Source organism: Vibrio navarrensis (genome assembly GCF_000764325.1).
In the GTDB taxonomy this organism is placed as follows: Bacteria; Pseudomonadota; Gammaproteobacteria; order Enterobacterales; family Vibrionaceae; genus Vibrio; species Vibrio navarrensis.
In genome coordinates this window covers 519043-576713 of the sequence record NZ_JMCG01000001.1, presented here as the reverse complement: position 1 = coordinate 576713, position 57671 = coordinate 519043, and the positions used below count along the sequence as shown (strand labels likewise).

Here is a 57671-nt window from a genome sequence, read left to right as displayed (position 1 = left end):
AGGAGCGCAAATAGAGGTGGATCTTGAAGCACTCAAAGTGCGAGCCAATGGCAAAGAGTACACCTTTGAAATCGATGATTTTCGTCGCCACTGCTTGTTAAATGGTCTAGACAACATCGGCCTCACTCTGCAACATGAACAGAAGATCGCGGCTTATGAAGCCAATATCCCGGCATTTTTACGCTAAGTGTGAAGTTGTCTTGCCGTAAAACCATGGGAATAGCGCGCTATTCCCATTTTGTTTTCGAGCCGATGAAAGGGATGGACGCGCACTACGGTCTTATTCGTTATCTCGATAAATGACCTAGCCAAGAGCCCGACTATGCGACCACTTATCCTCCTGCTTTTGTTTTTTTCTTTTGCCAGCTACGCCGCGCCCAAATCCGAACTTTGGCCCTATTGGCAGACATCCGACGAACAGAGCACGCTTGCGATATCCCACCAAACTTGGCAGGACTTGCTCGACCGCTATCTGGTGCGCCAACGGGAAAACACCCTGTTTCGCTACGCCGCCGTTTCTGACACGGATAAAAAGGCCCTCAAGCAATATTTAGCTGATTTGGCGGCCCAAAATCCTCTGCGCTTGAAACGCGCCGAGCAGTACGCCTATTGGGTGAACCTCTACAATGCCATCACCGTCGACCTTATATTGCAACACTACCCGGTCAAATCGATCACCAAACTGGGCGGGCTGTTCAGTTTTGGCCCGTGGAATGACAAAGTGATCACCGTCAACGGCAAGGCGCTGACGCTCAACGACATTGAACATCGAATTTTGCGACCGATCTGGAAGGATCCTCGCACCCATTATGCGGTGAACTGCGCCAGCTTAGGCTGCCCCAATCTACAACCTTACGCCTTCACCGCAAGCAACCGTGACGCCTTACTTGAACAGGCGGCAAAAGAGTTTATCAATAGCTCGAAAGGCGTCGACATGCAGGGCAATCAGGCGCGACTTTCTTCCATTTATGACTGGTTTGTAGAGGATTTTGGCGGCAAAGCACACTTGTTTGAACACATTGGCACTTACGCGCCTCAATATCGCGGTTTTTCAGCCAAGGTTGAGTACCATTATGACTGGAACTTGAATCAGGCAAACTGAGGGGAGCCATTTGCATAGTCAACACAAGGGCCGCATTCGGCCCTTGTGTTTGTTATTGAAAACGACAGTGACTACTTAAAACCGGCGGTTACTTAAACCCTTTTTCTCTTTTGATCAGATCGTAGGCGCTTTGAATCTCTTGCGATTTTTCTTTGGCCATATTCATCATTTCGGGTGGCAAACCTTTGGTCATCAGCTTATCTGGGTGGTGTTCGTTCATCAGTTTACGATAGGCTCGTTTTACCTCTTTGCCATCGGCCGAGGCGTCCACACCCAAAATTTTGCACGCATCCTCCAATCGATCAGTTTGTGAGGCTTGCTGCCAACCTCCGTTGGACGAAGAGCGCTGTGAGCCCCCTTGCTGCTGACCAAAACCGCCCTGACGCTGAAAGCGAAACGCCGCTTCTTGCATCTGTAAACGGCGCTCAAGCTGCTCAGAGGAAAAGCCCAAGCCACGCGCTATTTTGTGCAGCACGTTTCGCTCGCTCGGATGGATATCGCCATCGGCAAACGCAGCGGAAATCTGCAGTTCCAAAAAGAATTGCAGCAAATCAAAACGCCCACCAGTGGCAATACGGACTCGCTCTAACACTTGCTCTAAGGGGAAATCACGCTCTTTACCTTCACGAAAAGCTTCTTGCGCCGCTTTGCGCTGCTCGCCGTGCAGGCTCATGCGCTCCATCATCGCCGTCGCCAGTTGAATCTCTTCACGTGTCACCTGACCTTTGGCTTTCGCCACGTGTCCCATAACCGCAAAGGCCGCTTTAAAAAATTCTTCCTGTCTTTCTGTCTGGCTCGGGCCTTGTCCAAAGCCGGAGGTTTTGAATCCCGCTTGGTTTAAGCGACGCGCTTTATCAAACTGATGACCGAGAAACAGGCCAAACAGAGCGCCAAAAATACCACCAAATAAAAAACCAAAAAAGGCGCCAAGTATTTTGCCAAAAATCTGCATTATGTGTTCTCTATCTCTGAATTTTTCCCGTCAATGACGGTCATATAGTGCTGGATGCCACGATTTCCTTTATGATAGGGAAATTATTTTTTCGGTCTGGCCATCATATAGCCATCGAGCAGTAGTGACATAGGAAAGTTCCGTTCAATGCAACATTTCTCCCGCACTTTTTTAGCGGCCTCTATCAGTACCGCCCTGTTTGTACCTTACACGCAAGCCCAAACAACACTCGGTGATAGTGTGCAGGAAATGCCCACTATAGATCAATGTTTGGTCAGCGCAGAAGAAAATGATGCCAATGCGCCGATTGTGGTGCACTCAGACCGTTTACAAGCGATTAATGGCGATAAAGCCGTCTACTCCGGCGATGTGGAAGTGATTCAAGGCAAGAAAAAAATCACTGCCGATTCGGTCACCTTGCATCAACAAGAACAAGTGGTCGTGGCCGAAGGCAACGTCACGTTTAACGATGGTGAGGTAAAAGCCAGCTCTAGCCGCGTCACCAACAACATGGCGCAAGAGACCTTCTCGCTGGAAAACACCCAATACCAGTTCCTTTGTCAACAAGGTCGCGGTGAAGCCGCGTATATCGCCAAGACCGGACAAGCCGTATACCAGTTGCAAGATGGCTCGATAACCTCTTGTCCGGCAGACGACAACGCTTGGCGCTTGGTTGCATCAAGCATCGACGTTGACCAAAATGAAGAAACGGCGACGTTTTACAATCCACGCTTTGAAGTGATGGATGTACCGATTTTCTACGTGCCTTATTTAACCTTGCCGATTGGCAACACACGCAAAACTGGCTTTCTTTTTCCCTCCGTCTCTTATGGTTCGAGCGATGGGGTCGAAGCGGAAATTCCTTTCTACTGGAATATCGCACCTAACTATGATCTGACACTGACCACTCTGTACATGCAACAGCGCGGAGTAAAATTGGACGCGGATTTCCGTTATCTCACCAGTCAATGGGGTGGCGGCGAAATCAAAGGCGAATATCTCCCGGGCGATGAAAAATACCGAGAGGAAGATCGTTGGGGCTATCAATATAAACACGATGGTATTATCGACCAGCAATGGTTGGTGAAGCTGGACTACTCCAAAGTCAGCGACATCGACTATTTTCGCGATCTCAAATCCGATCTGGGCAACCGAGAAGATGGTCAGTTAGTACAAGAGGGCAAGGTGGCTTACCGTTCTAACTCATGGGACGCCTCCATTCTGGTGCGTGATTTCCAGATCTTGTTGGAAGACAACAACAAGCCGTATCGTTTGCTGCCTCAGTTGGAGTTTAACTACTACACGCCGCTGTGGGGGCGTTATGTTAACTTCGATGTGAAAGGCCAATTGAGCCACTTTAACACCCAAGATAAAACCAAACCCAACGCCGTTCGCGCGCACATTGAACCGGGTTTGACCGTGCCTCTCTCAACCAGTTGGGCAACTTGGACCACAGAAGCGCGCGTCTTAGCCACTTATTACCAACAAGAGCTGAGTAAACTGGAAGACCCTAGCCTACAAGCGCAATTGGATGAGCAAGTGACTCGGGTTATCCCTGAGGTTCGTAGCCACGCGCGGATATTTTTGCAGCGCGACGCGCAAATTTTTGACGGTTTCACCCAAAGCCTTGAGCCGCAGATCCAGTACCTCTATGTGCCGGAAGAAAAACAAGACAATATCTACGACTATGATACGACTTTATTGCAGACAGACTACTATGGGCTATTTCGTAGCAGAAGGTACAGCGGTATAGATTATATATCCCCAGCAAACCAAATTAGCTACGGTGCAAGTACTCGTTTCTTTGATGATGAGTACAAGGAACGTCTTAATATTTCATTTGGTCAAATTTATTATATAAACAAAAATAATAAGTTCACGAGTAAGAAAGATGCATCAGACAGTAGTACCGATACATCAAACTACTCTTCATGGGCGATTGAAACCGATTTTAACTACGACGACTACCTGTTCTACCACGGCGGGATCCAGTACGACATCGACCTCAATGCGATGCAGTTGGCCAACAGCACCCTGGAATATCAGTTCAAAGATGGTTTTATCCAAGGTAACTATCGTTACGTTACTCGCGAGTACATCGAAGACACCATTTCGTTTGAAGATCTCGACACTATTACTCGTAAAGGCATCTCTCAAGCCGGTCTGGTCGCGGCCTATGAGATCAACCCCAACTGGTCTGCCAGCGGTCAATACTACTATGACTTGACCGAGGAAATTGATCTTGAGTGGATGGCCAGTCTGCGTTATCAATCCGACTGTTGGTATATCGGTTTTACTTACACCAACCAATTGGTGAAATGGAAAAACAACGTGGTCGGCGGCGACAACAATGACCCAGTTTACGACACGAACATCAGTGTCAACTTCGGCATTCAAGGCTTTGCCACCAAAAACAGAAGTTATACCGCCGCCAAAGAGCTGGAAGATGCCGATAATTCCATCGTCTATGGTCGTCCTTTCTACTTGAACAATTAGTGATTTCCGACGTCTGAGTAGTCAGACGTTAAATCGATGCAACAATGGATTATTAAATGAAAAGCTGGAAAACAATCTTATTTGCTCTGTTGCTTTCAGGCAGTGCACTGGCCGCTCCTGTAGAACTTGATAAGGTTGCCGTCATAGTCAATAACGGTGTGATTTTACAAAGCGACATTGACGCTGCGATGAAGACCTTGCGGGCCAACGCCAAGAAAAACGGCCAAGCCCTACCTTCAGCCGAGGTGCTGCACGAGCAAATCGTCGAAAAGCTGATCCTCGACACACTACAAACCCAAGAAGCAGACCGCATCGGCGTACGAATTGACGACAACCGACTCAATCAAGCCATCAGTGAGATTGCCGCCAACAACCAGCAGACGGTGGCCGAACTGTCTGCCTCTATCGCCAGCGAAGGATTAAGCTACGCTGAATTTCGCGAGCAGATCCGCAAGGAGATTGCGGCGTCTGAAGCGCGCAACGCCCTAGTGCGTCGCCGCATTAACATTTTGCCTGCCGAAGTCGACAGCTTATCCGAGATGCTCGCGCAAGAAACCAGTGCCACCGTGCAATACAAGCTTGGTCACATCCAACTGCGCTTTTCCGATAACCAAGACAAAGCGGCCGTCGAAGCCCAAGCAAAAGCGATCGTTGAAAAACTCAATAACGGTGCGGATTTCAGCACCATGGCCTATACCTACTCCAAAGGTCCGAAAGCCTTGCAAGGCGGCGATTGGGGCTGGATGCGTAAGGAAGAGATGCCAACCATCTTTGCCGATCAAATCAAGATGCAAAACAAAGGTAGCGTCATTGGCCCATTTCGCAGTGGTGTCGGTTTTCATATCTTGAAGATTGAAGATATTAAAGGGCTAGAAACCATCGCCGTGACCGAAGTGAATGCGCGTCATATCCTGCTTAAACCGACCGTTATCCTCAGTGATGAAGGAGCGAAACGTGAACTGAACGAGTTCATCCGTCGCATCAAAGCCGGTGAAGCCAGCTTTGCTGAGTTAGCGCAGCAATACAGCCAAGACCCGGGCTCAGCCGCGCAAAATGGTGAGTTAGGCTATCAAACCCCCGATCTGTATGTCCCTGAATTTAAGCATCAGGTCGAAACGCTTCCGGTCGGCAAAATCAGCGAGCCTTTCCAAACCGTGCACGGCTGGCACATTGTCGAAGTGCTGGATCGCCGCGAAGTGGATCGCACCGATTCGGCGATGAAAAACAAAGCTTACCGTATTTTGTTTAATCGTAAATTTAACGAAGAAGCGGGCGCTTGGATGCAAGAGCTGCGAGCAGGTGCCTTTGTTGAAATCGTCAAGGACGAAGAAGCATGACAGTTAAACGTATCGTCGTCACCGCAGGAGAGCCTGCGGGGATTGGCCCAGATCTGGTGTTGGCACTTTCCAAACAAGATTGGGATCACCAACTGGTGGTGTGCGCCGATAAATCGTTACTCGCGCAGCGCGCCGAACAGCTCGGCATCGAGGTGGAACTGCACGACTATCTAGCAGAGAGCACGCCGCAGCCACAAAAGGCGGGTTCGCTGGTGGTCGATCACATTGGCATGAACGCGCCGTGTATCGCCGGACAGTTAAACGAAAGCAACGGCCATTATGTGTTAAAAACACTGGAAAGAGCTGCTTTGGGCTGTATGAATGACGAATTTGATGCTATTGTCACCGGCCCTGTTCACAAGGGGGTGATTAATCGTGCTGGCGTCGCCTTTAGCGGCCACACTGAATTCTTCGCCGAAAAATCCAACACCCCGTTAGTTGTCATGATGTTGGCGACCGAAGGGCTGCGTGTGGCGCTGGTCACCACGCACATTCCATTGGCCTATGTGTCAAAAGCCGTCACGGAAGATCGCCTGGAAAAAATCATCGATATCCTGCATCGGGATTTGGTGGAAAAATTTGCCATCGCAGAGCCAAAGATCTATGTTTGCGGGCTCAATCCGCATGCTGGTGAAGATGGCTGCCTTGGCCGAGAAGAGATCGAAACCATCACGCCGACGCTGGAAAAAATTCGTCGTGAAAAAGGCATTCATTTGGTCGGCCCATTGCCGGCCGATACCATTTTTAATGAAAAATATTTAGACGATGCGGATGCTGTCTTAGGCATGTATCACGACCAAGTGCTGCCTGTGCTCAAATACAAAGGCTTTGGTCGTTCAGTGAACATTACTCTTGGTCTACCCTTTATAAGAACATCGGTGGATCACGGTACTGCACTCGATCTGGCCGGAACGGGCCAAGCCGATACAGGGAGCTTTCAGACAGCACTCGCGCATGCGATAGAACTGGTAGAGAAGAAACAATGAGAAATGATGTCCATCTAGGGCACAAAGCGCGTAAACGTTTTGGTCAAAACTTCCTGAACGATCCATACATTATTGATGGCATCGTTTCAGCGATTAATCCGAAACCGGGGCAAAATCTGGTGGAAATCGGCCCAGGTCTTGGGGCGATCACTGAGCCTGTTGGCCGAGAAGTCGATAAGTTCACCGTAATCGAACTGGACCGCGATTTGGCTGAGCGTTTGCGTAACCATCCTGAGTTGGCTGATAAGCTCACCATCCACGAAGGCGATGCGATGCGTTTCGACTTCACTCAATTGGTGAAGCCAAATAACAAGCTGCGCATTTTCGGCAACTTGCCGTACAACATCTCAACACCACTGATGTTCCATCTTTTTGAATTTCATAAAGATATCCAAGACATGCACTTTATGCTGCAAAAAGAAGTGGTCAACCGTTTGGCGGCAGGCCCAGGCAGCAAAGCTTACGGTCGCTTGACTGTGATGGCGCAGTACTTCTGTAAAGTGGTCCCTGTTTTGGAAGTACCACCAACGGCGTTTGTTCCACCACCGAAAGTGGATTCTGCGGTCGTGCGTTTGGTGCCTTACGAAACCTTGCCACATCCAGCAACCAGCTTGGAATGGCTTGAGCGCGTATGCCGTGAGGGCTTTAACCAAAGACGTAAGACCATCCGCAATTGCTACAAAGGTCTTCTCAGCGAAGAAGTGATGGAAGAGCTTGGTATCAACCCGGGGTTACGTCCGGAAAATCTCACCTTGCAACAATTCGTTGCGATGGCAAACTGGTTGGATGCAAACCATCAGTAATGCGATGACACGATGCGAGCCCTCTGCTCGCATCTCATTTTGACTCTCTGAGAAGGAGTGAACATGGATGTCTCCCTACCCTGCATCAAAATTCAGGTGTACACTAAGTACATCGAAGAGCAATCTAACCCAGAGTTAGGGCGCTACATCTTTGCCTACATCATCACGATTAAAAACCTCAGCCAAGAAACGGTTCAGTTGATCAGCCGCCGTTGGCTCATTACCGATGCGAATGGGAAACAGATCACCGTCGAAGGTGATGGTGTCGTTGGCCAACAACCTTACATCGATGGCGGCGATGAATATACCTACAGCAGTGGCACAGGGCTTGATACCCCAGTCGGTGCGATGCAGGGCCAATACATTATGCGCGACTCGCAAGGCGATCAGTTTGTGGTAGAAATTGAGCCATTTCGTCTGGCGGTACCTAACCTGTTGAACTGATTTTTGGGGGAGTTTTGGCAAATTACATTGTGGGTGATATTCAAGGCTGTTTTGATGAATTAACCCTGCTATTAGAGCAAGTGCAGTTTTCAGCGCAGCGAGACACGCTGTGGTTTGCGGGCGATTTGGTCGCTCGTGGGCCAAAATCGTTACAAACCTTGCGCTTTGCCCGCTCACTGGGTGATAGTGCACGGATTGTGCTGGGCAACCACGATCTTCATCTTCTGGCTGTCGCTTTAGGTGTGCGCAAAAACAAAGAAAAAGATCAAACGACCGCGATTCTTGAGGCTAGCGATCGCGATGAACTGCTCAATTGGCTGCGACAACAGCCACTGTTGCTCGAACATGATGAGTTTGTACTGTGTCATGCGGGCATTTCACCACAATGGGATCTGGTTACCGCTCGCCAATGCGCACGCGAAGTCGAAGCCGTGCTGCAAAGTGAGCACATGCCATGGCTGATCGAGAACATGTACTGTAATACACCGGATCTCTGGAGCCCGACGCTAACTGGCTTGGATCGCTATCGCTACACCATCAATAGTTTTACTCGCATGCGTTTTTGCTTTCTTGACGGCCGCCTAGACATGGACTGCAAGCTCCCGCCAAACGAAGTGAACGAGGCATTGTTGGTACCTTGGTTCAAACTGCCGCAGCGTGTTGCCCTAGAGAAACCCGTACTGTTTGGCCACTGGGCTGCTTTGCAGGGCTATTTTAGTCAAGAGGTGATTGGGTTAGATACAGGCTGCGTATGGAATGGCAGCCTGACGATGATCCGTTGGGAAGACAAACAAGTGTTTAGTCAGAAGGCACTAGCAAACTAGCAAACTAGCAAACTAGCAAACTAGCAAACTAGCAAACTAGCAAACTAGCAATTATCTCTTTCTAAAATAACAAAATCCATCGCGAAGCGGTTTTTCTCATCGGCTGAATAGTGCTCGCGATGGCTTTCATGCCAGCCCTCTCCCCACTTGGGAAACTGGGTATCACCATCCACGTTCGCATCGATAAAAGTGAGGTAGAGTCTATCCGCCTTTGGTAAGCATTCTGCGTAAATCGAACCTCCGCCGATGATCATCACTTCCTCGCTGTCACCCGCTTCGGTGAGCGCGGCTTCAATCGAATTTACTATGCTGACACCCTCTATTGACAGCGCCGCATCTCGACTGATGACAATATTTTTTCGCCCCGGTAGTGGCCGACCAATCGACTCAAACGTCTTACGCCCCATCACCACGGGTTTGCCCATAGTACAACTTTTAAACCAAGCAAAATCGGCGGGGAGATGCCACGGCATCTGATTCTCTTTGCCGATGATTCTATTTTCGGCCATCGCCGCTATCATACTAATCAACATCGTTTTTCCTACACTATCGGTCTGCGGCGGTAGAATAACAGCCCAGGCACCGCAAGGCCAATGGCTAAGCCTGCAATGATAAACATCGCTTTGAGGAAGTTCTCTAAACACGTCGCCACCAACTCTGGGGTGTAGCCCATATGGTTGATCTCCACCATAGCGATCATCGCTTTAAAAGCAAATACGCCCGGGACCATCGGAATCAAGGCCGCCACGGTAAACACTTTCGGATGTGCGAGCAATTTACGCGACCAGTACACCCCAATCATCCCCACTAACGTTGCGGCGAAAAACGTTGCCCACTCAATTGGAATACCAAACTTGAGCATCAAATAGCGGCTACCGTGACCAAGTGCTCCGCCGAGCGCACAATAGATCAATGCTCGAGGTGGCACGTTAAACACCAAGGCAAACCCCACTGCAGGAATGGCAGCAAAAAACATGTCATTCAACAGACCAACGAGAAGTTGTACTAAATCCATTAGCTCATCCATCCCCAAATACCAGTAATCCCCATGGCAGCGACAATGCCGAGGCTGGTCGCCAGCGTGAGCAGACTCGCCATCATAAAACGCGCAATCCCCATGTTGATATGTCCTTTTAACATATCGGCTACCGCATTAATGAGCGGAAAGCCTGGCACTAGCATCAAGACCGAGGATGCCATCACGACGGTTGGGAGATTACCAATCGAGAAATTAACCGCTTGCGCGGAAATTAAGGTGGTGACAAATGCTGTCGCTGCGAAGTTGAGCAGCGGATTGAAGTGACGATGACCAATCTCTTGGCGCACGATCATGCCACACGCAGAGGCCAAAAACGTCATCCAAAACACCGCCCAATCGCCACCAGCAAGACGAGCAAATGAGGCGCAAGAGAGGCCGATCATCGCCACCACCAGCCAACGATTGTAACGTTCAGGGCTGATGGCATTGAGTTTTTTCTGCGCCATGGAAAAATCTAAAATGCCTTTTTCCATCATGATACAGATGCGCTGAATCTCCGTAATCGCCTTCATATTGATACCACGATCCGCACAACTGCGTGTCGTGGTAATACAGTGGCCATTCTTGACCGTAGTGACCACCAACGCATTAGCCGACAGCGCCACTTCCACTTCGTTTACGCCCGACGCGATGCCAATGCGGCGCATGATATCGCCAACCAAGGTGCTTTCTGCACCATGCGCTAACAACATCTGCCCCGCCTGAGCGACCAATCGAGAAATCGCTCTCTGATTCGATGCCATAAAATATCCTAATTCCCTTTAATCACTAGCGATTTGCCAGCCAATCTAACTTACCAAAGTGCAGCAATACTGCAAAAGGTCATATTCTGCCCGAAAAGCAAGCGACCAAAAATGATGTAAATACAAAAAAGCCGCAATTGATGATTGCGGCTTACTATTTTTACCCTGAGCGATTACTCACGCACATAGATAACGTGACCGTCATCTTCTTCGTCGTCCCAATCATCCCAGTCATCTTCGGTGATCACATCGCGGCCAGCGATGGCATCTTTGTGGTAGTCATCCCACATGAAGTTCACTTTCTCTTCTTCTGAGATCTCTTCAGCCTGACGAGGCAAGGTTTCCATGTAGTCTGCCAGTTTGTAGCAAAGCTCTTTGGTGCCTAGAAGATTGATCGCTGAGATCTTGAAATATTGATCTTCCCAACCTAGCGCATCGATCACTTCTTGAATGATCTCGTCGGCTTGCTCTTCGCTCACTAAATCGACTTTGTTGAACACCAACCAACGCGGTTTATTGGCCAGTTTCTCGCTGTACTGCTCAAGCTCATCGATGATCGTCAGCGCATTTTGCACCGGATCCGATTGATCAATCGGGAAAATATCGATCATATGCAGCAGCACTCGACAGCGCTCAAGATGCTTGAGGAAGCGAATCCCTAAACCAGCCCCATCGGCTGCACCCTCTATCAGCCCTGGAATGTCGGCAACCACGAAACTTTTTTCTGGCACGACACTTACCACACCCAAACTTGGAATTAAGGTAGTGAACGGGTAATCGGCCACTTTCGGTTTTGCCGCAGAAACAGCGCGGATAAAGGTAGATTTACCTGCGTTTGGCAGCCCTAGCATGCCGACATCAGCAAGCAAAAGCAGCTCAAGGCGCAACTCACGAATTTCACCTTTAGTACCCAGCGTTTTCTGGCGTGGCGCACGGTTCACTGACGATTTAAAGCGGGTATTGCCCAAACCGTGCCAGCCACCTTTCGCTACCATCACCTTCTTACCGTGTTCAGCCACTTCGCCCACGATTTCATTGGTGTGGATGTCGACCGCGCGCGTGCCTACAGGCACACGCAGGGTAATATCTTTGCCGCGCTTACCAGTACAGTTACCACCGCCACCGTTTTGGCCGCGTTCAGCTTCGTAGAAGCGCTGGAAACGGTAATCAATCAGCGTATTTAGGTTTTCATCAGCTTGGATGTAGACATCACCGCCGTCACCACCGTCGCCGCCGTCTGGGCCGCCTTTGGTTACGAACTTTTCACGCCAGAAGCTCACCACACCGCTTCCGCCGTCGCCAGCTTGGACTTTAATTACCGCTTCATCAACGAATTTCATCTTTTACTCCGACTACTTCGCCTGTAAATCAATTTCACTACATTTTAGCAGATGACAGATCGAAGACACCGATTAAAGGTATTTTGAATATGTCGACTGCAATAAAAAACCCCACCGTAACGGCAGGGCTTTTCAATTCAGCTAGAAACCTAAATTATTCAGCTTCGATGCTTACAAATTTACGGTTTTTAGGACCTTTCACTTCGAACTTAACTTTACCGTCAGTCAAAGCGAATAGAGTGTGGTCTTTACCTAGGCCAACGTTGTTACCAGCGTGGAACTTAGTACCGCGCTGACGAACGATGATGTTACCTGCTAGAACAGATTCACCACCAAAACGCTTAACACCCAGACGTTTACTTTCTGAATCACGGCCGTTACGAGTAGAACCACCAGCTTTTTTGTGTGCCATTGTTAAACTCTCCTATTAGATTACGCGTTGATACCAGTGATCTTCACTTCCGTGAACCACTGACGGTGACCTTGTTGCTTACGAGAGTGCTTACGACGACGGAACTTAACGATTTTCACTTTATCGCCACGACCGTGTTGTACCACTTCTGCAACTACTTTACCGCCCTCAACTAGAGGAGCACCAACTTTGATGTCTTCGCCGTTAGCAACAAGCAGAACTTTATCAAATTCAACAGTTGCACCAGTTTCAACGTCTAATTTCTCTAAACGAAGAGTTTGACCTTCGCTTACACGGTGTTGTTTACCACCAGATTGGAAAACAGCGTACATATTTTACTCCGCTCTTTCCGCACAGCCTATGCATACATTTTGTGCGATAAGGGTGTGCGCTAAACTAATCATCAATAGGGCGCAGATTCTACAGAAAGGATGCCCCTATGACAAGCCATATTTTGAAAAAATTGGCGAAAAGCTAATCGCCAAAGAAAAGTGCCGCAATCATGCCTTTTAGTAATGTATTAATCAATGTTTTTTAGTGTATTATTCGAGAATTATACAAATCCTATAAGCCTTGCAGGGTCTAACTTCAGCCGGATATACAATGGATTTTAAAACTATCCAAGCGCTTACTGCCGATGACATGGCAAAAGTGAATGAAACTATTCAAGCTCAACTGAATTCTGATGTTTCTTTAATCAACCAACTTGGTTTTTATATCATCAGTGGTGGCGGTAAACGTCTCCGCCCTTTATTGGCGGTATTGTCTGCGCGTGCGTTGGGTTATCAAGGTGATGCCCACACCACAGCCGCTGCTTTTATTGAATTTATCCACACCGCGACCTTGCTTCATGACGACGTCGTGGATGAGTCGGACATGCGCCGTGGCAAAGCAACAGCAAATGCCACGTTTGGCAATGCTGCCAGCGTGCTGGTTGGTGATTTCATCTACACTCGCTCATTTCAGATGATGACAGAGCTGGGATCCATGAAGATCCTAAAGCTGATGAGCGACGCTGTTAACGTGATCGCCGAAGGCGAGGTCTTGCAATTAATGAACTGCAATGACCCCGAAACGACCGAAGAGAGCTACATGCAGGTGATCTATTCGAAAACCGCACGCTTATTTGAGGCCGCAACGCAGATCGGGGCTATTCTGACCGACGCACCAGCCGACGTTGAGACTGCGCTACAAAATTACGGCAAATACCTTGGCACGGCGTTTCAGTTAATCGACGATGTGATGGATTACACTTCCGACGGTGAAGAGATGGGTAAAAACGTCGGAGATGATCTCGCGGAAGGTAAACCCACTCTACCGCTACTGCATGCGATGCGTCACACCAGCGAAGAAAACGCTGCAATGATCCGTGAAGCGATCGAAAAGGCCAATGGCATGGAACGTCTTGATGAGATCATGGCGGCGATGTATCAGGCAGGCTCACTGGCTTACACCGAAGCCAAAGCGGTTGAAGAAGCCGACAAAGCCATCGCTGAGCTGGAGATTTTGCCGGAATCTGAGTACAAGCAGGCTTTGATCGCTTTAGCGCATATGGCGGTCAACCGCAGCAAGTAACCGTCACTAATCAAAAACCATCGTTAATCAAAAAGGAAGAATGCCAGTTCTTCCTTTTTGCCTCATTTATTCACGGCGCTCGCTGCAGGGCGACGCAGCCGCTTCAATCTCATCAAAACGCAATGCGAGCTGTTGCTGCGTCCCTGTTTTTTCCACCAAGACCATTTCCATTTCTCGATCAACGGCCAATATGGTGCCAACGCCTTGCTGACACTCCACCAACATCCCTTTGCGAATGGCGCAGGTTTCCATCGTCTCTCTCCTCTCTTGATGAAAGCGTGTTACTTTTCGCTTGGATCACTGACGATCTAACATACGCAGAAAGAGAAAAGAGGGATCAAAAAAGCCGATCGTAAAGATCGGCTTTAAAATAAAAGTGTTTGTTGGAGTGATTACTTAACGAAATCAACACCGATTTGGATGTCGCCTTGTAGCGTATCCAGCATGCCATCAAGAGCGGCTTGCTCAAATGCGCTGAGTTCGCCATATGGTAGGATCTCTTCTACGCCGTTCTTACCCAGTTTGACTGGCTGCGCGAAGAAGCTGGTATGCTCGCCATTGCCTTCGACGTATGCGTATTCAACCACTTCCTCCCCCTGAAGCGCTTTCACTAACGCAAGGCCAAAACGACATGCAGCTTGCCCCATAGAGAGAGTCGCTGAGCCGCCACCCGCTTTAGCTTCAACCACTTCAGTACCTGCGTTTTGAATACGTTTCGTCAGCGCTGCAACTTCTTCATCGGTAAATTCAACACCTTCCACCTGAGAAAGTAGCGGTAAGATGGTTACGCCTGAGTGACCACCGATAACCGGAACGCGGACTTCATTAGGGTTTTTACCTTTTAGTTCAGCGACAAAAGTTTCAGAACGAATCACATCCAGCGTGGTCACACCAAACAGTTTGCGCTTGTCATAAACGCCAGCTTTCTTGAGTACTTCAGCGGCGATTGGCACGGTTGTGTTCACTGGGTTGGTGATAATACCAACACACGCCGTTGGACAAACGACCGCAATACGTTCCGCCAGTGCTTTTACGATGCCAGCGTTGACATTAAACAGATCGGCGCGATCCATACCAGGTTTACGTGCCACACCAGCCGAGATCAGCACCACATCCGCACCTTCAAGTGCAGGAGTTGGATCTTCACCCGCGTAACCTTTGATCGAAACTGGCGTTGGAATATGGCTTAGATCCGCAGCAACACCAGGAGTAACAGGAGCAATATCGTATAGGGCTAAATCTGAACCCGCTGGCAGGCGGTTCTTCAGTAAAAGAGCTAGGGCTTGACCGATGCCACCCGCGGCACCAATAACAGCTACTTTCATTGTAGTTCTCCTTGAGAGTGATCTCTTATAAACGTTTTCGTAGGGTACTTCGTAAACATCTGTGTAGAAAACTATAGCAATCACAACTTGATTACAATCAATTAACGCTCGCTTTGCGACTTCGCGCAACTCACATATTGCGTGCCACACAAAAAAAGCAGATTATCCACACAATTTCTATGCATGACAACGAGTTAACTCTCTGTCAAAAATCAAATTACGCCATCGTCAGGCATTGAGTTATCCAAGCAGTGAATGCCACTTCGTAGAATGTTTACAGTGACATCTCTAGCAGATTACACGCCCCCTTTGGCACTTAATGAATATCTATGCGAGAATATGCAAGATGAAAATAGAATCGGAAATATTAGCTGCTATGCGCAATTCAGAAAAACAAGATAATCTCGTCCGTGCTTTTAAAGCTTTATTGAAAGAAGAACGCTTTGGCTCTCAAGGCGAGATTGTTGATGCCCTCAGAGATGAAGGTTTTGATAACATCAACCAGTCCAAAGTTTCTCGCATGCTGACCAAATTTGGCGCGGTGCGCACACGCAATGCCAAAATGGAGATGGTCTACTGTTTGCCGGCTGAACTAGGCGTTCCTACCGTCAGCAGCTCGCTACGTGAGTTAGTGTTGGATGTCGACTACAACCAAGCCTTGGTCGTTATCCATACAGGCCCTGGCGCAGCGCAGTTAATCGCACGCCTTTTGGACTCACTGGGCAAGTCGGAAGGCATTTTGGGCGTGGTGGCCGGAGACGACACCATCTTCATCACGCCGACCTTGAGCATTACCACAGAGCAGCTATTTAATTCCGTCTGCGACCTGTTTGAATACGCAGGTTAAATACCTTAGCCTGTCTCTGCTCTACTAGGCTTATGGGGAAGGGATCACCGCTCGATAGAATTTGTGATCCCTTTCACGCAATCAACGTTTTTGATTGTGACGGATTAGAGCAATTTAACTCATTGATAATTATGTGACATTACATTCAAAGCGCTCTAGTCCTCGTCAATTTGGCTAGATTTTTTAGCTACAACTTTTAACAATCGTATAATTTTCTGCCAATTATTTGTTATTATTCGGCCACTTTTTCAAACTGAAGTGTTGGAAAAGGTGCCGTTTCCCAAAAGGAAACTCCTAAAGCACATGACACAGACTTTAGGGTTGATAATGAATAAGGAAGGAACATTCATGGCATTAAAAAAACTTGTTAAAGTGGGTGCTATCGCCGCTGCTGTAATGGGTGCTGGTGCAGTAAACGCTCAAGAATTCATCACCATTGGGACAGGCTCAGTGACTGGGGTTTACTACCCAACGGGTGGTGCAATTTGTAAGCTGGTAAACAAAGGACGTAAAGATCACAATATCCGTTGTTCTGTCGAATCAACGGGGGGATCAGGTTATAACGTCAATACCATTCGTGCTGGCGAGCTCGATTTTGGCGTCGTACAGTCAGACTCTCAGTACAACGGTTACAACGGCCTTGGTGAGTTTTCCGAGTTCGGCCCTTACAAAAAGCTGCGCGCTGTTTTTTCTCTGCACACAGAACCGTTCAACATCATCGTTCGCTCTGACTCTGGTATTGAGGGCTTGAAAGATTTGGCGGGTAAACGCGTGAACATTGGTAACCCAGGTTCGGGTGACCGTGCCACTATGGGCGTGGTAATGAACGCTATGGGCTGGACCAATGAAAGCTTCAAACTGGCATCAGAGTTGAAAGGTTCTGAACGTTCACAAGCTCTGTGCGACAACAAGATCGATGCCTTCATCTACATGGTTGGTCACCCAAATGGCTCTATCAAAGAAGCCACGACGTCTTGCGATGCCAAGCTGATTTCGGCCACGGGCCCACAGATCGACAAGCTGGTTGCGGACAATCCGTACTACACTTACACCACAGTCCCAGCCGATATGTATCGTGGCACCAACACCGACGTGAAAAGCTTTGGTGTAGCGGCAACACTGGTGACATCAGCGGACGTATCCGATGCCGTTGCTTATAATGTGGCCAAAGCCGTATTTGAAGACTTTGATACCTTCAAGCGCCTTCACCCAGCATTCGCCAATCTGAAGAAAGAAGATATGGTGAAAGCGGGGATTTCTATCCCTCTACATCCAGGCGCAGTGAAATACTATAAAGAAGTGGGACTTCTGAAGTAAATTTCGCCCTAAGTTCAGGCAGGAGAACAAACTCCTGCCTTCTATTGACCACGATTCTTAGGTCAAGAGCATCATTTCGCTGCCACAAGGCTGCGCTGCAATAAAAATAATAACCATCCATGAGTCACCACACGTATCGTCCTTACCAGAGCGAGGCGTGCTGATAACTCGATACCGATAGACACCGGACCATCAATAATAAGGAAACGTACATGACGGCGAACCAAACTACGTCACAAGATGTGCAAGAAATGGTGGCACAAGCCGATACTGGCGCACGGAATCCGAATGGATTACCGGGACAAATTCTCTGGTTTGTCCCACTTTGCTGGTCACTGTTCCAGCTTTGGTATGCTTCGCCGCTGCCATTTATTTTTAATTTCGCTATTCTCAACGATACTCAGGCCCGAGCGGTTCACCTAACCTTTGCTGTTTTTCTCGCTTTTACCGCCTATCCGGCCTTAAAAAGCTCGCCACGCGATCGCATTCCTCTAGTTGACTGGTTGCTGGCGTTGGCGGGCAGCTTCTCTGCCGCGTACATCTACATTTTTTATACCGAGCTGGCAAGCCGCTCAGGAGCACCAACGACATTCGACATTATCGCATCAGTAACGGGCATGGTTTTGCTACTTGAGGCGACACGCCGAGCATTGGGTCCACCGTTGATGTTAGTCGCTGCCGTCTTTCTGCTTTACACTTTTGCTGGTCCTTACATGCCGGAAGTGATAGCCCATAAAGGCGCTAGCCTCAATAAGGCGATGTCTCACCTGTGGCTCACCACCGAAGGGGTCTTTGGTGTTGCACTTGGGGTATCGACCTCGTTCGTTTTCCTCTTTGTGCTGTTTGGCGCCATGCTAGAGCGCGCAGGGGCGGGTGCTTACTTTATTAAAGTGGCCTTTTCACTGCTCGGACACATGCGCGGCGGTCCAGCGAAAGCAGCAGTGGTCGCTTCGGGTTTGTCTGGCTTAGTTTCCGGCTCATCTATCGCCAACGTAGTGACCACTGGCACGTTCACCATTCCTTTGATGAAACGAGTAGGCTTTCCGGGTACCAAAGCCGGCGCAGTGGAAGTCGCTGCTTCAACCAACGGCCAACTTACTCCCCCGATTATGGGCGCGGCTGCGTTTTTGATGGTGGAATACGTTGGCATCTCTTATGTCGAAGTGATCAAAGCCGCCATCTTGCCTGCACTGATTTCTTACATCGCTCTGATATACATTGTTCACTTAGAAGCGTGCAAGGCAGGCATGACTGGCCTCCCACGTCGCCACAACCCAACTCTTTTACAAAGCCTGCTGTCGTTTACTGGCACGATTGTCGCCTTATGCGTCATAAGCGCTGCGGTCTACTACGGTATTGGCTGGACGAAAGATGTGTTTGGCGCGGCGGCAACACCGATTGTCATGACAGCGTTACTGATGTCATACGTTTTACTGCTCAAAGTATCAGCCAACCACAGCAAAGATGGTGCTATCGAGATCGACGCAGAGCTGACCGAAGTACCCGATCCCGGTCCAACCATCAAATCGGGGTTACATTTCCTTTTGCCTATCGTCGTACTAGTGTGGTGTTTAACGGTTGAGCGCTTTTCACCGGGTCTGTCTGCATTTTGGGCAACGGTGTTTATGATTTTCATCTTGATCACCCAGCGTCCACTAACAGCGTGGCTAACTAAGAGTGACGATCTCACTGAGCAAACCAAAGCGGGCTTTGTCGATCTTGCAGAAAGCTTGGTCTCTGGCGCGCGTAACATGATCGGCATTGGCGTTGCCACAGCGGCCGCAGGTACAGTAGTTGGCGTTGTGACCCTGACGGGTATCGGTTTAGTGATGACCGACTTTGTCGAGTTTATCTCCGGCGGCAGCGTGATCATGATGCTTGTCTTTACCGCAGTGATCAGTTTGATCCTCGGTATGGGGCTGCCCACCACGGCCAACTACATCGTGGTATCAACCTTGATGGCTCCCGTGATAGTCACACTCGGTGCGCAGCACGGTTTGATCATTCCACTGATTGCCGTTCACCTGTTCGTGTTCTACTTTGGCATTTTGGCCGACGATACGCCACCGGTCGGCTTAGCCGCATTTGCTGCCGCGGCAATCGCCAAATCCGATCCAATCCGTACGGGTATTCAAGGTTTTGCCTACGATATCCGCACCGCCATCTTGCCGTTTATGTTTGTGTTTAACACTCAACTGCTGTTGATGGGAATTGATACTTGGTGGCATTTGGCTTTGACCATCTTCTCCTCCATCACCGCGATGTTGATCTTTTCTGCGGCAACTCAAGGTTGGTGGTTTACCAAGAACAAATGGTGGGAAACTTTGCTCCTGCTAATACTGACCTTCTCGTTTTTCCGTCCTGGCTTCTGGTGGGATATGTTGTATCCCGCCAAAGTTCTTTCACCGGGAGTTGAGGTAACGCAAATCACGGCCGCACTGAATGTAGGACAATCGCTCGAACTTCGTGTTGCCGGCGAAAACCTGACTGGAGAACATGTCGAGAAAACCGTGCAACTGCCTTTTGCTGACGATGCCATCACAGCAGAAGAACGACTCAGTTCAATGGGTCTCTCTCTGATAGAGAAAGACGGGAAAATGCTGGTCGATATGGTCGAATTTGGCAGCCCAGCAGAAGCCTCTGGTATCGACTTCGATTGGGAGATTCAATCGGTGGTACAAGAGGCGGATCGGCCAATGAAAGAGTGGGTTTTCGCCCCTTGTTTGCTGATACTGCTACTGCTGGCCACCAACCAAAAACGCCGTGCTCGCAAGGAACAGATGAGCGCTTAAATTGTAGTAGCCTCGTTTTCGGGGCTATCTTTATCTCACCGTCGTCTACTGAACACACAATTAGAGATATCACCATGTACAGACAAATTCTTGTTCCTGTTGATTTAAATGACAAAGGCTTTTCAGATAAAGCGGTCGAACTGGCGGTATGGCACGCTCGCCAAGCCAATGCCGAACTGCATCTTCTCAATGTGTTACCGGGAATCCATATGTCGATGGTCTCGACGTATTTTCCCAAAGATGCGGCACAGAAAATGAAACAAGATGTAGCGCAGCAGTTGAAAGCATTTGCTAGCGAGCACATCGCTGAAGATGTGGTATACAAGGTACACGTTGCCGAAGGCAAACCATATGCAACCATTCTCGATTATGCAGAAAAACTCGGTGCGGACTTGATTATCATGCCGAGTCATAAACGTTCGAAGATCGACAAAGTGGTCCTCGGCTCTGTGGCGAGCAAAGTGGTCGAAAACTCGCCAATCAATGTCTTAGTCGTCAAACCGCAAGGCTGAATAGTTCTATCCCCCTCTCAGTTCTGCTGAGAGGGAGTATTTCCCCCCACAAGGGCTTTTCCTAGATATTCTCGCACACTCTCCCCCTCTCAACCTGAACAAATCCAAGACGAATTTAAAAAATTCAAAATTGAAACGATCCTTAAGATCCCAGGACATATCGCTCTAGAGCACGTTGATGTCTGGTTTCAAGATGAAGCCATATTTGGGCAACAAAACACAACAACACGGTTATGGGCAGAGAAAGGAACACGTCCCAGAGCCGTGAAGCAATAACAATTTGAATATGCGTATCTGTTTGGTTCTGTCTGTCCCGCGAAAGGAATTGGCGAAGCGATGATCGTTCCTTGGGTTAATAAAGAGATCATGATCGAGCATTTAAAGCAAATATCGGCAAACACTGAAAAAGGACGTCATGCCGTCATCATTATGGATGGGGCGAGTTGGCATACCAATGACATTGCAGAACCGTTTAGCAATGTCAGTATCATCAAGCTCCCGCCCTATTCCCCAGGGCTAAACCCGATGGAACAAGTGTGGAGTTGGCTCAGACAACACTCTCTTGCCAATCAGAGTTTTACCGATTATGAGGATATCGTGGAGACAGTGTGCAAGGCTTGGAATCGATTCTTGGACAGTACAGATAGGGTTAGCAAAAAGTGCACAAGAGAGTGGATTGACCTGACCAGTTAATTTTCCAGATTGGTATAAAAAAGCCCCAGTCTTTCGACTGAGGCTTTCAATGATGGCAGGGGTGGAGAGATTCGAACTCCCAACACGCGGATTTGGAATCCGCTGCTCTGCCAATTGGAGCTACACCCCTGCAGATTTGACAAAACCTTGCACGCTAGCAAGGTCTCTTTATAAGTGGCGGAGCGGACGGGACTCGAACCCGCGACCCCCGGCGTGACAGGCCGGTATTCTAACCGACTGAACTACCGCTCCGCATCAGTTAGACTGTAAGTCTGGTATCAGGCAATGCCTAATACGATATTAAAAGCCTGGCGATGTTCTACTCTCACATGGGGAAACCCCACACTACCATCGACGCTGTTTCGTTTCACTTCTGAGTTCGGGATGGAGTCAGGTGGGTCCAAAACGCTATGGTCGCCAAGCAAATTCTTTCTCTCTATTTCTAGAGAATAATCTGGAAAGCTGTTTACGTTCTTTTTAACACATTCAAGTTTTTGTTCTTGTTTTGAGTCCATCAAAACCCTTTGGGTGTTGTATGGTTAAGCCTCACGGGCAATTAGTACAGGTTAGCTCAACGCCTCACAGCGCTTATACACCCTGCCTATCAACGTTCTAGTCTCGAACAACCCTTTAGGACAGTTAAACTGTCAGGGAAGACTCATCTCAGGGCTCGCTTCCCGCTTAGATGCTTTCAGCGGTTATCGATTCCGAACTTAGCTACCGGGCAATGCGTCTGGCGACACAACCCGAACACCAGAGGTTCGTCCACTCCGGTCCTCTCGTACTAGGAGCAGCCCCCTTCAATCTTCCAACGCCCACGGCAGATAGGGACCGAACTGTCTCACGACGTTCTAAACCCAGCTCGCGTACCACTTTAAATGGCGAACAGCCATACCCTTGGGACCGACTTCAGCCCCAGGATGTGATGAGCCGACATCGAGGTGCCAAACACCGCCGTCGATATGAACTCTTGGGCGGTATCAGCCTGTTATCCCCGGAGTACCTTTTATCCGTTGAGCGATGGCCCTTCCATTCAGAACCACCGGATCACTATGACCTGCTTTCGCACCTGCTCGAACCGTCATTCTCGCAGTTAAGCGGGCTTATGCCATTGCACTAACCTCACGATGTCCAACCGTGATTAGCCCACCTTCGTGCTCCTCCGTTACTCTTTGGGAGGAGACCGCCCCAGTCAAACTACCCACCAGGCACTGTCCGCGACCCCGATGAGGGGCCAACGTTAGAACATCAAACATACAAGGGTGGTATTTCAAGGACGGCTCCAACGCAACTGGCGTCACGTCTTCAAAGCCTCCCACCTATCCTACACATGTAGGTTCAATGTTCAGTGCCAAGCTGTAGTAAAGGTTCACGGGGTCTTTCCGTCTAGCCGCGGGTACACTGCATCTTCACAGCGATTTCAATTTCACTGAGTCTCGGGTGGAGACAGCGTGGCCATCATTACGCCATTCGTGCAGGTCGGAACTTACCCGACAAGGAATTTCGCTACCTTAGGACCGTTATAGTTACGGCCGCCGTTTACCGGGGCTTCGATCAAGAGCTTCGCTTACGCTAACCCCATCAATTAACCTTCCGGCACCGGGCAGGCGTCACACCGTATACGTCATCTTGCGATTTTGCACAGTGCTGTGTTTTTAATAAACAGTTGCAGCCACCTGGTATCTGCGACTCTCGTCAGCTCCATCCGCGAGGGACTTCACCATCAAGAGCGTACCTTCTCCCGAAGTTACGGTACCATTTTGCCTAGTTCCTTCACCCGAGTTCTCTCAAGCGCCTTGGTATTCTCTACCCGACCACCTGTGTCGGTTTGGGGTACGATTCCATCAAATCTGAAGCTTAGAGGCTTTTCCTGGAAGCATGGCATCAATGACTTCACTACCGTAGTAGCTCGACGTCGTGTCTCAGCCTATCGAGTGTCCGGATTTACCTAAACACTCAGCCTACGCACTTGAACCTGGACAACCGTCGCCAGGCCCACCTAGCCTTCTCCGTCCCCCCATCGCAATTTGATCGAGTACGGGAATATTAACCCGTTTCCCATCGACTACGCCTTTCGGCCTCGCCTTAGGGGTCGACTCACCCTGCCCCGATTAACGTTGGACAGGAACCCTTGGTCTTCCGGCGGGGAGGTTTTTCACCCCCCTTGTCGTTACTCATGTCAGCATTCGCACTTCTGATACCTCCAGCATGCTTTACAACACACCTTCAACGGCTTACAGAACGCTCCCCTACCCAATGTTCCAAGAACATTGCCGCAGCTTCGGTTTACAACTTAGCCCCGTTACATCTTCCGCGCAGGCCGACTCGACTAGTGAGCTATTACGCTTTCTTTAAATGATGGCTGCTTCTAAGCCAACATCCTAGCTGTCTAAGCCTTCCCACATCGTTTCCCACTTAGCTGTAATTTGGGACCTTAGCTGGCGGTCTGGGTTGTTTCCCTCTCCACGACGGACGTTAGCACCCGCCGTGTGTCTCCCGGATAGTACTTACTGGTATTCGGAGTTTGCAAAGGGTTGGTAAGTCGGGATGACCCCCTAGCCTTAACAGTGCTCTACCCCCAGTAGTATTCGTCCGAGGCGCTACCTAAATAGCTTTCGGGGAGAACCAGCTATCTCCGAGTTTGATTGGCCTTTCACCCCTAGCCACAAGTCATCCGCTAATTTTTCAACATTAGTCGGTTCGGTCCTCCAGTTGATGTTACTCAACCTTCAACCTGCCCATGGCTAGATCACTCGGTTTCGGGTCTAATGCTAGCAACTATACGCCCAGTTAAGACTCGGTTTCCCTACGGCTCCCCTATGCGGTTAACCTTGCTACTAACATTAAGTCGCTGACCCATTATACAAAAGGTACGCAGTCACAGGACAAAGCCTGCTCCTACTGCTTGTACGTACACGGTTTCAGGTTCTATTTCACTCCCCTCACAGGGGTTCTTTTCGCCTTTCCCTCACGGTACTGGTTCACTATCGGTCAGTCAGGAGTATTTAGCCTTGGAGGATGGTCCCCCCATATTCAGACAGGATAACACGTGTCCCGCCCTACTCGATTTCACTGAACATGCGCCTATGACTACGGGACTATCACCCGGTATCGTTGGCCTTTCCAGACCATTCGTCTAACGCATATAAAGCTTAAGGGCTAATCCAATTTCGCTCGCCGCTACTTTCGGAATCTCGGTTGATTTCTTTTCCTCGGGGTACTTAGATGTTTCAGTTCTCCCGGTTCGCTTCGCTGCACTATGTATTCATGCAGCGATACTTACTTATGTAAGTGGGTTTCCCCATTCGGAAATCGGTGACTCAAGTGGCTCTTACTGCCTCATCACCGCTTATCGCAAGTTAGTACGTCCTTCATCGCCTCTGACTGCCAAGGCATCCACCGTGTACGCTTAGTCACTTAACCATACAACCCCAAAGGGTCTTCTGTTTAAACAACCAAAGTTCGCTATCTCATTATTTGAATGAGCGAGATAGCATTGATTTGCCGGACTCAATTTTGAATTGTCACTATAAGTGACATTCCCAAGAACACTTGAATGTGTTTTGTTGGTGTTTGTCATCAAGACAAACATTGAGAACTTTACAAGTAATCTATCCATGAAGATAAATTACTTTGTCAGCTTTCCAAATTGTTAAAGAGCAATAATAGCTCGAAGCATTTGCTTCAAAACCATCAATCTGTGTGAACACTCATCGCAATAATCATCGTATAAGGAGGTGATCCAGCGCCAGGTTCCCCTAGCGCTACCTTGTTACGACTTCACCCCAGTCATGAACCACAAAGTGGTGAGCGTCCTCCCCGAAAGGTTAAACTACCCACTTCTTTTGCAGCCCACTCCCATGGTGTGACGGGCGGTGTGTACAAGGCCCGGGAACGTATTCACCGTGGCATTCTGATCCACGATTACTAGCGATTCCGACTTCATGGAGTCGAGTTGCAGACTCCAATCCGGACTACGACGCACTTTTTGGGATTCGCTCACTTTCGCAAGTTGGCCGCCCTCTGTATGCGCCATTGTAGCACGTGTGTAGCCCTACTCGTAAGGGCCATGATGACTTGACGTCGTCCCCACCTTCCTCCGGTTTATCACCGGCAGTCTCCCTGGAGTTCCCGACATTACTCGCTGGCAAACAAGGATAAGGGTTGCGCTCGTTGCGGGACTTAACCCAACATTTCACAACACGAGCTGACGACAGCCATGCAGCACCTGTCTCAGAGCTCCCGAAGGCACTCCAGCGTCTCCGCCAGATTCTCTGGATGTCAAGAGTAGGTAAGGTTCTTCGCGTTGCATCGAATTAAACCACATGCTCCACCGCTTGTGCGGGCCCCCGTCAATTCATTTGAGTTTTAATCTTGCGACCGTACTCCCCAGGCGGTCTACTTAACGCGTTAGCTCCGAAAGCCACGGCTCAAGGCCACAACCTCCAAGTAGACATCGTTTACGGCGTGGACTACCAGGGTATCTAATCCTGTTTGCTCCCCACGCTTTCGCATCTGAGTGTCAGTATCTGTCCAGGGGGCCGCCTTCGCCACCGGTATTCCTTCAGATCTCTACGCATTTCACCGCTACACCTGAAATTCTACCCCCCTCTACAGTACTCTAGTTTGCCAGTTTCAAATGCAATTCCCAGGTTGAGCCCGGGGCTTTCACATCTGACTTAACAAACCACCTGCATGCGCTTTACGCCCAGTAATTCCGATTAACGCTCGCACCCTCCGTATTACCGCGGCTGCTGGCACGGAGTTAGCCGGTGCTTCTTCTGTTGCTAACGTCAAATGATGCTGCTATTCACAACACCACCTTCCTCACAACTGAAAGTGCTTTACAACCCGAAGGCCTTCTTCACACACGCGGCATGGCTGCATCAGGCTTGCGCCCATTGTGCAATATTCCCCACTGCTGCCTCCCGTAGGAGTCTGGACCGTGTCTCAGTTCCAGTGTGGCTGATCATCCTCTCAGACCAGCTAGGGATCGTCGCCTTGGTGAGCCCTTACCTCACCAACTAGCTAATCCCACCTGGGCATATCCTGACGCGAGAGGCCCGAAGGTCCCCCTCTTTGGCCCGTAGGCATCATGCGGTATTAGCCATCGTTTCCAATGGTTATCCCCCACATCAGGGCAATTTCCCAGGCATTACTCACCCGTCCGCCGCTCGCCACCCGAGAAACAAGTTTCTCTGTGCTGCCGCTCGACTTGCATGTGTTAGGCCTGCCGCCAGCGTTCAATCTGAGCCATGATCAAACTCTTCAATTAAAAGTTTTTTGAAGCTTGCGCTTCGGCTCAATGAATACTGAATAAATTGACTGTGCCGAATCTTGCGATTCGTTTTGGTCACTCAGTTCATTGATAAATCTTTTGCGATTATCATCAACGAGTGCCCACACAGATTGATAGGTTTATACTGTTAAAGAGCTTTCTTCCTACTTCAGTGATTGAGTCACCGTGGAAGAGGCGGCCATTTTAGCGAGTTAAGTGTCTGTGTCAACCACTTTTTTCAAAACTTTTTCAGGTGAACCACCTGGCTAAAACGCCTTGCTGATTTGCCTTGGTTCCTTATGGAGCCTTGCCGTGTCAGCGAGGTGGCATTATAGAGATTGCGATCACATTGGCAAGTGCTTTTTATGAAAAAATGCAAAAATAACACTTAAGTGATGAATTAACGCTCAAAGCCTTATTTATCCAATTTTACCCCAAAGATGCATACAGCTTATCCACAGAGTTATTCTTTTTAGCCATTTGATCGCGGCGAGTCTACACCACTTATATATAGAAAAAGCCGCTGACGCGGCTTTTTCTATATTGGGCAAATTAGATACCTGAGCCATCTTGCTCAGGAGATTCTTCATGCAGCCCACATTCTCGCTTCAAACCAAAGAATCGCGTTTCTTCTTCACTCATTCCCGGTTCCCACTTACGTGTGGTATGTGTATCGCCGACTGACAGGTATCCCTGATCCCAAAGCGGGTGATAAGGCAGATCGTTGTCTTTCAGGTAATAGTGGACATCTTTATTGGTCCAATCGATCACCGGAAGGAATTTGAAGACACCATTTTGTACTGCAAGAATCGGTAAGGTCGCCCGCGACTTCGATTGCTCACGGCGCAAGCCCGAGAACCAAGTGCCAACTTCAAGTTCATGCAGCGCACGGCGCATCGGTTCGACTTTATTAAGGCGGTTATATTGCTCAATCCCCGTAACCCCCTGCTCCCACAGCTTACCAAAGCGCGCTTCCTGCCACGCTGACGATATTTCTGCAGAATAGATCTTGAGATTCAGATCCAAACGCTCCGTCAGTTGATCAATAAACTGGTAGGTTTCCGGAAACAGGTAGCCTGTGTCGGTCAGGACCACTGGGACGTCTTTGTTGACTGACGTCACCAAATGAAGCATCACCGCCGCCTGAATGCCAAAGCTGGAAGAGACCGCATGAGTACCCGGCAGGTTTTCCAGCGCCCAAACGACACGCTCTTGCGCCGTTAGCGTTTCTAGATAAGCGTTAACCTCGGCCAAGCGGAGCGTTTGCTCCACCTTAGTCAATGTTAGCAACTCCGCCAAATTCGGAGCTGAGACGATCTCAGGCATAAAAGTCCCTCTTAGAAACGATCACTTCCTGAATGATGCCGCTGCGAATTGTAAAGTCGCCAAAGCCTTCACCCGCCTCACGCTCTTTCGCCCAGCGTTCCACCAGCGTATCAATTTCTTCCAGGATCTGTTTGTCGGTGATGTTCTCTTTATACATCTTCGGCACACGAGTTCCTGCGCGGTTGCCACCGAGGTGCAAGTTGTAGCGGCCAGGCGCTTTACCCACGAGACCTATTTCAGCCAGCATCGCGCGTCCACAACCGTTCGGACAGCCAGTGACACGTAAAATGATGTTCTCTTCTTTGGGCAGCGCATGTTTTTCTAAAATGCCTTCGACCTGAGTGACAAACTCCGGCAGGAAGCGTTCAGCTTCAGCCATCGCCAGTGGGCAGGTTGGGAACGCCACACACGCCATCGAATTCTTACGCTGCTCGCTAACACTGCCGTCCATCAAGCCATGTGACACTGCCAATGCTTCGATCGCGGCTTTTTTATCGGCAGGCACACCAGCAATGATCAAATTCTGGTTTGCCGTCATACGGAAATCGCCTTGGTGAATCTTAGCAATTTCCGCCACGCCAGTTTTAAGCGGCTTACCCGGGAAATCTAACAGACGGCCGTTTTCAATGAACAGTGTCAGGTGATGCTTACCATCAATGCCTTCTACCCAGCCGATGCGATCTCCGCGTTCGGTGAACTCATATGGACGGCTTTCAGTAAAAGTGACGCCTGCGCGTTTTTCCACTTCCGCTTTAAAGACATCCACGCCAACACGATCCAGAGTGTATTTGGTTTTCGCATTCTTACGGTTTGAACGGTTACCCCAATCGCGTTGTGTTGTTACCACGGCAGCAGCCACGTCTAACGTTTTATCCAGTGGAATAAAGCCGAAGTCATCCGCGCGACGCGGATAAGTCGAGGTGTCGCCATGCGTCATCGCCAGACCACCACCCACCAGCACGTTAAAACCAACGAGCTTGCCGTTGTCCGCAATCGCCACGAAGTTAAGATCGTTGGCATGCACGTCCACGTCATTTTGTGGCGGGATCACCACGGTCGTTTTGAATTTACGTGGTAAGTAGTTACTGCCCAGAATCGGTTCTTCATCGGTGGCTTCAACTTTCTCGCCATCCAGCCAGATTTCGGCATAAGCGCGCGTTTTTGGCAGCAGATGCTCACTGATTTTCTTAGCCCACTCGTACGCTTCTTGGTGCAGCTCAGACTCCACCGGGTTTGAGGTACATAGTACGTTACGGTTTACGTCACCCGCGGTCGCAATCGAATCGATACCGATGCTGTTGAGCGTCTGGTGCATCAATTTAATGTTCGGTTTCAGAACGCCATGGAACTGAAACGTCTGGCGAGTCGTCAGACGGATACTGCCATACAGCGAGTGTTCGGTCGCAAACTTATCGATCGCCAACCACTGTTTTGGCTGGATGATGCCGCCCGGCATACGAGCTCGCAGCATCACATTGTGCAGCGGCTCCAGTTTTTGTTTGGTACGTTCATTGCGAATGTCGCGGTCATCCTGCTGATACATGCCATGGAAGCGGATCAGTTGGAAGTTATCGGCGGTAAATCCGCCCGTAATGCGATCTTGCAGATCTTGTTCGATCGTACCACGTAGGAAATTACTTTCGCGCTTGAGACGTTCATTATCAGAAAGCGAGCCGAGTACTTCGCCAAGGACTTCCTGTACGTTGTTTTCAATCTTGCTGCTCATTAGTACACATCCCTCTGGTAACGTTTCGCTTTACGAAGCTCATTAAAATATTCTTCTGCTTTTTCACGTGTCAGGCCGCCTTGTTGCTGCGCGACGACGAGAAGCGCTTCATGGACATCTTTCGCCATGCGCGTTGCATCACCACAGATGTAAACGTAAGCGCCATCTTGTAGCCATTGCCATACCTGCTCAGCTTGTTCCAACACACGGTGTTGCACGTACACTTTTTCATGTTGATCACGGCTGAAGGCCACATCCAAACGCGTCAAAATTCCTGATTTGAGGTATTTCTGCCATTCCACTTGGTAGAGGAAATCTTGAGTGAAGGTGCGATCGCCAAAAAACAACCAGTTCTTACCATCGGCGCCGCGATTGTCACGCTCTTGAATAAAGCTGCGGAACGGCGCTATGCCGGTGCCCGGACCAATCATGATCACTGGCGTGGAATCGTCTTGAGGCAGTTTGAAATTGTTGTTGTGCTCGATGAACACTTTCACCGGCTCGCCTTCTTCTAGGCGTTGACCTAAATAGCTGGATGCCCCACCCTGACGCACTTCGCCATCCACATCGTATTCCACGATGCCAACCGTCAAATGTACTTCTTCATCTACTTCCGACTGGCTGGATGCGATAGAGTACAGACGTGGCGTGAGTCGACGCAGCAGAGAAATCAACTGTTCCGCCGAGAGCTTGGTTTTCTTTTCTTTTAATACATCGACAATTTGCGTGTTCGCCGCGTATTCGCGTAGCTTGTCTTTGTCTTCCACCAGCTTTTGCAGTTTCTTACTGCCAGAGAGCTCGGCAAACTTAGTGACGAACTGCGGATTCGCCCCGGTAATTTCGTATTTGCTCACCAGTGCGCTGTGCAGCGATAAACTCTCACCGTCAACTTCGACGCTTTCAACACCAGACAGCCCTACCGCCGCTGCGACCGCATTCGCTAACTGCGCACTATTTTCATACCATACGCCCAACGCATCGCCCGGTTGATATGTCAGGCCCGAGTCCGCCAAATCGATTTCGATGTGACGCACGTCTTTGCCCGAATCGCGGCCAGTGATTTTCTGGCTGGTCAGCAATGTCGCCGTGTAAGGATTTTGTTTGTTGTATTGAGAGTGAGAAGTCGCAGCGTGACCAACAGGAAGCTGAACCACTTGCGCTTGACTGCTCACCAAGGCTTCTTTGACGCTTTCTAATGCTTTAGCGCGCCATTCGGCAGCAGGCGCATCGTAGTCCACATCACAATCTACGCGATCGATAAAGCGTGTCGCGCCCAGTTTTTCAAGGAAAGCATCGAAGTCTTTACCGGTTTGACAGAAGAACTCATAGCTTGAGTCACCCAAGCCAATCACACCGTATTGCAGGTTGGGCAGTTTCGGGGCTTTTTTCGATTGCAGGAATTCATGCAGTTCCAGCGCGTTGTCCGGCGCTTCGCCTTCGCCATTGGTTGAAGCGACAAAGATCACGTGCGTTTCTTTCGCCAGATCTTTGCCTTTGTAATCACTGGCATCAAATAGTTGCACCGCAATACCAGCCGCCTGAGCTTCCTGTTCTAATGCTTCGGCCACACCTTTAGCGTTACCGGTTTGCGAAGCAAAGATAATGGTCAGCTTGCCTGCAGGTTTTGCGGCGGTCAGTGCTGCCGCCTGAGTCAAAGGGGCTGATGCGCCCAGCGTCTGAGACTGGCTGAGCCCCCAGAAATAACCGCTCACCCAAGCCATTTGCTGAGGTGAGAGTTGTGAAATCGTTTGTTGCAGCTGGTTTAGCTGCGAGTCGTTGAGTGGGCTTGCAAGCCCAGCGAGCTCTTTTGGTATGGTGTTTCCTGAAGACATTGTCACGACTTCCTTATTCATTGCGTGACGATAGATTAACCACTCCTCTTAATAACAAGAAAGAATAGATGAGCATGTTTTATAACTTTTTGGAAGTAAGGAAATGAGAGGCTAGCGGCCTTCGACTCTGACTTGCTGAAAGCCAACCGCGAGAGCGGATTTGGAAGCCTCATCCAAATCATCATAAAGACATTCACCACCATGACTATCGGTGAGCAACACAAAACCGCCACGTGCATGGCGAAACTCCACTACCCACGTTCCTTCCTGAATCGATGGCTCAATAATCGCCTCCACCAATTGCTTCTCTCTGAATAAATTCCGTAGCTCAGTAATGGTCATCTTTGCCCCTGTCTGACTATGAATTAGTTTCTCAATAAGCATGGATGAGATTGGCCGTTATGCGAGAAAAATCGCTAGAGATATAAAAAACAGATATAAAAAAAGGCCGCTTATAATTAAGTGACCTCATCTATCATCCCATTCATTCGCTTAAAGGGCATTAAAAACGGTATTGCGCGCCCAGAAACCAGCCGTTGGCAAAAATGAACGGTTTCCCCAGAGATGAAGCAAACGTGTCTGATTCCAAATCAATCACACGATATCCGGCACGCAAAGTTAACTGAGATTGCTCAAGCGGCATTTTGTACTGCATACCCGCCATCAAGTCGGTGCTCTTTATCCCTTTGCTGTCGCCAAAGTTCATTTCACCGATCACATCAAACTGAGTCTCTGGTACTGTGATTTCCGCGTAGCCGTACCAAGCCCAAATCAGTTCATCAAACGATTTTGCCTGAGCCCCGGGCGTGGCTAAGTCTAGGTATTTGCTATTGCTCAAATCGCTCACCGTGATGCCCGCATCAAAATGCAATAACTCGTGATCCAGCACTTGGTAGTAAAACGTCGCATCCAACTTATCGAAAGCCATGTAGTCGGCATCAACCGAGGAGAAGCGCAAACGCGCATTCGGCAAGTACTTGATTGGGTGCTCTAACGAAGCATACACAGTGCCTGTTGCCACCGTATCGCGCTTCACTTCGTTTACCTTGGTGCTGACGCTCCAAAACTCAGCGCCGGCGGTAAAATCAAGACCCGAGTCCGCAAGCAAAGGAAAGCTGAGAGACAAAGTGCAGGCTGCGGCCGATATTGCCAAGGTTCTAAGCATGAAACTGATACTCCGGTATAGCTAGATGAATGAGAGGTAACGCTGAGGGCGGATCCTATCACACTCTCAGCGCACACTCCGCATAAAATCACCGGACCTTACGATTTACACTTTGGTGAGGCAACCACATGCTTAAAGAACCAAATACCCACCGCTATCACAATCAACCAAGGTAATAGTTTCAAGACAAATCCGAGCATGCCCAAAAGCACCATCACCAGCAGTGCTATCGCGGTAGCGGCAAAGACAGTCATCATTGTAATGCCTGTCACCAATAAAGTTGCTGCAAAGACCAGAATAAAAATCAACTCGAACATAGCCATTCTCCTTTGTTTTTATTCGTTAGAGCAGGTTCCGTACCAAGTTTTTAAAAAGTGTAAATCAATGATATAAAAGAAAAAGCCAACCTAAAGGTTGAAAACCGTCGGTTGGCTTATTGAAAAGAATGGTGATTTTTACCTACTAGTAGTTAATTTTACACATCCAGTTCCTGAGGGATCTTCGCCAGCGCTTGCTGAAGCACTTCAATACCTGAACCCGGTTTATGCGCATTTTCACTAATGTGACGACGCCATTGACGTGCGCCCGGCATATTTTGGAACAGCCCCAGCATGTGACGAGTCATGTGACCCAAGTAAGCACCTTGAGCTAATTGCTGCTCAATGTAAGGGTACATCTCTTGCACGATCTGACGACGTTTCTTGATCGGCGCACTAGAACCAAACAGCGCTTGATCAACCGAGGCTAACAGATAAGGGCTTTGGTATGCTTCACGCCCAATCATCACGCCATCCAAATGTTGTAAATGCTCTTTGGCCTCTTCCAGCGACTTGACGCCACCATTGATGGCAATAGTCAAATGCGGGAAGTCTTGCTTCAGCTGATACGCGCGAGGGTAATCCAATGGCGGAATTTCGCGGTTCTCTTTCGGGCTCAAACCGCTGAGCCACGCTTTACGCGCATGAATGGTGAACTGCTCACAACCGCCTTTTTCTGCCACTATTGACACAAAATCGGTGAGAAACTGATAAGAGTCTTGATCGTCGATACCAATACGGGTTTTGACCGTCACCGGAATATCCACCACCTCTTTCATCGCTGCAACGCAATCTGCCACCAATTGTGGCTCAGCCATTAGGCACGCCCCAAAACGGCCGTTTTGCACCCGATCAGATGGGCATCCAACGTTAAGGTTCACCTCATCATAGCCACGCTCTTGCGCCAACTTGGCACAAGTCGCGAGATCTTGTGGGTTTGAACCTCCCAACTGCAATGCAACCGGGTGCTCTTCCTCGTTATATGCTAAAAAATCGCCTTTACCATGAATGATCGCGCCCGTCGTCACCATTTCGGTATAGAGTAGGGTCTCTTTGGTCATCAAACGGTGAAAGTAACGGCAATGACGATCGGTCCAATCGAGCATGGGAGCGACAGAAAGGCGACAGGAGTGGGTCATGAGAGTTAATCCTACTAGTTCACAACAGCTGGCCAATCAGAATAAGTAACGGCGCACGATCAAAGTGGTTGCACGGTTACGTATACCGATTGACTGAATATCAAATTTTGGGCCGATATTGTACTGGTTCACCGCAGCTTGTGCCACACTCGCTTTACCTGACGTGCTTTTCCATTTATCGTTGCAGCAGGCAGACGTTGCACAAACGATTTGTGAGATTGACTAAGCGTTATTAGCAATTTTATTGGTTTCTCAACGATCTTCGTATAGAAATAGTTTATTATTAAGAAAGTCCAATTAATATGGTGAAAGATTTGGACCACACACTACTTGAGCAAATAGAAGGCCTGTGTTCGGCAAGAGGAGTCCGCTTGACTCCGCAACGTAAAAGAGTCTTTGAGCTGATCTGTTCAAATTCGAAAGCGTCCAGCGCCTATGATCTGCTGGAGCAATTAAAAGAGAGTGAACCTCAAGCCAAACCTCCAACCGTCTATCGCGCTTTAGATTTTTTAATGGAGCAGGGTTTTATTCATAGGGTTGAGTCAACCAACAGTTTTATCTCCTGCTGCTCATGCAACGCAAAACAACATTTTTTTCAGCTACTGATTTGTGATAAATGTGGTGACGTCGTTGAACTTCAGGATGAGACACTGATATCCTTGTTGGCCAATAATGCTGAAAAGTATGGCTTTAAGCTGACCAATCAAGTGATTGAAACTCATGGTATCTGTAAAGCCTGTGCCTCACAGTGAAAGAAAAAGATTATAGAAGAACGTTATGCGCGCTGAATTTGTAAACCCGTTTTTAGCTTCTTTGATGAATGTTCTAAAAACGATGGCTTCACTGGAATTGAAGCCTCAGAAACCACGTATCAAAAAAGACGAGATCGCTCGTGGCGATGTTTCTGGCCTTATCGGAATGGTTGGCCAACAAGCTCGCGGCTCAATGTCGATTACGTTTGATGAATCTCTCGCGTTAGAGATCATGCAAAACATGCTGGGTGAGCGCCCCAACGGATTGAATGAAGAAGTGACCGACATGGTAGGCGAGATTACCAACATGGTGACTGGTGGCGCAAAACGTATTCTGGCAGAGAGTGGCTTTGACTTTGAAATGGCAACGCCGATTGTCGTCTCTGGCAAAGGGCATACCATTCGTCATAAATGCGAAGGGTCGATCATCATCATGCCATTTGCATCCCAATGGGGTAATGCCTTTATCGAAATCTGCTTTGAGTAAACGCAGATGGTAAAAAAATGAAAGGTTGATGTTTTTGACATCAACCTTTTTTGTGCACTTTATTTTTGCTCAATCGCACAGAGAAGGCCGCTATCGACCTTCCCTTTTGCATCATGCTTAGGCTTTAAACGCTTTAAACGCGTTGATCAAACCATTGGTCGAACTATCGTGAGAGCTGATCGCCGCACTGTCCGCCAGTTCAGGCAGAATCTGGTTGGCCAGTTGTTTACCTAGCTCCACACCCCACTGATCGAAGCTGAAGATGTTCCAGATAACGCCTTGGACAAAGATCTTGTGCTCGTACATCGCAATCAAGTTACCCAGTGTGCGCGGGGTGATTTGCTTGACCAAAATCGAGTTGGTTGGACGGTTACCTTCAAACACTTTGAATGGCGCAATCGCCGCCACTTCTTCAGCACTCTTGCCTGCTTTCACCAACTCTTCTTTCACGGTTTCTTCGCTCTTACCAAACGCAAGTGCTTCCGTTTGTGCAAAGAAGTTCGACATCAGTTTTTGGTGATGATCACCAGCAGGGTTATGGCTGATGGCTGGTGCAATGAAGTCACATGGAATCAGCTTAGTGCCTTGGTGAATGAGCTGGTAGAACGCGTGCTGACCGTTTGTGCCCGGCTCGCCCCAAATGATTGGGCCTGTTTGGTAAGTCACAGCATTGCCTTCACGGTCAACGTATTTACCGTTTGACTCCATGTTACCTTGCTGGAAGTAGGCCGCGAAACGGTGCATGTATTGATCGTAAGGTAAGATAGCTTCTGATTCCGCACCGTGGAAGTTGTTGTACCAAATACCGATCAAAGCAAGAATCACAGGGATGTTGCTTTCTAGATCTGTTGATACGAAATGCTTGTCCATCTCGTAAGCGCCATCAAGCAGCTCAACGAAGTTGTCATAACCTACCGCTAGCGCAATGGATAGACCGATCGCAGACCATAGTGAGTAACGACCACCTACCCAGTCCCAAAATCCGAACATGTTCGCGGTATCGATACCGAACTCAGACACAGCAGTTGCGTTGGTAGATAGCGCAGCAAAGTGCTTAGCCACGTGAGCTTGATCGCCAGCAGACTCTAGGAACCAATCACGTGCCGTGTGCGCGTTGGTCATGGTTTCTTGCGTGGTGAACGTCTTAGACGCAATCAAAAATAGCGTCGTTTCTGGATTCACTTTCTTCAGCGTTTCAACGATGTGCGTGCCATCTACGTTAGAGACGAAGTGAAGGTTGAGATGGTTTTTGTATGGCGCGAGCGCTTCCGTCACCATGTAAGGACCAAGGTCAGAGCCACCAATACCGATATTGACGATATCGGTAATCGCTTTGCCTGTATAACCTAGCCACTCACCGCCAATCACACGCTCAGTAAAGGCTTTGATTTTTTCCAGTACTGCATTCACTGCCGGCATTACATCTTCGCCGTCGACCATCACAGGTGTGTTGGCGCGGTTACGCAGCGCCGTGTGAAGAACAGCGCGACCTTCTGTTTGGTTGATCGCTTCACCACTGAACATCGCGTCAATGGCCGACTTCAATTCCGTCTCTTTCGCCAAAGCGAACAGATGCTTCAGCGTTTCCTCATTAATGAGGTTCTTTGAGTAATCGACGAGGATGTCGGAGCCGAAACGTGCAGAGTATTTGTCAAAACGCGCTGCGTCTTGAGCAAATAACGCTTTCAGATCCATATCTTGTGCAGATTCGAAATGCGCAGTGAGCGCTTTCCAAGCTTGTGTTTGCGTTGGATTGATATTTTTCAACATGGTCTTTATCCCGATGTTACAGTAGGTTCTATTCCTGACAGTCTAGCGAAAACTGTGGAATCCCCGATTTAGCAAAAAAGTTTTAGTGATTGTCCACAACACAGGGCAGCATGACAATCTTGAATTGTAATTTTATTTCAGCATGCAATTATGACCGACTCTGCGTGCACCCACCTTGAGTTAAGTCACGTAAAGCGCTATCAACCTGCCGACGCTGAGGATTGACCAGCAACGGCGTGCTCTTGTGGTTTGCTTTTGCCAACAAAGATAGCCCTGAAAGCACTAATTGCCAAATAGAATATAAAGGAAGCACTATGTGGTTACAGAAAAGCATAACAATAAGCGCGAAAAAGCGCGGCTTTCATCTGATCACTGATGAAATTGAACAACAAATGCCGCAGATATCATCTATCTCCGTTGGTTTGTTACATGTTTTTATTCAGCACACGTCGGCCAGTCTGACCATCAATGAGAATGCTGATCCAACGGTAAGAATGGACATGGAAAGCCATTTCAATCAGTTTGTCCCCGAACGAGCCCCTTATTATCGCCACGACTACGAAGGGGACGATGATATGCCTGCGCACATCAAAGCTTCAGTCTTGGGGAGTAGTGTGACGATTCCGATCCAACACGGCAGGCTCGCTTTGGGCACTTGGCAAGGGATCTATCTGGGAGAACATCGCGATCATGGTGGAGCGCGAACACTGATTGTCACTTTGCACGGCGAAGAGAAGTAAGCTTCTGGACAGGTGCGTTTAAAAAGGTTGATTTACCATCAGACGCAGTTGGCTTCCCTCACCGCCCCAAGCCATCTCAGCTCGAACGACCAAGCCTTCGAGCTGCATGCGCACGCCGCCGCCGACACTCCATTTGAGGCTGTTGTGCAGTTCAAACAGATCCAATTCATCACTACTCACTCGCCCCAGATCGACAAAGGCTACCCATTGCCACCATGGAATACTGTAGCTATTGAGGAGTGACACCTCGCTCAGCGGCTGCCAGTTGGGTAAAACACGATATTCCGCGCTGTAATGGATCGCCGAGCGGCCATGGAAACGCCCAGCAGGAAAACTTCTCAGCCGCTGCAAACCGCCTAAACTGACCTGATCCAACTCGGGTGGACGCTCACAGACAAACCGCTCATTACACTCGAACCACGTCGGCGTATCAGCAAAATAGAAATCTACCGCCAGTACCTGCTTTTCAAACGTCTCCTCCCACGAGCCCAGATCCCAAAACGCGTTGGCTTGATACTCATACTTCAACCAGCGATTGTCGTTATCCCAATTTTCGTCGGCATAGCTGACCGCCACATTGGTGCGATAGCCATCAGAAGGATCACGCACATCGTTGCGATTATCCCAATCCAATTGCACTTTGAGCCCGGTAGAATCGCTGTCACGGCTTGGCATATTTTGCACCGAGCGCGAGGTTTGAAACGGCTGAAAATCGAGGGAGGTAATGCCACTGCGGGCAGGAGAATGGCCTTTAATTTGGCGGCTGGGTTCAAAAGCAGCACGAGCACCGCGAAAAGCGGCGTGTCCCCACGGCACGATATAGCGAATCGACAAACGATTGTTCGACTCTTCACCGGTTGCCATCGCTCGCTCATCACGGCTGGAATCATTGTCGCCAGCGCGGCGAAAGTAATATTCGTTGTCGACGTATTTGCCTTGATACAACTCTACACCAAGTAGCCAATAATCACCGAATTGATAGTTGCTCGCCGCCAGATAGGTGAAGTAGCTGCCTCTGTCTGAGTAGGCTACGGCACCAAACAGTGCAGCATTCGACTGACCGAAATGTTTGACAGCACCTGCAACACCGAGTGCATTTCCCATCCCTTCACTGGTGTAATAAAAAGGCGCAGCCGATGTATTCGGCAACCAACTTGGCCAGCTGTCAGCCCAACTCACATTGGATATGGGCAGCACAAGAGGGAGTAAAAGCAAAGAATTCCGTTTCAGAGTTGTCATCATGATTATTCGCTGTAAGACATCTCCACACGAGACGTCAGTTTGGTCACCAGTTCATACGCAATGGTGCCAATATGGTTCGCCACTTCTTCTGCTGGGAGATCTTTACCCCACAGTGTCGCGACGTCACCGACTTTATCGGTCGCATCAGGGCCTAAATCGACCGTCATCATGTCCATAGAAACACGGCCCGCAATAGGAACTCGGCGGCCATTCACCAACACTGGTGTGCCATACGGCGCAGTTCGTGGGTAGCCATCACCGTAACCAATCGCAATCACGCCCACTTTGGTGTCTCGATCACTCGTCCAAATACCGCTGTAGCCAACGCTTTCACCTTTCTTCACATCACGCACGGCGATCAGTGGAGAGGTCAACGTCATCACAGGTTGGAAACCGAATTCGTGTGCTGGCTTCTCGCCAATTGGCGACACCCCATACATGATGATACCAGAGCGCACCCAATCAAGATGGCTGTCCGGCCAAGCTAGAATCCCAGAAGAAGCGGCAATAGAACGGTCACCTTCGCAACCTTGGGTTAAAGAGAGGAAGAGCTCGGTCTGCTCATGGGTGATGTTTTTGTCCAACTCGTCAGCGTAACCAAAGTGGCTCATAAAGCGCAGTGGTTTCACCACATTTGGGCACGCTTCCAAACGCGCAACAAACTGCTCGTATTGCTCAGGGCTTACTCCTAAACGGTGCATCCCACTGTCGAGTTTCAACCACACAGTCAGCGGCTTTTCTAATTGCGCGTTTTCTAACGCCTCAAGCTGGTCTAGGCAGTGCACTGCGGTTTGCAGGTTGTTTGCCACGCAAACCGGTAAATCTTCAGCAGCATAGAAACCTTCAAGCAGCAGGATAGGTTTCACGATTCCGCTCATGCGGAGTTGCAGGGCTTCTTCAATGCGCGCCACACCAAAGGCATCGGCACCAATGGCATGCTTAGCCACATGGCGCAAACCGTGTCCATAGCCATTGGCCTTGACCACTGCCATAACTTTACTGTGAGGCGCAAGCTGTTTGATGCGCTGCAGATTGTGCTGTAGCGCGCTTAAATCGATGCACGCGGTGGCGGCTTTCATGTAGTTCATGGCGTTACTCTTCATCAAATGCCGGACCTGCGTAGTTATCAAAGCGCGACCACTGCCCTTGGAAGGTCAAACGCACTGAACCGATTGGACCGTTACGCTGTTTACCGATAATGATTTCTGCGGTGCCTTTGAGCGCACTGTCTGGGTGGTACACTTCGTCACGGTAGATAAACATGATCAAGTCAGCGTCCTGCTCGATAGAGCCGGATTCACGCAGATCCGAGTTGACTGGGCGTTTGTCGGCACGCTGCTCTAGCGAGCGGTTAAGCTGCGACAGCGCGACAACAGGAACGTTGAGCTCTTTGGCCAACGCTTTGAGTGAGCGGGAAATCTCGGCGATTTCCAAGGTACGGTTATCCGACAGTGCTGGCACGCGCATCAACTGCAGGTAGTCGACCATGATCATCGATAAACCGCCGTGTTCGCGCGCCACCCGACGTGCACGCGAGCGCACTTCAGTTGGCGTCAGAGCGGAGCTGTCATCGATGTACATGTTTTTCTTCTCCATCAGAATGCCCATGGTCGAAGAAATGCGAGCCCAATCTTCGTCATCCAGCTGCCCGGTACGAATTTTGGTTTGGTCGACGCGAGAGAGTGACGCCAGCATACGCATCATGATCTGTTCCGCTGGCATCTCCAGCGAGAAGATCAGCACAGGTTTCTCTTGCTTCATCGCTGCGTTTTCACACAAGTTCATCGCAAAGGTGGTTTTACCCATCGACGGACGCGCCGCGACAATGATCAGATCCGAACCTTGTAGGCCTGCGGTTTTCTTGTTGAGATCGGTAAAACCAGTATCAACCCCAGTGACACCATCCTGCGGCGTTTTGTACAGCAGCTCGATACGTTCAAGAGTCTTTTCTAGGATGGAATCGACGTTCTGCGGCCCTTCGTTTTCGCTGGTGCGCTCTTCGGCAATCGCGAATACTTTACTTTCGGCGAGATCGAGCAGATCTTCCGAACTGCGACCTTGCGGATCATAACCCGCGTCAGCAATCTCATTCGCCACGCCGATCAAATTACGGATTAACGCACGTTCTGCGACGATGTCGGCATACGCATTGATGTTCGCCGCACTTGGGGTGTTTTTGGCCAGATCGGCTAAGTAGGCGAAGCCGCCCACGTCGTCGAGCTGTTCGCGACGCTCCAAATATTCAGACAGCGTAATCAAATCGAGCGGCTTACTCTCTTCTAAAATGCTTTTTATCGCATCAAAGATCAGCCGGTGCGGTCGGCTGTAAAAATCTTTACTCACGACACGCTCGGCCACCGTATCCCAGCGTTCATTATCCAGCAGCAAGCCACCCAGTACCGATTGCTCGGCTTCCAACGAGTGGGGAGGGACTTTTATTGCATCAACTTGGCTATCTACGATTTTACGAGTTCGATTCTCCGCCATGACTACACTCAACAACTTATATTTACCGCCATTATACTCAAAATGGCCTGAGATGCTCGTTTCACACGATAGAGTTTACCGTTCAAACAACAAGTTTTGACTTAGATCTGACGCAGTTTTTCCGTCCTCTTCGTACTATCCGACTGCCTGTTTTTCTACTTATGAGGTCTTTGTGTCCACACGCTGGTTTTATTGTCTAAGCTTGCTCGCAAGCCTGTCAGCCTACGCTGAAGAAAATCCGGATAAGGACATCGACATTCCCTCTCCTCTCAAAACGGAAGTGGAGTTTGGTTATCAAGCGCACTCGGGTAATACAGACTCGCAGGCGCTCAACGCCCGATTAAGTGGCGAATACACCGAAGGGCGACATCGTTCCAACGGCGAATGGAAGTTTTATAACCTATATAAAAACGGGGAAGAGGATAAACGTACATCAACCTACAGTGCGCAGACCGACTATAAGCTCGGCCCTAAAGCCTACCTGTATGGTAGTTTTAAAGGGGTTGATTCACGCTACAGCGCCTACTTTAAGGATTACACCCTCTCCGGCGGTTTGGGTTATCAATTTGCTAGCACCGACACGTTTGTTTTGGAATTGGAGATTGGCCCCGGCTTTCGCTATCAGGAACCCAATTTGGATGAGATTGACGATGACGATATTATCTTCCCTGATACCGTCGAAGAAGGTATTTTCCGTGGCAACATGAAAACCAGTTGGCAAGCGCTAGACAATCATCGTTTCGCTGCCGATATCACCGTGGTGACAGGCCGCAGCAATACCCGTACCGATAGTGAGCTGAGTTTGACCAACAACATCACCGAAGAGATCGCACTTAAGATTGCCCACTCCCGCCAGTATCACGATAAAGTGCCTGAAGGACTTAACAAAGCCGACAGCGTGTTGTCGATTAATTTGTTGTTTGCATTTTAAGGTATTGAATCCATGCCGAGTTCTATGCCTTTGAGCCAAAACCGAGGCATAAAAAAAGCACCTGCGAGCAGGTGCTTTTAAAATCGTCTTGATACTGAAATTAGTCAGCAGCAACAACTTGTAGTTTAACGGTCGCGAACACTTCAGAGTGAAGTTGAACGCTGATCTCGAACTCACCAGTTGTACGTAGTGCACCTTCAGGAAGGCGAACTTCGCTCTTAGCAACTTCAACGCCTGCTGCAGTGATTGCATCAGCGATGTCACGAGTACCGATAGAACCGAACAGTTTGCCTTCGTCACCCGCTTTAGATGCGATAACAACCGCTTCTAGAGCTTCAACTTTCTCAGCGCGTGTTTGTGCAGCAGCCAGTTGCTCAGCAACTTTCGCTTCAAGTTCAGCACGACGTGCTTCGAACATTTCAACGTTGCCTTTAGTAGCCATAACTGCTTTACCCTGTGGGATAAGGAAGTTACGAGCGTAACCAGACTTAACGTTTACTGTGTCGCCCAGGCTGCCTAGGTTACCGATTTTATCAAGTAGAATAACTTGCATTGCTTAATCCTCTTTCTTAATAAACGGTACCGATTACTGATGTTTGTCAGTGTACGGTAGCAGAGCCAGGTAACGAGAACGCTTGATCGCGCGAGCTAGTTGACGCTGATACTTAGCGCTAGTACCAGTGATACGGCTTGGTACGATTTTACCAGCTTCAGTGATGTAGTTTTTAAGAGTTGCTACGTCTTTGTAATCAATCTCTTGTACGCCTTCTGCAGTGAAACGGCAGAATTTACGACGACGGAAGAAACGAGCCATGGGCTATCTCCTGATCTTAAATATGAATGATGTCATCGGCATGTAACACTAATTTTCTGACGCCATGTTAGCCAGTCTGATAAGCGACAACGCCACTTACCTTAATGTTACTGCCTAAAACGAGTTGTTGAGTTTTCTCATGTGACCTTTCACCACTGCCAGCCACTAGGCTTGCTTTCCCTGCGGAGGATCGATGCCCTAAGCAGAGATGGCTTCGAACGAATCTTTAGCGACAATGCCGCTCGGTTTCATTCGATGGGTCAGACAATCAATTACTCAGCAGCTGCTTCTCTCGCTTCAGCGTCGCGACGAGGAGCACGCTCTTCTTTCTGCTTAAGCATGATTGAAGGCTCAGTGATAGCCGCTTTAGTACGCATGATCATGTTGCGTAGTACTGCATCGTTGAAACGGAAAGCAGTTTCCAGTTCATCGATAACAGCTTGGTCAGCTTCCACGTTCATTAGAACGTAGTGAGCTTTGTGAAGCTTGTTGATAGGGTAAGCCAGTTGACGACGGCCCCAGTCTTCTAGACGGTGAACTTTACCGCCAGCTTCAGTGATTGAACCAGTGTAACGCTCGATCATGCCTGCAACTTGCTCGCTTTGATCAGGGTGCACCATGAATACGATTTCGTAATGACGCATTTATTGCTCCTTACGGATTATTAGCTTCCACGTTTGGCCCGGTCGTCCAGAGGAAGCAAGGAACTAAGGGTTATTGACCGAGTTTTAAGGATGGCAGATGGTACAGAAAGAGCACAAATTACGCAAGGAGTATTTTTCAACCGCAACTAGGGAGGAGGCGAGGAGCTAGGTTCTAGGTTCTAGGTTCTAGCAAACTAGCCACCTCGCACCTCACATTTACGCTTTAGCTAATTCAGCACGCATCTCATTGATCACCGCTTGATAATCTGGCTGACCGAAAATCGCTGAACCGGCAACAAACATATCTGCGCCTGCCTCGGCGATTTCACGAATATTCTCGACTTTTACCCCGCCGTCGATTTCCAGACGGATGTTGCGTCCAGACTCGTTGATACGCTGACGTACTGCACGCAGTTTATCTAAGGTATGCGGGATAAACGACTGACCGCCAAAGCCCGGGTTGACGGACATCAGCAAAATCAAGTCCACTTTATCCATGATGTAATCGAGGCAAGAGAGAGGCGTAGCTGGGTTGAGCACCACACCAGCCTGACAGCCGTGCTCTTTGATCAATTGCAAAGTGCGATCGACATGCTCAGACGCTTCTACGTGAAAGGTGATCATCGTAGCGCCCGCTTTAGCGAAATCCGGAATGATGCGATCGACTGGTTTTACCATCAAATGCACATCGATCGGCGCGGTAATGCCGTAGTCACGCAACGCTTTACAGATGGGCGCGCCAAACGTCAGGTTAGGCACGTAGTGGTTGTCCATTACATCGAAATGCACCACATCGGCGCCTGCCGCCAGCACTTTTTCAACATCTTCCCCTAAGCGGGCAAAATCAGCAGACAAAATCGATGGAGCAATAAGAAAATCTTTCATACCTGACCTCAGTAGTAGCGAGCAAACCAAATTGCGCGCAATTTTACCGAAGCCAGAGCACAGATCCACTACTAGAGTGCAATAGTGTGAGAGTTATGGATTGCCACGAGTGGTTAGTCGTTTTGCTCGGCGTGAAACAGCGCCAGCAGCTCATCAACTTTGCTGCGACCGCCGCCATTACGGCTAATGGTGCGTTTGACTTTGACCACGCTCAGTTCAGCGCCATGATACAAGCGCCGTGTTAAGGTGGTGTCGTGGTTGGAAATCAGTACCGGGATACCGCGCTCTTTGGCCGCTTTCTCCGCCACATCGGCCAGAGCCGCTTGATCATCCAAGGTAAATCCATTGCCCGCGTAGGAGGTAAAATTGGCGGTGTTGGATAACGGTGCATACGGTGGATCGCAGTAAATCACACAACCTTTGCGCGCGCGACGAAACGTCTCTTGATAACCCTCACACACAAACGTCGCTTTTTGCGCTTTTTCAGCGAAAAACTCCAACTCGGCTTCTGGGAAATAGGGCTTTTTGTAAGAGCCAAACGGCACATTGAAGCCGCCTTTTTTGTTGTAACGGCATAAGCCATTAAAACCAAAACGGTTCATATAAAGAAAGGCCAACGAGCGGTACATCACTTCGTCTGACTTGTTAAACTCAGAACGAATATGCAGATACGCCTCTTTGCGGTTATTTTCCGCAACAAACCAGCGTTTTGCCTCGCTGATGTACGTCTGCGGCTGCTCTTTGAGCAGATTGTAGAGATTGATCAGATCGGGGTTGATATCGGCGAGCAGATAGTGTTCGTAATCCGTATTGAGGAACACCGAACCAGCACCGACAAAGGGCTCAACCAGTTTACGAGCCTCAGGCAAATGTTTCTGGATATCGTCTACCAGGCCATATTTGCCCCCGGCCCATTTTAAAAAGGCGCGCTGCTTTTTCATCGACTGCTCTTTAACCGCTCTATCTATCAACCCACATCAAGGCTGCGGAATGTAACATATTTTGCTAGGAAGCTCAGGATTATTTCACCCGATCAATCTCACGCTGTACCTGACTTAACGATTTTGCCCAAGGACCGAGCGATTGCAGCGACGCGGGCAAGCTTTCTACCGCATCGCGAGCCATCTGAATGGTCGGGTAATCCTGATAGGTCACAATGTACCACTCGGTATCATTACGCAGTGTCGGGTAAATGCGTACCGCGTTATGCAACTGGTGCTTATCCAAAAATGCCTGCACATCGGGCATGGATGTCATCGCAGCAAGCTGCAAGGTGTAACTGCGAGGCGAGAGCGCTTTCAGCTCTTCGCGGGCGAATGAGAAAGAGACGGTTGGTGGCGCTTGCTCGGCAACGGGTGCCGTCACGGCTTCTGCATCCACTTCACTTGGCGTCTCGACAGGCACTTCAACCATGGAATCGGCCACCACAGCGTCGATCTTACTGGTATCCGCCTGCTCGGGTTTGTTTTCCAGCAGCGCATCGACTACGTCTGATTCAATGATGACCCTTTGCTGATCTTGATCGCTGATGCCGACACTGGCGGCGCTGGTCATCACCGGTGGAGGAAGCGACGCTGAATCATCCGCCGCATCTTTAAACTGCTCACTCTCTATGCTGTCTTGAGCGGTTTCGGCCACAGACTCTGTCGTTTGGCTGGCGTCTGATGTCTCTGCGCTGGGCTCTAAGGTCGGGATCGCCGTCTGTTCCATGGTGCGCGTGATAAGCTCAGCTTGCTCATCGGCAGAAGGTTGGCTGAACACCCACCAATACCCGGCCGCGGCGAGCAGCAGTAAAATCAACGCGGTTAACGCCATATTGATTGGCGAGGCGACAATAGAACGTATCACAACCCTTTTTTCCACCTTAATCTCTCCTAATGCCATGATCGCCCCCGGTGTCGGGCTGGTTTTCTTAAAGGCGGCGCGCACTTTTTTCTCTGCATCGTCAGCCACATATCGCACCACCATCTGTTCAAAAAAGCGCAGCGCTTCGGTTTCGCTCAGCATCTCGATGTCGAGATCAATCGGTTTATGCTCTTGTCCATAGCCCAGTCGGGTCAGCAGCGGCTCCATGGTGCCAGCTTCACTAAACAGCAACACGTTGACCGACCAATGCGGATTCGACTGCGCTTCCAGTACCAACATCCACAGCTCAGAGACTAAGGTTTCGCTAAGCAAATGGGCATCGTCAATCACGATGGCGACATCGCATCCCTGCCCTTCCAGCAAACGCTCCAAGCTTTCAAGCAAGGAATCATGCTGATTAAACATCGGCTCGCTCACCAGTTGACTTAAGATCAAACTCCGGTGCTGGCCGTCATTTTGGTTGGGATGGCAAAGCAATAAACATTGATTTTTCTCTTGCGCGTACTGTTCAAGGTAGCGCTGAGCCAGCCACGACTTACCATGGCCTTTGGCACCGTGAATGGTGACTAAATTGGAGCCAAAATTGGTCAGCAACTCGAGGCGTTCGAGCAGTTCTGTTTGCGAATCTAATTCAAGTACATGAGGCTGTGCGAAACTCATGGGCATTTTCCCTAATAAAATAGCCCCAATCGGAGCTACTCAAAGGCCAGTTTAATCACTTGTGCGGCACTCTTCGATGGCCTGACGGATCACTTCCTGAGGTACATCGGCCACCACATCGGCGGTGCCGATCCCAGTGGGGAGAACCAGACGTAGTTTTCCGGACAATACTTTTTTATCACGCATCATGTGCGTCATAAAGTCTTCAAATGACATGCTTTCTGGCGTGTGCACCGGCAACTTAGCTCGTTTAAGTATAGAGAGTATTTGCTCAAACTGCGCCGCTGAGATCATGCCTTGCAACTGCGCCGTGCGCGCCGCCATCACCGTGCCCGCTGCGACAGCTTCGCCATGCAGCCAGTTGCCGTAGCCCATTTCCGCTTCGATGGCGTGACCAAAAGTGTGACCAAGATTGAGCAAGGCGCGAATGCCGGACTCTTTTTCGTCCTGCGCCACCACTTCGGCTTTGATCTCGCAGCAGCGGGCAATCGCATAGGTAAGCGCTTGCTCGTCGAGCGCGTAAAGTTTGTCGAGGTTTTCATCCAGCCAAGTGAAGAAAGCCGCATCGTAAATAATGCCGTATTTGATCACTTCCGCCATACCTGCCGCAAATTCACGCTCAGGGAGCGAGCTAAGGCAATCGGTGTCGATAATTACCGATTTGGGTTGGTAAAAAGCGCCGATCATATTTTTACCCAGCGGATGGTTGACGGCGGTTTTGCCCCCCACCGAAGAGTCCACTTGGGAAAGTAAGGTGGTAGGGATCTGGATAAAGTCAACGCCACGCTGGTAACACGCCGAAGCAAAACCGACCAAATCACCGATTACGCCGCCCCCCAATGCCACAACAACCACATCACGGCTGAAGTTGCCTTGCAGTAAAAAGCTCATCACTTGGTTGAACGTTTCTAGCGTTTTGTACTGTTCACCGTCAGGTAGTTCGAGTAGTGAGGCTTGGCAGCCGAGTTGGTCTAATAAGGAGAGGATTTTGTCCGCATAGAGAGGTGCGACGGTAACGTTGGTGATCACCACCACTTTCTGACCAGAGGATAAGAAAGAAAGGTACGCCGGGTCTGAAAATAACCCGGCGCCGATAGAGATTGGGTAGCTACGCTCAGCAAGGTTGACCGTAATCCGTTCCATGGTTGCACTCCACTTAAAAAGAAATAATTGATTTATCTCTCTTCTAGCATTTTTACGATCTGGTTGGCTACCACTTTTGCGCTTTGATCATCAGTGCGCACTGTGTAATCTGCGATTTCCTCATAAAGAGGGTTGCGCTCCTCGGCCAGTGCTTCCAGCACTTCACGTGGATTGTCCGTCTGCAGTAGAGGACGTTTTTTGTCGCGGTTGGTACGAGCGAGTTGTTTCTCGATGGTGGTTTCTAGGTAAACAACAATACCGCGAGCAGAAAGACGATTGCGGTTCTCTTTGCTCTTTACCGAGCCACCGCCTGTTGCCAGTACGATACCTTGTTCCAGTGTCAGGTCGTTAAGAACCGTTTCTTCACGTTTGCGAAAACCTTCTTCGCCCTCAACATCAAATACCCAAGCGATATCTGCACCAGTACGTTCTTCGATAACCGTATCGGAATCTAGAAATTCCATATGGAGTTGTTGAGCCAGGTAGCGACCAATTGTGCTTTTGCCAGCGCCCATCGGGCCAACAAGGAAAATATTACGTTTCTCAGCCATGTTTAGCAGTAATTTACAACGTTAATTCAATGACATCGCCACAAGAATGGTTCAGCGTAATGCTGATATTTCAAGGCTTGTGGCACCAATTCCTCACAGACATTCGTGATAAGACCCGAAATTATCAAGGTATGGTGACACTATTGCAACTTTATTTTTGATCTAATTACGCTCCCCTGACCCTATCTACGGTCAGGGGAGCGAGACAACTATTGAATAACCACCTTTGGTGTCACAAAGATCAACAGTTCCCGTTTACCGATATTTTCATAGCTGCGGCGAAACAGCGCGCCAAGCAGTGGCAGGTCGCCCAGCAAAGGCACTTTGTCGACCGTACTGGTGATGCTGTGTTGGAAAATGCCGCCAAGAACCACGGTTTCACCATTGTTAACCAACACCTGAGTGCCGATACGTTGGGTATCAATCGCCACCGCTTCACCCGTACCGGTTTTCACCACTTCACCCGGCCTGTCTTGTGTCACGCTAAGATCGAGCACCAGACGGTTATCCGGGGTGATCTGCGGCGTGACTTTCAAACTCAGTACCGCTTTTTTGAACGAAACGGTGGTCGCACCACTGGAGGACGATTCCAGATAGGGAATTTCGGTCCCTTGTTCGATGTAGGCCGGCTTTTTATTGGTGGTAATCAGACGCGGGCTGGAAATGATCTCCGCTTTTGACTCTCGCTGCAGCGCCGACAGCTCTAGGTCGAGCAGCAGGTCCGAGCCCAGCTTGGCAACTTGGAAAGCGATGCTTGATGCGTTGCCGGAGGTCGCCCCCAAATTGACGTTTAGAAAATCGTCGATGCTGCTAGAGCCGCCACCGCTATCGCCTCCTGAGCCAGAACCGCCACCAGCCGCGTTGTACAAACCGATGCTCGCCAAGTTGTTCTCGATCGAACCGCCCACCGTGTGGCTGCCGTTGATCGAGGTGAAGCCCCAACGCACGCCCAACTCATCCAAATTGCCTTCATTGACGGTGACAATGCGTGCTTCAATTTGCACCTGTTTGACCGGAATATCGAGCGAATTGACAATCTCCCGAATCACCGCAATGTTTTCCGGCAGTTCTCGTAGTAGCAAGGAGTTCGTACGTTCATCAATCGCGATGCTACCGCGCTCGGACAGCATGCTGACCGACTCCGTGCCGCTGATCATCTCGGCAATGTCGGACGCTTTGGCAAAGTTCACCTTGATGATTTCCGATTTGAGTGTGCCTAACTCTTCCGCCAAGCGCTGCTTTTCCAGATGCTGCTTCTCACGCAAATCTAACTCTTCTTTTGGCGCGATCAGCACCACATTGCCTTCCACCCGCTTGTCGAGCCCTTTGACTTGCAAAATGATGTCGAGCACTTGCTGCCACGGCACACCATCCAAACGCAAGGTCAGATTACCCGTGACGGAATCGGAGACGACTAGATTGAAACCGTTGTAGTCCGCGATCAGTTGCAACACGTTCCTCACCGGAATGTCTTGGAAGTTGATCGAGATAAGCTTGCCCTCTTTTTCTAGGATGCTTTTCTCCTCGGCCTGCTGCGGGGTTTCTATGCGACTGACCGTCACTTCCAAATAGCGCCCAGTCAAACGATATTCATGGCGAAACTCCCCCGAGACAGACGCCAGCAAACGCGTCGCTGACACATCACGGAACACTTCAACACTTTCAACTGGCGTCGAGAAGTCTTTAACGTCTAGTAAATAGAGCTGTTCGTCGCTGACGCGGGTGTTGAGCAGCTCAATGCTAAGCCCCTCCTGCACAGGTTTAAGATCCACCACCGCGGCAGGCGAAGCCAACTCGACAATGATCACCGCGGCTTTATTCTGGTTGGTTCTGAAATCAATGCTTTTCAGCGCATTCTCACTCGCTGACTGACTGTTATTCTCTGGCTGCGCGTTTGCAAACGCGGCAAAGAGGCAGACAGCAAACAGGCACATTAATTGGCGTAGCGGAGCCTGTAATCGAATCATTCCTTTCTTCATGGTCATTTCTCTAATCACTTCTAGTGGTATCTTTGCCTATCTCAATGCCAGCTTGACTTTACGCTGCTGCCAACAACCTAGCCCATCGGGTAAGGTTTCATTGATCATTAAATACGAGGGAGTAATCAGCGTCACTTTGCCGTTGTTCTGCCCAATGTATTGCCCAGCGAGTACCCGCTCGACCGTTCCTTGCGGGGTTTGCACTAAGCCGGAAACGGAGTTACCGCTGCCCATGATGCCTTTTAAACGCAGTTGGCTGAGCGGATAGCGTTCTAAACGGCCGGAGCGGGTACGTTCAGCGGGTTGCCAGCACTCTTTTTTCACCACCGGCTGGGTGGCTATCACCGCTTCTTTGGGCAGTTCAAAGGGCAAACGCAGCGCCGCCGAGGCGTACGATGTCGCGACATACTCCTGCTCTGGTTTGAGCTTGGCGACCTCTTGGCGAGCCTGTGATTCCACCTGACGCAGAAAGTCATCCAAAGAGTCACTGTTGGCGCGACAACCTGCCAACAGCAATACAACCGAGAACATCCACCAGCTACTTTTCATGGGTCACCTCCGGCTTAAACTGGTACGTGTTGGCTTTAACGCGAAAATGCAGTGTGCTGCTCTCCAAACTGACCCGCTGCCAAGTGACGTCGCTAAAGCTAATGATGCGCGGCAGCTCGGCGATCGCTTGGGAAAACTGGCCGATGTCGTTGTAATCACCCGTCAGTTCAATATTGAGAGGAAGCTGGTAGAGGAAATCCTTGCTCAGTTTTTCCCCCCAATCGATGCGGGTAAAGGTGAGATCGTTTTCCAGCCCGAGTTCATTGACCGACGCGAGCAAGGTCGCCAGCTCTTTTTGCGCGGGCAGTTGCTGGAGCAAATACTCGTAACGGTTTGATAATTCATCCAACTGAGACTGAAGCTGTGGCAAGGCAGCCGCTTTGTTGGCTTTGATACGCAGCGCGACTTTGAGGTTTTGCTCCTCCTCCACCGCACGTTGCAACGCCTCTTGCTCAGGTTGCAGATAGAACCAGTAGCCAAAGCCTTGAATGATCATCATCAGTAGCAGCACCACTAAGCTCTGTGGCAATAATGGCCACTCCGCTATTTCGTCGATATCGAGATCCTGCCAATCAACCATGATTTGCCTCCGCCAGTGCTGGCACGGGTTGTGGTTTCACGCCAAACATAAAAGAGACAGTGAAGGTCTGAAACGCTTTACCAAATCGCTCTTTGCCATGCACGATGGAGTGCATCTCAACGTCGTAAATCGCCTCCGAGCGCTCAAGATTGTCCAACATGGTGGCAAGGCGCGCCGTGCTGTCACTAATGCCAGCCATTTCCACTTCCTGGTCGCTCATTTTGATCTTGTCGACGTAAACCCCTTCAGGGATGACATTTGGCATCAGGTTCATCAACTCAGTGGTGTTATTACGCTGCGCTTGCAGTGATTCCACCACCTTCAGACGCGCTAAGATCTGTCCGTGTTCTTCTTTAGCGATCTTCATCGCTTGGATACGCTGATCCAACTGGGCGATGTAGTGGTTTAGGTAATTGAGGCGATCTTGCTGCAAGCGCTGCTGATAACTGACGTATTGGCCAATCCCCCACTGAATCGCCACGGCGATCAGCACGCCTAAAATCAGCACCCCAACAAAACGGCGTCGATGCTCCTCTCGCTGATATTCGCGCCACGGCAGAAGGTTAATGGTGTGCTTCATGTTTGTTCTCCAACCATTGAATCCCACCGATGGCTAACCCAGCGGCGACCGAAAAGTGGTGCCAGTCAACACTGCGACGTTTTTTGCGTGCCACTTTCATCTCAAACAGACCGAGCGGATTGAGCAGTTCGCACTCCAACGACAAACGACGAGAGAGCGCCTCAAGCAACAGGGGCGTCGCCGCTCCCTCGCCACACAACCAAAGCCCTTGTGGCTTGTCTTGACTATTGATGGACTGAAAGAGTTGCAACTGTCGCGCGACGCGATCCACCATCTCCACAATAAATCGCTCGGTCTTCTCCTGCGCATCGTGGGCGCTAAACTCATCGCCAATAGCGGCGTTCAAGTGCTCCACTCCATACGCGAACTCTTTGATAAAGTGCGTTTTCTCGCGCTGATGAATTATCAGTGAGGTGGTTTGCGCGCCCACATCCAACAGGCAAAAAGCACTTTTGTCTGGGTAGCGCTGCGCCGCCAGATCTCGCAGGTTAAACAAGCAGTGGGCGTGCATGTCCACCAACACAGGTTTCAACCTCACCGCCTGCGCGGCGCGCACCCGGCTCTCGACTACCTCTTTCTTAGTGGCAAAGATCTGCACGCTCTGACTGGCGCTTTTGCTCTGCGCGGGTTCATGCAAACGCACATAATCAATATTCAGCTCATCGACCGGAAACGGCGATTGATGGGAAAAAGCCTGCAAAATGGCGATTTCACACTCTTTCTCATCTTCTATCGGTTCAATTTGCAATTGCTTGCTGATCACGGCACTATCCGGCACGGCCAGCGCCACCTGACGACGGAAACGCGGCAACTCTTTATTCAGGACTTTAAGCGTATTGACAATTTCCTGATGATTCAGAGTGTGGTTTTCGGCGACAATAGCGCGCTCAAATACAATTTCTTTATATCCCAGCAAGGCATAGCTATTTCCTGCGGGTTTCAGAATGACAGCCTTGAGGCTGCGATGACCAATATCAATCCCGGTAACTAAGGGTTTACCCATCTCCAACTGCTCCCATTTTCTTAGCTCAAAAGGTTGTTATTAGCCGTCAAATGAGAGTTAATAACGCAAGAGCTAAATTTTTAGCCTAGAGTACAAGGGTTTGCCGTCATACAGCCTCAACTAAACAGGGATTCTCCGGTGAAGTTCATAAAGCGTTTACTTATCTTTGCATTGGTTTGCATAATTCTTGGAGTCACTACAATATTTGGGTTTTATCAATACGTTAAACCCGACCTACCAGATGTGGCGGCATTAAAAAATGTGGAATTGCAGACCCCGATGCAGGTCTTCAGCCAAGATGGCAAGTTGATCGCACAATTTGGTGAAAAACGCCGAATTCCGGTCACCTACGAACAAATTCCTCGTCAGTTGATTAACGCACTGATCGCCACGGAAGACAGCCGTTTTTATGACCACTACGGCATCGACCCGATTGGTATCACCCGAGCGGCACTGGTCGTGGCCATGTCAGGCTCCGCCAAGCAAGGGGCGAGTACCATTACCCAACAGTTGGCACGTAACTTCTTCCTCTCCAATGAGAAGAAGTTGATGCGCAAAGTGAAAGAGATCTTTATTGCTATCCACATCGAGCAACTGCTGAGCAAGCAGGAGATCATGGAGCTGTACGTCAACAAGATCTTCCTTGGTTACCGCTCCTATGGCTTTGGCGCGGCGGCACGCGTCTACTTTGGTAAAGATCTGCACGATTTGACGCTGGGTGAAATCGCTACGCTGGCGGGTATGCCAAAAGCCCCTTCGACCCTCAACCCACTCTACTCACTTGAACGCGCGACCAATCGCCGCAATGTGGTGTTGATGCGTATGTTGGATGAGAAGTACATCAGCCAAGAAGAGTATGACGCGGCACGTTCAGAACCTTTGATCGCGCAATATCACGGTGCAGAGATTGAACTCAATGCCCCGTATGTAGCTGAGCTAGCGCGCGCGTGGATGGTGCAGCAGTACGGCGAAGAGAAAGCTTACACCTCGGGCATGAATGTCTATATGACGGTCGATTCCAAGCTGCAAGAAGCCGCCAATAACGCGGCGATCAACAACCTGCTGGCTTACGATGAGCGTCATGGCTATCGCGGCGCAGAAAGCGTGCTGTGGAAAGCAGGCCAAACTCCTTGGGACAGCGAGAAGATGGACAGCCATCTCAATGATCAGCCGACCTATGGCGAACTGGTCCCTGCGATTGTGACCAAAGTGAGTGGCAAGCAAGCCACGGTTTGGGTCAAACGTCAGCAGCAACAAACCATTGCTTGGGAAGGCATGAGCTGGGCACGACGCTTCTTGACCGATGAACGTCAGGGTGATGACCCGAAAACCGCCAGTGATATTTTGGCCCCTGGGGAACAAATATGGGTGCGTCAAATCACTCAGCACAATGAGCAAGGAGAAACCAGCACCAGTTGGCACCTAAGCCAAGTGCCGAATGCCAACACCGCTTTTGTTGCGATGAACCCGGAAAACGGCGCGGTGCTTTCTCTGGTCGGCGGTTTTAACTTTGTGCACAACAAGTTTAACCGCGCCACCATGTCGGTTCGTCAGGTTGGCTCAAGCATCAAGCCTTTCATCTATTCCGCGGCGATCGACAAAGGAATGACCTTAGCAACCTTAATCAACGATGCACCGATCAACAAATGGGATGAGAGCCAAGGCACTGCATGGCGTCCTAAAAACTCTCCGCCGACCTATTCTGGCCCAACGCGAGTGCGAATTGGTCTTGCCACATCGAAAAACGTCATGGCGGTAAGAACGCTGCGTGAAGTCGGTTTGGATGAAGCGCGCCAGTATCTGACCCGTTTTGGCTTTGAACTGGATCAGCTTCCCCGCTCTGAGACCATTGCTCTTGGTGCTGGCAGTTTGACGCCGATGAAAATGGCGCAAGGTTTCTCGGTATTTGCCAACGGCGGCTATTACGTCGAGCCTTTTTACATCAGCCGTATTGACGACGCCTATGGCAATACCGTCATTGAAGCGCACCCCAAAACCATCTGTCGCGACGCATGCCAAACGCAAAACCGCGATCCGCTCGCCGAGCAGTTTAACGAGCAAGATGAAGATGATTTGCACGCGCCGCAGGTGATCAGTGAGCAGAACGCTTTTATTCTGCGTGAAATGATGTACAGCAACATTTGGGGTGGCGGTAACTGGCGTGAAGGCACGGGGTGGAATGGCACAGGCTGGCGCGCTCAAACCCTCAACCGCCGTGATATTGGCGGTAAAACCGGAACAACCAACGATTCAAAAGACGCGTGGTACAACGGTTATGGCCCTGGTTTAGTGGCGATTGCTTGGGTCGGTTTTGATGACCACAGCCGCGCGCTGGGCAAAACCACCTTAAACCGCAACCTCGGCAAAGATGTCATTTCGGGCGCGGAATCGGGCGCAAAAACCGCGCAACCGGCGTGGATCGATTTTATGCAGCAAGCGCTTGATGGCGTGCCCCAGCAAGAGAAAGTCGTTCCCGCTGACATCATACGCGTGCGCATTGATCGCGATACCGGCCTTTTGACCCATAAAGTGGATGAGAGCTCGATGTTCGAGTACTTCATCAAAGGCACCGAACCGACGCAGTACGTCACCGAGCACAGTGAAGAGAGCATCTACTCCAGCTCTGGTGATGGCAGTGATAACGGGCTGTTCTAGCCCACTTACCAGAACAGTAAGGTAAAAAGGTTGCTTGGCGAAGCAACCTTTTTTTATCTGCCCTTCAATCGCGCCGTTAAGTTCTGTGAGTAAGAATATCGCTGATGGTTTTCGCCAACTGTTCAAAACGCGCACGCAATGGCGAGCCCGGGCGATAAGCCAAGACAATTTTGCGTGACGGCACCGGGTTGACCGCTTTGACATAGCAGACGCCATCTTTCTCTTTTTCTTTCGGCAAGGAGAGCTCCGGCAGCAAAGTAATCCCAGCGCCCGCGGCAACCATGTTACGCAGCGTTTCTAAACTGGTGGCCTTAAAACGCTCATCATCGCGTGCGCCCGCTGCAAAGCAAAAACCGAGTGCCTGATCGCGCAGACAGTGGCCATCCCCCAGCGCCAGCACCGTTTTGCCATTCAGCTCTAACATATCCAACTGCTCTTGTTTGGCCCACTCATGATTGAGTGGCACGGCGATACTGAGCGGTTCATGATAGATATCGATCTCTTTGAATGGCTCGGTTTCGGCGACCGACGCCAAGATGAGGCAGTCTAACTTGCCCGCTTCCAGTTGGCTGATCAATTGCTGCGTTTGTGCTTCATGCAGAAACAGCTCCAGCTCGGGATAACGTTCCTTCAACTGCGGAATAATGCGTGGCAATAAATAGGGCCCCAAAGTGGGAATAAAGCCAATGTGCATCGGACCACTCATTTCACCATTTTGCCCACTGGCCATCTCTTTAAAGGTTTTCACTTCACGCAGAATGACTTTCGCCTGATCGACCAGTTGCAAACCCGCATCGGTAAACAGCACTCGGCGGCTACTACGCTCTAATAAAATGGTGCCAATTTCTTCTTCTAACTTACGGATCTGCCCACTTAGTGTCGGCTGGCTGACAAAACAGGCTTCCGCCGCTTTGCGAAAGTGTTTGTGCTCTGCCAGTGACACCAGATATTCCAAGTCTCGGATATTCATCGCAACCTCAATCGAATTTAACTATCAAAACCATAACATCAAACGATTAGAGCTATCAAAT

General features: G+C 49.6%; 52 protein-coding genes, 2 tRNA genes, 3 rRNA genes and 2 pseudogenes (1 of these 59 running past the window's edge). 19 read left to right on the top strand and 40 right to left on the bottom strand.

The genetic code is table 11. From position 1 onward, the window contains the following. Nucleotides 1–187 carry the 3' portion of a 3-isopropylmalate dehydratase small subunit gene (gene leuD / locus EA26_RS02595; protein ID WP_039423581.1) on the top strand. Its footprint begins 416 nt before the window's first position, so 187 of the gene's 603 nt are visible here — the last part of the coding sequence; the start codon falls outside the window, past its left edge; the stop codon is at nucleotides 185–187. A 135-nt stretch (nucleotides 188–322) separates the two neighbouring features. Further along, nucleotides 323–1102 (top strand): DUF547 domain-containing protein, encoded by a 780-nt coding sequence (locus EA26_RS02590; RefSeq protein WP_039423578.1) that lies wholly within the window; start codon nucleotides 323–325, stop codon nucleotides 1100–1102. Between the two features lie 88 nt (nucleotides 1103–1190). Here EA26_RS02590 and djlA read toward each other — a convergent pair whose 3' ends face one another. Then, nucleotides 1191–2054 carry a co-chaperone DjlA gene (gene djlA, locus EA26_RS02585; protein ID WP_039423575.1) on the bottom strand — a complete coding sequence of 288 codons (864 nt, stop codon included), beginning with the start codon at nucleotides 2052–2054 and terminating at the stop codon, nucleotides 1191–1193. A 147-nt stretch (nucleotides 2055–2201) separates the two neighbouring features. Between djlA and lptD the strand changes: the two genes are divergently transcribed. From lptD to apaH, 6 genes are all read left to right on the top strand, one after another. Then, nucleotides 2202–4550 carry an LPS assembly protein LptD gene (gene lptD, locus EA26_RS02580; protein ID WP_039423573.1) on the top strand — a complete coding sequence of 783 codons (2349 nt, stop codon included), beginning with the start codon at nucleotides 2202–2204 and terminating at the stop codon, nucleotides 4548–4550. A gap of 56 nt (nucleotides 4551–4606) precedes the next feature. Continuing rightward, complete coding sequence (gene surA, locus EA26_RS02575) at nucleotides 4607–5887, top strand: peptidylprolyl isomerase SurA (RefSeq protein ID WP_039423564.1); 1281 nt, start codon at nucleotides 4607–4609, stop codon at nucleotides 5885–5887. Continuing rightward, on the top strand, nucleotides 5884–6873 hold the full coding sequence (gene pdxA, locus EA26_RS02570) for a 4-hydroxythreonine-4-phosphate dehydrogenase PdxA (RefSeq protein WP_039423561.1): 990 nt from the start codon (nucleotides 5884–5886) through the stop codon (nucleotides 6871–6873). Before surA ends, pdxA begins: the two co-directional genes overlap by 4 nt. Further along, nucleotides 6870–7676 (top strand): 16S rRNA (adenine(1518)-N(6)/adenine(1519)-N(6))-dimethyltransferase RsmA, encoded by an 807-nt coding sequence (gene rsmA / locus EA26_RS02565; protein ID WP_039423558.1) that lies wholly within the window; start codon nucleotides 6870–6872, stop codon nucleotides 7674–7676. Before pdxA ends, rsmA begins: the two co-directional genes overlap by 4 nt. A gap of 63 nt (nucleotides 7677–7739) precedes the next feature. Beyond that, entirely contained in the window at nucleotides 7740–8120 is a 381-nt protein-coding gene (apaG, locus tag EA26_RS02560) for a Co2+/Mg2+ efflux facilitator ApaG/CorD (protein WP_039423556.1), read from the top strand. A 14-nt stretch (nucleotides 8121–8134) separates the two neighbouring features. Beyond that, nucleotides 8135–8944 (top strand): bis(5'-nucleosyl)-tetraphosphatase (symmetrical) ApaH, encoded by an 810-nt coding sequence (gene apaH, locus EA26_RS02555; RefSeq protein WP_039423554.1) that lies wholly within the window; start codon nucleotides 8135–8137, stop codon nucleotides 8942–8944. Between the two features lie 44 nt (nucleotides 8945–8988). Here the strand turns inward: apaH and folA are convergent, their stop codons facing one another. From folA to rplU, 6 genes are all read right to left on the bottom strand, one after another. Continuing rightward, nucleotides 8989–9477, bottom strand: a complete 489-nt coding sequence (folA, locus tag EA26_RS02550; protein ID WP_039423551.1) for a type 3 dihydrofolate reductase — start codon at nucleotides 9475–9477, stop codon at nucleotides 8989–8991. 8 nt (nucleotides 9478–9485) lie between these two features. Continuing rightward, the gene (locus EA26_RS02545) at nucleotides 9486–9971 is read right to left on the bottom strand and encodes a threonine/serine exporter family protein (RefSeq protein WP_081946435.1); all 486 of its coding nucleotides are present in this window, start codon (nucleotides 9969–9971) and stop codon (nucleotides 9486–9488) included. Then, nucleotides 9959–10726: a threonine/serine exporter family protein gene (locus EA26_RS02540; protein WP_039423547.1), complete on the bottom strand. Its 768-nt coding sequence runs from the start codon at nucleotides 10724–10726 to the stop codon at nucleotides 9959–9961. The genes EA26_RS02545 and EA26_RS02540 overlap by 13 nt, the downstream gene beginning before the upstream one ends. Before the next feature lie 173 nt (nucleotides 10727–10899). Further along, nucleotides 10900–12066: an Obg family GTPase CgtA gene (cgtA, locus tag EA26_RS02535; RefSeq protein WP_039423546.1), complete on the bottom strand. Its 1167-nt coding sequence runs from the start codon at nucleotides 12064–12066 to the stop codon at nucleotides 10900–10902. Between the two features lie 154 nt (nucleotides 12067–12220). Continuing rightward, nucleotides 12221–12478: a 50S ribosomal protein L27 gene (gene rpmA, locus EA26_RS02530; protein WP_004401772.1), complete on the bottom strand. Its 258-nt coding sequence runs from the start codon at nucleotides 12476–12478 to the stop codon at nucleotides 12221–12223. Nucleotides 12479–12498: 20 nt separating this feature from the next. Further along, the gene (gene rplU, locus EA26_RS02525; RefSeq protein ID WP_000271393.1) at nucleotides 12499–12810 is read right to left on the bottom strand and encodes a 50S ribosomal protein L21; all 312 of its coding nucleotides are present in this window, start codon (nucleotides 12808–12810) and stop codon (nucleotides 12499–12501) included. 271 nt (nucleotides 12811–13081) lie between these two features. On the opposite strand from rplU, the gene ispB reads away from it, so the two are divergent. Then, the gene (gene ispB / locus EA26_RS02520; protein ID WP_039423294.1) at nucleotides 13082–14053 is read left to right on the top strand and encodes an octaprenyl diphosphate synthase; all 972 of its coding nucleotides are present in this window, start codon (nucleotides 13082–13084) and stop codon (nucleotides 14051–14053) included. A 66-nt stretch (nucleotides 14054–14119) separates the two neighbouring features. Here the strand turns inward: ispB and EA26_RS02515 are convergent, their stop codons facing one another. Together EA26_RS02515 and mdh are read right to left on the bottom strand one after the other, a co-directional pair. Beyond that, nucleotides 14120–14305, bottom strand: a complete 186-nt coding sequence (locus EA26_RS02515) for a hypothetical protein (RefSeq protein ID WP_039423292.1) — start codon at nucleotides 14303–14305, stop codon at nucleotides 14120–14122. A gap of 140 nt (nucleotides 14306–14445) precedes the next feature. After that, nucleotides 14446–15378, bottom strand: a complete 933-nt coding sequence (gene mdh, locus EA26_RS02510) for a malate dehydrogenase (protein ID WP_039423290.1) — start codon at nucleotides 15376–15378, stop codon at nucleotides 14446–14448. Nucleotides 15379–15754: 376 nt separating this feature from the next. Between mdh and argR the strand changes: the two genes are divergently transcribed. The 5 genes and pseudogenes from argR to EA26_RS22135 all read left to right on the top strand — a co-directional run. Continuing rightward, nucleotides 15755–16225, top strand: coding sequence for a transcriptional regulator ArgR (argR, locus tag EA26_RS02505; RefSeq protein WP_039423288.1), 471 nt, complete (start codon nucleotides 15755–15757; stop codon nucleotides 16223–16225). Nucleotides 16226–16573: 348 nt separating this feature from the next. Continuing rightward, nucleotides 16574–17542, top strand: coding sequence for a TAXI family TRAP transporter solute-binding subunit (locus tag EA26_RS02500; RefSeq protein WP_039423285.1), 969 nt, complete (start codon nucleotides 16574–16576; stop codon nucleotides 17540–17542). A gap of 212 nt (nucleotides 17543–17754) precedes the next feature. Further along, entirely contained in the window at nucleotides 17755–20334 is a 2580-nt protein-coding gene (locus EA26_RS02495; RefSeq protein WP_039423283.1) for a TRAP transporter permease, read from the top strand. A gap of 74 nt (nucleotides 20335–20408) precedes the next feature. Further along, nucleotides 20409–20846, top strand: a complete 438-nt coding sequence (locus EA26_RS02490) for a universal stress protein (protein WP_039423279.1) — start codon at nucleotides 20409–20411, stop codon at nucleotides 20844–20846. 69 nt (nucleotides 20847–20915) lie between these two features. Next, a pseudogene (locus tag EA26_RS22135) lies at nucleotides 20916–21539 on the top strand (IS630 family transposase); the annotation flags it as partial. A gap of 53 nt (nucleotides 21540–21592) precedes the next feature. On the opposite strand, the gene EA26_RS02480 reads toward EA26_RS22135, so the two are convergent. From EA26_RS02480 to dusA, 12 genes are all read right to left on the bottom strand, one after another. Next, a tRNA-Trp gene (locus EA26_RS02480) sits at nucleotides 21593–21669 on the bottom strand. A gap of 45 nt (nucleotides 21670–21714) precedes the next feature. After that, nucleotides 21715–21791: transfer RNA gene (locus EA26_RS02475), tRNA-Asp, on the bottom strand. 54 nt (nucleotides 21792–21845) lie between these two features. Further along, nucleotides 21846–21961: ribosomal RNA gene (gene rrf, locus EA26_RS02470) — 5S ribosomal RNA — on the bottom strand. Nucleotides 21962–22074: 113 nt separating this feature from the next. Then, nucleotides 22075–24962 (bottom strand): 23S ribosomal RNA (locus EA26_RS02465). Nucleotides 24963–25269: 307 nt separating this feature from the next. After that, a 16S ribosomal RNA gene (locus tag EA26_RS02460) occupies nucleotides 25270–26814 on the bottom strand. The 16S, 23S and 5S rRNA genes sit together here with 2 tRNA genes alongside, the layout of an rRNA operon. A 555-nt stretch (nucleotides 26815–27369) precedes the next feature. Next, nucleotides 27370–28143: a phosphoadenylyl-sulfate reductase gene (locus EA26_RS02455; protein WP_039423277.1), complete on the bottom strand. Its 774-nt coding sequence runs from the start codon at nucleotides 28141–28143 to the stop codon at nucleotides 27370–27372. Beyond that, nucleotides 28136–29869 carry an assimilatory sulfite reductase (NADPH) hemoprotein subunit gene (gene cysI, locus EA26_RS02450; protein ID WP_039423276.1) on the bottom strand — a complete coding sequence of 578 codons (1734 nt, stop codon included), beginning with the start codon at nucleotides 29867–29869 and terminating at the stop codon, nucleotides 28136–28138. The genes EA26_RS02455 and cysI overlap by 8 nt, the downstream gene beginning before the upstream one ends. Continuing rightward, complete coding sequence (locus tag EA26_RS02445) at nucleotides 29869–31722, bottom strand: assimilatory sulfite reductase (NADPH) flavoprotein subunit (protein WP_193244159.1); 1854 nt, start codon at nucleotides 31720–31722, stop codon at nucleotides 29869–29871. Before EA26_RS02445 ends, cysI begins: the two co-directional genes overlap by 1 nt. Nucleotides 31723–31812: 90 nt before the next feature. Beyond that, on the bottom strand, nucleotides 31813–32043 hold the full coding sequence (locus EA26_RS02440; protein ID WP_039423273.1) for a hypothetical protein: 231 nt from the start codon (nucleotides 32041–32043) through the stop codon (nucleotides 31813–31815). 160 nt (nucleotides 32044–32203) lie between these two features. After that, the gene (locus EA26_RS02435) at nucleotides 32204–32866 is read right to left on the bottom strand and encodes a TIGR04219 family outer membrane beta-barrel protein (RefSeq protein ID WP_039423271.1); all 663 of its coding nucleotides are present in this window, start codon (nucleotides 32864–32866) and stop codon (nucleotides 32204–32206) included. A 98-nt stretch (nucleotides 32867–32964) separates the two neighbouring features. Beyond that, entirely contained in the window at nucleotides 32965–33183 is a 219-nt protein-coding gene (pspG, locus tag EA26_RS02430) for an envelope stress response protein PspG (RefSeq protein ID WP_039423269.1), read from the bottom strand. Between the two features lie 158 nt (nucleotides 33184–33341). After that, the gene (gene dusA / locus EA26_RS02425) at nucleotides 33342–34322 is read right to left on the bottom strand and encodes a tRNA dihydrouridine(20/20a) synthase DusA (RefSeq protein ID WP_039423267.1); all 981 of its coding nucleotides are present in this window, start codon (nucleotides 34320–34322) and stop codon (nucleotides 33342–33344) included. Nucleotides 34323–34624: 302 nt separating this feature from the next. Between dusA and zur the strand changes: the two genes are divergently transcribed. Continuing rightward, the gene (gene zur, locus EA26_RS02420) at nucleotides 34625–35074 is read left to right on the top strand and encodes a zinc uptake transcriptional repressor Zur (protein WP_039423265.1); all 450 of its coding nucleotides are present in this window, start codon (nucleotides 34625–34627) and stop codon (nucleotides 35072–35074) included. A gap of 25 nt (nucleotides 35075–35099) precedes the next feature. Then, nucleotides 35100–35561 carry a chemotaxis protein CheX gene (locus EA26_RS02415; RefSeq protein WP_039423262.1) on the top strand — a complete coding sequence of 154 codons (462 nt, stop codon included), beginning with the start codon at nucleotides 35100–35102 and terminating at the stop codon, nucleotides 35559–35561. A 117-nt stretch (nucleotides 35562–35678) separates the two neighbouring features. Here EA26_RS02415 and pgi read toward each other — a convergent pair whose 3' ends face one another. Further along, a complete protein-coding gene (pgi, locus tag EA26_RS02410) occupies nucleotides 35679–37331 on the bottom strand; it encodes a glucose-6-phosphate isomerase (RefSeq protein WP_039423259.1) in 1653 nt (550 codons plus the stop codon). 314 nt (nucleotides 37332–37645) lie between these two features. Here pgi and EA26_RS02405 point away from each other — a divergent pair, with 314 nt between their 5' ends. After that, on the top strand, nucleotides 37646–38071 hold the full coding sequence (locus tag EA26_RS02405; RefSeq protein WP_039423258.1) for a secondary thiamine-phosphate synthase enzyme YjbQ: 426 nt from the start codon (nucleotides 37646–37648) through the stop codon (nucleotides 38069–38071). A gap of 18 nt (nucleotides 38072–38089) precedes the next feature. On the opposite strand, the gene EA26_RS02400 is transcribed toward EA26_RS02405, so the two are convergent. The 3 genes from EA26_RS02400 to EA26_RS02390 are packed head-to-tail and all read right to left on the bottom strand — an operon-like array spanning nucleotide 38090 to nucleotide 41800. After that, entirely contained in the window at nucleotides 38090–39313 is a 1224-nt protein-coding gene (locus EA26_RS02400; RefSeq protein WP_226978345.1) for a BamA/TamA family outer membrane protein, read from the bottom strand. Between the two features lie 2 nt (nucleotides 39314–39315). Further along, complete coding sequence (alr, locus tag EA26_RS02395; protein ID WP_200877685.1) at nucleotides 39316–40401, bottom strand: alanine racemase; 1086 nt, start codon at nucleotides 40399–40401, stop codon at nucleotides 39316–39318. A gap of 4 nt (nucleotides 40402–40405) precedes the next feature. Then, entirely contained in the window at nucleotides 40406–41800 is a 1395-nt protein-coding gene (locus EA26_RS02390) for a replicative DNA helicase (protein ID WP_039423254.1), read from the bottom strand. Nucleotides 41801–41972: 172 nt separating this feature from the next. On the opposite strand from EA26_RS02390, the gene EA26_RS02385 reads away from it, so the two are divergent. Further along, nucleotides 41973–42731 carry a DUF481 domain-containing protein gene (locus tag EA26_RS02385; protein WP_039423252.1) on the top strand — a complete coding sequence of 253 codons (759 nt, stop codon included), beginning with the start codon at nucleotides 41973–41975 and terminating at the stop codon, nucleotides 42729–42731. Nucleotides 42732–42831: 100 nt separating this feature from the next. Here the strand turns inward: EA26_RS02385 and rplI are convergent, their stop codons facing one another. The 14 genes and pseudogenes from rplI to pilM form a co-directional block, all read right to left on the bottom strand. Beyond that, nucleotides 42832–43284, bottom strand: coding sequence for a 50S ribosomal protein L9 (gene rplI / locus EA26_RS02380; protein ID WP_039423249.1), 453 nt, complete (start codon nucleotides 43282–43284; stop codon nucleotides 42832–42834). A gap of 33 nt (nucleotides 43285–43317) precedes the next feature. Next, the gene (rpsR, locus tag EA26_RS02375) at nucleotides 43318–43545 is read right to left on the bottom strand and encodes a 30S ribosomal protein S18 (protein WP_000090472.1); all 228 of its coding nucleotides are present in this window, start codon (nucleotides 43543–43545) and stop codon (nucleotides 43318–43320) included. 67 nt (nucleotides 43546–43612) lie between these two features. Then, nucleotides 43613–43809 (bottom strand): annotated as a pseudogene (locus EA26_RS22555) (hypothetical protein). Between the two features lie 8 nt (nucleotides 43810–43817). Beyond that, nucleotides 43818–44189 (bottom strand): 30S ribosomal protein S6, encoded by a 372-nt coding sequence (rpsF, locus tag EA26_RS02370; RefSeq protein ID WP_039423034.1) that lies wholly within the window; start codon nucleotides 44187–44189, stop codon nucleotides 43818–43820. 216 nt (nucleotides 44190–44405) lie between these two features. Further along, nucleotides 44406–45074: a ribulose-phosphate 3-epimerase gene (gene rpe, locus EA26_RS02365; protein WP_039423032.1), complete on the bottom strand. Its 669-nt coding sequence runs from the start codon at nucleotides 45072–45074 to the stop codon at nucleotides 44406–44408. 113 nt (nucleotides 45075–45187) lie between these two features. After that, entirely contained in the window at nucleotides 45188–46015 is an 828-nt protein-coding gene (locus EA26_RS02360) for a Dam family site-specific DNA-(adenine-N6)-methyltransferase (protein ID WP_039423029.1), read from the bottom strand. Between the two features lie 79 nt (nucleotides 46016–46094). Then, the gene (locus tag EA26_RS02355; protein WP_039423026.1) at nucleotides 46095–47600 is read right to left on the bottom strand and encodes an AAA family ATPase; all 1506 of its coding nucleotides are present in this window, start codon (nucleotides 47598–47600) and stop codon (nucleotides 46095–46097) included. Nucleotides 47601–47651: 51 nt separating this feature from the next. Further along, nucleotides 47652–48743 carry a 3-dehydroquinate synthase gene (aroB, locus tag EA26_RS02350; RefSeq protein WP_039423024.1) on the bottom strand — a complete coding sequence of 364 codons (1092 nt, stop codon included), beginning with the start codon at nucleotides 48741–48743 and terminating at the stop codon, nucleotides 47652–47654. Between the two features lie 32 nt (nucleotides 48744–48775). Then, nucleotides 48776–49294 (bottom strand): shikimate kinase AroK, encoded by a 519-nt coding sequence (gene aroK, locus EA26_RS02345; RefSeq protein ID WP_039423021.1) that lies wholly within the window; start codon nucleotides 49292–49294, stop codon nucleotides 48776–48778. Between the two features lie 209 nt (nucleotides 49295–49503). Next, the gene (locus EA26_RS02340; RefSeq protein WP_167772722.1) at nucleotides 49504–51279 is read right to left on the bottom strand and encodes a type IV pilus secretin PilQ; all 1776 of its coding nucleotides are present in this window, start codon (nucleotides 51277–51279) and stop codon (nucleotides 49504–49506) included. A gap of 30 nt (nucleotides 51280–51309) precedes the next feature. After that, the gene (locus EA26_RS02335) at nucleotides 51310–51822 is read right to left on the bottom strand and encodes a pilus assembly protein PilP (protein ID WP_039423015.1); all 513 of its coding nucleotides are present in this window, start codon (nucleotides 51820–51822) and stop codon (nucleotides 51310–51312) included. Then, nucleotides 51812–52402, bottom strand: a complete 591-nt coding sequence (locus EA26_RS02330; RefSeq protein WP_039423012.1) for a type IV pilus inner membrane component PilO — start codon at nucleotides 52400–52402, stop codon at nucleotides 51812–51814. Before EA26_RS02330 ends, EA26_RS02335 begins: the two co-directional genes overlap by 11 nt. Then, on the bottom strand, nucleotides 52395–52982 hold the full coding sequence (locus EA26_RS02325) for a PilN domain-containing protein (RefSeq protein ID WP_039423009.1): 588 nt from the start codon (nucleotides 52980–52982) through the stop codon (nucleotides 52395–52397). Before EA26_RS02325 ends, EA26_RS02330 begins: the two co-directional genes overlap by 8 nt. After that, a complete protein-coding gene (pilM, locus tag EA26_RS02320) occupies nucleotides 52966–53985 on the bottom strand; it encodes a type IV pilus biogenesis protein PilM (RefSeq protein ID WP_039423006.1) in 1020 nt (339 codons plus the stop codon). Before pilM ends, EA26_RS02325 begins: the two co-directional genes overlap by 17 nt. Nucleotides 53986–54123: 138 nt before the next feature. Here pilM and EA26_RS02315 point away from each other — a divergent pair, with 138 nt between their 5' ends. Next, complete coding sequence (locus EA26_RS02315) at nucleotides 54124–56640, top strand: penicillin-binding protein 1A (RefSeq protein ID WP_039423004.1); 2517 nt, start codon at nucleotides 54124–54126, stop codon at nucleotides 56638–56640. Nucleotides 56641–56716: 76 nt separating this feature from the next. On the opposite strand, the gene oxyR is transcribed toward EA26_RS02315, so the two are convergent. Further along, on the bottom strand, nucleotides 56717–57610 hold the full coding sequence (gene oxyR / locus EA26_RS02310; RefSeq protein ID WP_039423002.1) for a DNA-binding transcriptional regulator OxyR: 894 nt from the start codon (nucleotides 57608–57610) through the stop codon (nucleotides 56717–56719). Nucleotides 57611–57671: the final 61 nt, after the last annotated feature.

Bases quoted from the DNA above. Each gene is read 5' to 3' on its own strand.
- EA26_RS02590 (WP_039423578.1), top strand. From the start codon at position 323: ATGCGACCACTTATCCTCCTGCTTTTGTTTTTTTCTTTTGCCAGCTAC.
- djlA (WP_039423575.1), bottom strand. From the start codon at position 2,054: ATGCAGATTTTTGGCAAAATACTTGGCGCCTTTTTTGGTTTTTTATTT.
- lptD (WP_039423573.1), top strand. From the start codon at position 2,202: ATGCAACATTTCTCCCGCACTTTTTTAGCGGCCTCTATCAGTACCGCC.
- surA (WP_039423564.1), top strand. From the start codon at position 4,607: ATGAAAAGCTGGAAAACAATCTTATTTGCTCTGTTGCTTTCAGGCAGT.
- pdxA (WP_039423561.1), top strand. From the start codon at position 5,884: ATGACAGTTAAACGTATCGTCGTCACCGCAGGAGAGCCTGCGGGGATT.
- rsmA (WP_039423558.1), top strand. From the start codon at position 6,870: ATGAGAAATGATGTCCATCTAGGGCACAAAGCGCGTAAACGTTTTGGT.
- apaG (WP_039423556.1), top strand. From the start codon at position 7,740: ATGGATGTCTCCCTACCCTGCATCAAAATTCAGGTGTACACTAAGTAC.
- folA (WP_039423551.1), bottom strand. From the start codon at position 9,477: ATGTTGATTAGTATGATAGCGGCGATGGCCGAAAATAGAATCATCGGC.
- EA26_RS02545 (WP_081946435.1), bottom strand. From the start codon at position 9,971: ATGGATGAGCTAATGGATTTAGTACAACTTCTCGTTGGTCTGTTGAAT.
- EA26_RS02540 (WP_039423547.1), bottom strand. From the start codon at position 10,726: ATGGCATCGAATCAGAGAGCGATTTCTCGATTGGTCGCTCAGGCGGGG.
- cgtA (WP_039423546.1), bottom strand. From the start codon at position 12,066: ATGAAATTCGTTGATGAAGCGGTAATTAAAGTCCAAGCTGGCGACGGC.
- rpmA (WP_004401772.1), bottom strand. From the start codon at position 12,478: ATGGCACACAAAAAAGCTGGTGGTTCTACTCGTAACGGCCGTGATTCA.
- rplU (WP_000271393.1), bottom strand. From the start codon at position 12,810: ATGTACGCTGTTTTCCAATCTGGTGGTAAACAACACCGTGTAAGCGAA.
- ispB (WP_039423294.1), top strand. From the start codon at position 13,082: ATGGATTTTAAAACTATCCAAGCGCTTACTGCCGATGACATGGCAAAA.
- EA26_RS02515 (WP_039423292.1), bottom strand. From the start codon at position 14,305: ATGGAAACCTGCGCCATTCGCAAAGGGATGTTGGTGGAGTGTCAGCAA.
- mdh (WP_039423290.1), bottom strand. From the start codon at position 15,378: ATGAAAGTAGCTGTTATTGGTGCCGCGGGTGGCATCGGTCAAGCCCTA.
- argR (WP_039423288.1), top strand. From the start codon at position 15,755: ATGCGCAATTCAGAAAAACAAGATAATCTCGTCCGTGCTTTTAAAGCT.
- EA26_RS02500 (WP_039423285.1), top strand. From the start codon at position 16,574: ATGGCATTAAAAAAACTTGTTAAAGTGGGTGCTATCGCCGCTGCTGTA.
- EA26_RS02495 (WP_039423283.1), top strand. From the start codon at position 17,755: ATGACGGCGAACCAAACTACGTCACAAGATGTGCAAGAAATGGTGGCA.
- EA26_RS02490 (WP_039423279.1), top strand. From the start codon at position 20,409: ATGTACAGACAAATTCTTGTTCCTGTTGATTTAAATGACAAAGGCTTT.
- EA26_RS02455 (WP_039423277.1), bottom strand. From the start codon at position 28,143: ATGCCTGAGATCGTCTCAGCTCCGAATTTGGCGGAGTTGCTAACATTG.
- cysI (WP_039423276.1), bottom strand. From the start codon at position 29,869: ATGAGCAGCAAGATTGAAAACAACGTACAGGAAGTCCTTGGCGAAGTA.
- EA26_RS02445 (WP_193244159.1), bottom strand. From the start codon at position 31,722: ATGAATAAGGAAGTCGTGACAATGTCTTCAGGAAACACCATACCAAAA.
- EA26_RS02440 (WP_039423273.1), bottom strand. From the start codon at position 32,043: ATGACCATTACTGAGCTACGGAATTTATTCAGAGAGAAGCAATTGGTG.
- EA26_RS02435 (WP_039423271.1), bottom strand. From the start codon at position 32,866: ATGCTTAGAACCTTGGCAATATCGGCCGCAGCCTGCACTTTGTCTCTC.
- pspG (WP_039423269.1), bottom strand. From the start codon at position 33,183: ATGTTCGAGTTGATTTTTATTCTGGTCTTTGCAGCAACTTTATTGGTG.
- dusA (WP_039423267.1), bottom strand. From the start codon at position 34,322: ATGACCCACTCCTGTCGCCTTTCTGTCGCTCCCATGCTCGATTGGACC.
- zur (WP_039423265.1), top strand. From the start codon at position 34,625: ATGGTGAAAGATTTGGACCACACACTACTTGAGCAAATAGAAGGCCTG.
- EA26_RS02415 (WP_039423262.1), top strand. From the start codon at position 35,100: ATGCGCGCTGAATTTGTAAACCCGTTTTTAGCTTCTTTGATGAATGTT.
- pgi (WP_039423259.1), bottom strand. From the start codon at position 37,331: ATGTTGAAAAATATCAATCCAACGCAAACACAAGCTTGGAAAGCGCTC.
- EA26_RS02405 (WP_039423258.1), top strand. From the start codon at position 37,646: ATGTGGTTACAGAAAAGCATAACAATAAGCGCGAAAAAGCGCGGCTTT.
- EA26_RS02400 (WP_226978345.1), bottom strand. From the start codon at position 39,313: ATGATGACAACTCTGAAACGGAATTCTTTGCTTTTACTCCCTCTTGTG.
- alr (WP_200877685.1), bottom strand. From the start codon at position 40,401: ATGAACTACATGAAAGCCGCCACCGCGTGCATCGATTTAAGCGCGCTA.
- EA26_RS02390 (WP_039423254.1), bottom strand. From the start codon at position 41,800: ATGGCGGAGAATCGAACTCGTAAAATCGTAGATAGCCAAGTTGATGCA.
- rplI (WP_039423249.1), bottom strand. From the start codon at position 43,284: ATGCAAGTTATTCTACTTGATAAAATCGGTAACCTAGGCAGCCTGGGC.
- rpsR (WP_000090472.1), bottom strand. From the start codon at position 43,545: ATGGCTCGTTTCTTCCGTCGTCGTAAATTCTGCCGTTTCACTGCAGAA.
- rpsF (WP_039423034.1), bottom strand. From the start codon at position 44,189: ATGCGTCATTACGAAATCGTATTCATGGTGCACCCTGATCAAAGCGAG.
- rpe (WP_039423032.1), bottom strand. From the start codon at position 45,074: ATGAAAGATTTTCTTATTGCTCCATCGATTTTGTCTGCTGATTTTGCC.
- EA26_RS02360 (WP_039423029.1), bottom strand. From the start codon at position 46,015: ATGAAAAAGCAGCGCGCCTTTTTAAAATGGGCCGGGGGCAAATATGGC.
- EA26_RS02355 (WP_039423026.1), bottom strand. From the start codon at position 47,600: ATGAGTTTCGCACAGCCTCATGTACTTGAATTAGATTCGCAAACAGAA.
- aroB (WP_039423024.1), bottom strand. From the start codon at position 48,743: ATGGAACGGATTACGGTCAACCTTGCTGAGCGTAGCTACCCAATCTCT.
- aroK (WP_039423021.1), bottom strand. From the start codon at position 49,294: ATGGCTGAGAAACGTAATATTTTCCTTGTTGGCCCGATGGGCGCTGGC.
- EA26_RS02340 (WP_167772722.1), bottom strand. From the start codon at position 51,279: ATGACCATGAAGAAAGGAATGATTCGATTACAGGCTCCGCTACGCCAA.
- EA26_RS02335 (WP_039423015.1), bottom strand. From the start codon at position 51,822: ATGAAAAGTAGCTGGTGGATGTTCTCGGTTGTATTGCTGTTGGCAGGT.
- EA26_RS02330 (WP_039423012.1), bottom strand. From the start codon at position 52,402: ATGGTTGATTGGCAGGATCTCGATATCGACGAAATAGCGGAGTGGCCA.
- EA26_RS02325 (WP_039423009.1), bottom strand. From the start codon at position 52,982: ATGAAGCACACCATTAACCTTCTGCCGTGGCGCGAATATCAGCGAGAG.
- pilM (WP_039423006.1), bottom strand. From the start codon at position 53,985: ATGGGTAAACCCTTAGTTACCGGGATTGATATTGGTCATCGCAGCCTC.
- oxyR (WP_039423002.1), bottom strand. From the start codon at position 57,610: ATGAATATCCGAGACTTGGAATATCTGGTGTCACTGGCAGAGCACAAA.